This window comes from Acidovorax sp. Leaf78 (genome assembly GCF_001422735.1).
Classification (GTDB): Bacteria; Pseudomonadota; Gammaproteobacteria; order Burkholderiales; family Burkholderiaceae_C; genus Acidovorax.
In genome coordinates this window covers 282,532-337,289 of sequence record NZ_LMLZ01000021.1, presented here as the reverse complement: position 1 = coordinate 337,289, position 54,758 = coordinate 282,532, and the positions used below count along the sequence as shown (strand labels likewise).

General features: G+C 67.5%; 56 protein-coding genes (2 of these 56 only partly in view). 20 read left to right on the top strand and 36 right to left on the bottom strand.

Going from position 1 to position 54,758, the window contains the following annotated elements; genetic code table 11:
• From tolA to ASF16_RS17540, 12 genes are all read right to left on the bottom strand, one after another.
• A protein-coding gene (gene tolA, locus ASF16_RS17595) for a cell envelope integrity protein TolA (protein ID WP_056170154.1) crosses the window boundary here: on the bottom strand, positions 1-593 show its 5' portion. 391 nt of this gene lie to the left of the window's left edge; 593 of the gene's 984 nt are visible here — the first part of the coding sequence; it begins with the start codon at positions 591-593; the stop codon falls past the left edge of the window.
• Between the two features lie 34 nt (positions 594-627).
• Complete coding sequence (locus ASF16_RS17590) at positions 628-1,056, bottom strand: ExbD/TolR family protein (protein WP_056170151.1); 429 nt, start codon at positions 1,054-1,056, stop codon at positions 628-630.
• Between the two features lie 4 nt (positions 1,057-1,060).
• Positions 1,061-1,777, bottom strand: a complete 717-nt coding sequence (gene tolQ, locus ASF16_RS17585) for a protein TolQ (protein WP_056170148.1) — start codon at positions 1,775-1,777, stop codon at positions 1,061-1,063.
• Complete coding sequence (ybgC, locus tag ASF16_RS17580) at positions 1,774-2,193, bottom strand: tol-pal system-associated acyl-CoA thioesterase (RefSeq protein WP_056170144.1); 420 nt, start codon at positions 2,191-2,193, stop codon at positions 1,774-1,776. The genes tolQ and ybgC overlap by 4 nt, the downstream gene beginning before the upstream one ends.
• Positions 2,194-2,221: 28 nt before the next feature.
• Complete coding sequence (locus tag ASF16_RS17575) at positions 2,222-3,418, bottom strand: pyridoxal phosphate-dependent aminotransferase (protein ID WP_056170142.1); 1,197 nt, start codon at positions 3,416-3,418, stop codon at positions 2,222-2,224.
• 146 nt (positions 3,419-3,564) lie between these two features.
• Positions 3,565-4,152, bottom strand: a complete 588-nt coding sequence (gene nusB / locus ASF16_RS17570; protein WP_056170139.1) for a transcription antitermination factor NusB — start codon at positions 4,150-4,152, stop codon at positions 3,565-3,567.
• Positions 4,149-4,613, bottom strand: a complete 465-nt coding sequence (gene ribH / locus ASF16_RS17565) for a 6,7-dimethyl-8-ribityllumazine synthase (RefSeq protein ID WP_056170136.1) — start codon at positions 4,611-4,613, stop codon at positions 4,149-4,151. Before ribH ends, nusB begins: the two co-directional genes overlap by 4 nt.
• 15 nt (positions 4,614-4,628) lie before the next feature.
• Positions 4,629-5,750, bottom strand: coding sequence for a bifunctional 3,4-dihydroxy-2-butanone-4-phosphate synthase/GTP cyclohydrolase II (ribBA, locus tag ASF16_RS17560; protein ID WP_056170133.1), 1,122 nt, complete (start codon positions 5,748-5,750; stop codon positions 4,629-4,631).
• Between the two features lie 146 nt (positions 5,751-5,896).
• Entirely contained in the window at positions 5,897-7,618 is a 1,722-nt protein-coding gene (locus ASF16_RS17555) for a DUF2235 domain-containing protein (RefSeq protein WP_082517008.1), read from the bottom strand.
• 124 nt (positions 7,619-7,742) lie between these two features.
• Complete coding sequence (locus ASF16_RS17550; protein WP_056170130.1) at positions 7,743-8,036, bottom strand: 2Fe-2S iron-sulfur cluster-binding protein; 294 nt, start codon at positions 8,034-8,036, stop codon at positions 7,743-7,745.
• Positions 8,037-8,114: 78 nt separating this feature from the next.
• Complete coding sequence (locus ASF16_RS17545) at positions 8,115-8,750, bottom strand: DUF938 domain-containing protein (protein ID WP_056170128.1); 636 nt, start codon at positions 8,748-8,750, stop codon at positions 8,115-8,117.
• A 538-nt stretch (positions 8,751-9,288) separates the two neighbouring features.
• Entirely contained in the window at positions 9,289-9,570 is a 282-nt protein-coding gene (locus tag ASF16_RS17540) for a DUF427 domain-containing protein (RefSeq protein WP_056170125.1), read from the bottom strand.
• Between the two features lie 359 nt (positions 9,571-9,929).
• Here ASF16_RS17540 and ASF16_RS17535 point away from each other — a divergent pair, with 359 nt between their 5' ends.
• Both ASF16_RS17535 and gshA read left to right on the top strand, forming a co-directional pair.
• A complete protein-coding gene (locus tag ASF16_RS17535; protein ID WP_056170122.1) occupies positions 9,930-10,838 on the top strand; it encodes an SDR family NAD(P)-dependent oxidoreductase in 909 nt (302 codons plus the stop codon).
• Positions 10,839-10,909: 71 nt separating this feature from the next.
• On the top strand, positions 10,910-12,436 hold the full coding sequence (gshA, locus tag ASF16_RS17530) for a glutamate--cysteine ligase (protein WP_056170120.1): 1,527 nt from the start codon (positions 10,910-10,912) through the stop codon (positions 12,434-12,436).
• Positions 12,437-12,565: 129 nt separating this feature from the next.
• Here the strand turns inward: gshA and ASF16_RS17525 are convergent, their stop codons facing one another.
• Entirely contained in the window at positions 12,566-12,736 is a 171-nt protein-coding gene (locus tag ASF16_RS17525; protein WP_056170725.1) for an oxidoreductase-like domain-containing protein, read from the bottom strand.
• A 65-nt stretch (positions 12,737-12,801) separates the two neighbouring features.
• Entirely contained in the window at positions 12,802-13,053 is a 252-nt protein-coding gene (locus ASF16_RS17520; RefSeq protein ID WP_056170722.1) for a hypothetical protein, read from the bottom strand.
• Between the two features lie 180 nt (positions 13,054-13,233).
• Here ASF16_RS17520 and ylqF point away from each other — a divergent pair, with 180 nt between their 5' ends.
• From ylqF to ASF16_RS17505, 3 genes are all read left to right on the top strand, one after another.
• Positions 13,234-14,202 carry a ribosome biogenesis GTPase YlqF gene (ylqF, locus tag ASF16_RS17515; RefSeq protein WP_056170118.1) on the top strand — a complete coding sequence of 323 codons (969 nt, stop codon included), beginning with the start codon at positions 13,234-13,236 and terminating at the stop codon, positions 14,200-14,202.
• A 270-nt stretch (positions 14,203-14,472) separates the two neighbouring features.
• A complete protein-coding gene (locus ASF16_RS17510) occupies positions 14,473-15,480 on the top strand; it encodes a tripartite tricarboxylate transporter substrate binding protein (RefSeq protein ID WP_056170115.1) in 1,008 nt (335 codons plus the stop codon).
• Between the two features lie 231 nt (positions 15,481-15,711).
• Entirely contained in the window at positions 15,712-17,994 is a 2,283-nt protein-coding gene (locus ASF16_RS17505; protein WP_056170112.1) for a bifunctional diguanylate cyclase/phosphodiesterase, read from the top strand.
• A 111-nt stretch (positions 17,995-18,105) separates the two neighbouring features.
• On the opposite strand, the gene ASF16_RS26575 is transcribed toward ASF16_RS17505, so the two are convergent.
• Both ASF16_RS26575 and ASF16_RS17500 read right to left on the bottom strand, forming a co-directional pair.
• Positions 18,106-18,249, bottom strand: coding sequence for a hypothetical protein (locus tag ASF16_RS26575; protein ID WP_007855012.1), 144 nt, complete (start codon positions 18,247-18,249; stop codon positions 18,106-18,108).
• A gap of 251 nt (positions 18,250-18,500) precedes the next feature.
• Entirely contained in the window at positions 18,501-18,935 is a 435-nt protein-coding gene (locus tag ASF16_RS17500; protein WP_056170720.1) for a RidA family protein, read from the bottom strand.
• Between the two features lie 108 nt (positions 18,936-19,043).
• Here ASF16_RS17500 and soxR point away from each other — a divergent pair, with 108 nt between their 5' ends.
• Together soxR and ASF16_RS17490 are read left to right on the top strand one after the other, a co-directional pair.
• Positions 19,044-19,508: a redox-sensitive transcriptional activator SoxR gene (gene soxR / locus ASF16_RS17495; RefSeq protein WP_304439422.1), complete on the top strand. Its 465-nt coding sequence runs from the start codon at positions 19,044-19,046 to the stop codon at positions 19,506-19,508.
• Between the two features lie 190 nt (positions 19,509-19,698).
• Positions 19,699-20,721, top strand: coding sequence for an OmpA family protein (locus ASF16_RS17490; RefSeq protein ID WP_200926923.1), 1,023 nt, complete (start codon positions 19,699-19,701; stop codon positions 20,719-20,721).
• Between the two features lie 63 nt (positions 20,722-20,784).
• Here ASF16_RS17490 and ASF16_RS17485 read toward each other — a convergent pair whose 3' ends face one another.
• A complete protein-coding gene (locus ASF16_RS17485) occupies positions 20,785-23,961 on the bottom strand; it encodes a YncE family protein (RefSeq protein ID WP_056170105.1) in 3,177 nt (1,058 codons plus the stop codon).
• A gap of 216 nt (positions 23,962-24,177) precedes the next feature.
• Between ASF16_RS17485 and ASF16_RS17480 the strand changes: the two genes are divergently transcribed.
• The 3 genes from ASF16_RS17480 (at position 24,178) to ASF16_RS17475 (ending at position 26,122) form a co-directional block, all read left to right on the top strand.
• Positions 24,178-25,113 (top strand): succinylglutamate desuccinylase/aspartoacylase family protein, encoded by a 936-nt coding sequence (locus tag ASF16_RS17480; RefSeq protein WP_056170101.1) that lies wholly within the window; start codon positions 24,178-24,180, stop codon positions 25,111-25,113.
• 340 nt (positions 25,114-25,453) lie between these two features.
• Positions 25,454-25,630, top strand: coding sequence for a hypothetical protein (locus tag ASF16_RS26255; RefSeq protein WP_156372122.1), 177 nt, complete (start codon positions 25,454-25,456; stop codon positions 25,628-25,630).
• Positions 25,631-25,717: 87 nt separating this feature from the next.
• On the top strand, positions 25,718-26,122 hold the full coding sequence (locus tag ASF16_RS17475; protein WP_056170098.1) for a hypothetical protein: 405 nt from the start codon (positions 25,718-25,720) through the stop codon (positions 26,120-26,122).
• 61 nt (positions 26,123-26,183) lie between these two features.
• On the opposite strand, the gene ASF16_RS17470 is transcribed toward ASF16_RS17475, so the two are convergent.
• From ASF16_RS17470 to ASF16_RS17455, 4 genes are all read right to left on the bottom strand, one after another.
• Positions 26,184-27,068 (bottom strand): LysR substrate-binding domain-containing protein, encoded by an 885-nt coding sequence (locus ASF16_RS17470; RefSeq protein ID WP_056170095.1) that lies wholly within the window; start codon positions 27,066-27,068, stop codon positions 26,184-26,186.
• 141 nt (positions 27,069-27,209) lie between these two features.
• Complete coding sequence (locus ASF16_RS17465) at positions 27,210-27,758, bottom strand: hypothetical protein (RefSeq protein ID WP_056170092.1); 549 nt, start codon at positions 27,756-27,758, stop codon at positions 27,210-27,212.
• 205 nt (positions 27,759-27,963) lie between these two features.
• Positions 27,964-31,008, bottom strand: a complete 3,045-nt coding sequence (locus ASF16_RS17460; protein WP_056170089.1) for an FAD-binding and (Fe-S)-binding domain-containing protein — start codon at positions 31,006-31,008, stop codon at positions 27,964-27,966.
• Between the two features lie 11 nt (positions 31,009-31,019).
• Positions 31,020-31,715: a GntR family transcriptional regulator gene (locus ASF16_RS17455; protein ID WP_056170086.1), complete on the bottom strand. Its 696-nt coding sequence runs from the start codon at positions 31,713-31,715 to the stop codon at positions 31,020-31,022.
• A gap of 123 nt (positions 31,716-31,838) precedes the next feature.
• Between ASF16_RS17455 and ASF16_RS17450 the strand changes: the two genes are divergently transcribed.
• From ASF16_RS17450 to ASF16_RS17440, 3 genes are all read left to right on the top strand, one after another.
• Positions 31,839-33,080 carry an alanine--glyoxylate aminotransferase family protein gene (locus ASF16_RS17450; protein WP_056170083.1) on the top strand — a complete coding sequence of 414 codons (1,242 nt, stop codon included), beginning with the start codon at positions 31,839-31,841 and terminating at the stop codon, positions 33,078-33,080.
• Between the two features lie 253 nt (positions 33,081-33,333).
• Positions 33,334-34,311 (top strand): tripartite tricarboxylate transporter substrate binding protein, encoded by a 978-nt coding sequence (locus ASF16_RS17445; RefSeq protein ID WP_056170712.1) that lies wholly within the window; start codon positions 33,334-33,336, stop codon positions 34,309-34,311.
• Positions 34,312-34,428: 117 nt separating this feature from the next.
• On the top strand, positions 34,429-35,205 hold the full coding sequence (locus ASF16_RS17440) for a fumarylacetoacetate hydrolase family protein (protein WP_056170709.1): 777 nt from the start codon (positions 34,429-34,431) through the stop codon (positions 35,203-35,205).
• Positions 35,206-35,259: 54 nt separating this feature from the next.
• On the opposite strand, the gene ASF16_RS17435 is transcribed toward ASF16_RS17440, so the two are convergent.
• The 4 genes from ASF16_RS17435 to ASF16_RS17420 all read right to left on the bottom strand — a co-directional run bounded on the left by ASF16_RS17435 (position 35,260) and on the right by ASF16_RS17420 (position 38,017).
• Positions 35,260-35,799 carry a DUF924 family protein gene (locus ASF16_RS17435; RefSeq protein WP_056170080.1) on the bottom strand — a complete coding sequence of 180 codons (540 nt, stop codon included), beginning with the start codon at positions 35,797-35,799 and terminating at the stop codon, positions 35,260-35,262.
• 144 nt (positions 35,800-35,943) lie between these two features.
• A complete protein-coding gene (locus tag ASF16_RS17430; RefSeq protein ID WP_056170078.1) occupies positions 35,944-36,171 on the bottom strand; it encodes a hypothetical protein in 228 nt (75 codons plus the stop codon).
• A gap of 134 nt (positions 36,172-36,305) precedes the next feature.
• Complete coding sequence (locus ASF16_RS17425; RefSeq protein ID WP_255354967.1) at positions 36,306-37,250, bottom strand: DMT family transporter; 945 nt, start codon at positions 37,248-37,250, stop codon at positions 36,306-36,308.
• 254 nt (positions 37,251-37,504) lie between these two features.
• Complete coding sequence (locus tag ASF16_RS17420) at positions 37,505-38,017, bottom strand: MgtC/SapB family protein (protein WP_056170075.1); 513 nt, start codon at positions 38,015-38,017, stop codon at positions 37,505-37,507.
• Positions 38,018-38,528: 511 nt separating this feature from the next.
• On the opposite strand from ASF16_RS17420, the gene ASF16_RS17415 reads away from it, so the two are divergent.
• Positions 38,529-39,119, top strand: a complete 591-nt coding sequence (locus ASF16_RS17415) for an NAD(P)H-dependent oxidoreductase (protein WP_056170072.1) — start codon at positions 38,529-38,531, stop codon at positions 39,117-39,119.
• A 25-nt stretch (positions 39,120-39,144) separates the two neighbouring features.
• Here ASF16_RS17415 and ASF16_RS17410 read toward each other — a convergent pair whose 3' ends face one another.
• The gene (locus tag ASF16_RS17410) at positions 39,145-39,996 is read right to left on the bottom strand and encodes a pseudouridine synthase (protein WP_056170067.1); all 852 of its coding nucleotides are present in this window, start codon (positions 39,994-39,996) and stop codon (positions 39,145-39,147) included.
• Positions 39,997-40,107: 111 nt separating this feature from the next.
• Between ASF16_RS17410 and ASF16_RS17405 the strand changes: the two genes are divergently transcribed.
• Positions 40,108-40,443, top strand: a complete 336-nt coding sequence (locus tag ASF16_RS17405) for an ankyrin repeat domain-containing protein (protein ID WP_056170064.1) — start codon at positions 40,108-40,110, stop codon at positions 40,441-40,443.
• Between the two features lie 41 nt (positions 40,444-40,484).
• On the opposite strand, the gene ASF16_RS17400 is transcribed toward ASF16_RS17405, so the two are convergent.
• Positions 40,485-40,949: a TerB family tellurite resistance protein gene (locus ASF16_RS17400; protein WP_056170703.1), complete on the bottom strand. Its 465-nt coding sequence runs from the start codon at positions 40,947-40,949 to the stop codon at positions 40,485-40,487.
• A gap of 128 nt (positions 40,950-41,077) precedes the next feature.
• Here ASF16_RS17400 and ASF16_RS17395 point away from each other — a divergent pair, with 128 nt between their 5' ends.
• Entirely contained in the window at positions 41,078-41,995 is a 918-nt protein-coding gene (locus tag ASF16_RS17395) for a DHH family phosphoesterase (RefSeq protein WP_056170062.1), read from the top strand.
• A gap of 85 nt (positions 41,996-42,080) precedes the next feature.
• Here the strand turns inward: ASF16_RS17395 and ASF16_RS17390 are convergent, their stop codons facing one another.
• From ASF16_RS17390 to ASF16_RS17375, 4 genes are all read right to left on the bottom strand, one after another.
• Positions 42,081-43,304, bottom strand: a complete 1,224-nt coding sequence (locus ASF16_RS17390) for a DUF1501 domain-containing protein (RefSeq protein WP_056170058.1) — start codon at positions 43,302-43,304, stop codon at positions 42,081-42,083.
• Between the two features lie 259 nt (positions 43,305-43,563).
• A complete protein-coding gene (locus ASF16_RS17385; protein WP_056170700.1) occupies positions 43,564-45,156 on the bottom strand; it encodes a DUF1800 domain-containing protein in 1,593 nt (530 codons plus the stop codon).
• Between the two features lie 176 nt (positions 45,157-45,332).
• Positions 45,333-46,601, bottom strand: coding sequence for an MFS transporter (locus ASF16_RS17380; RefSeq protein ID WP_056170055.1), 1,269 nt, complete (start codon positions 46,599-46,601; stop codon positions 45,333-45,335).
• A 169-nt stretch (positions 46,602-46,770) separates the two neighbouring features.
• The gene (locus ASF16_RS17375) at positions 46,771-47,208 is read right to left on the bottom strand and encodes a thermonuclease family protein (protein ID WP_056170053.1); all 438 of its coding nucleotides are present in this window, start codon (positions 47,206-47,208) and stop codon (positions 46,771-46,773) included.
• Positions 47,209-47,813: 605 nt separating this feature from the next.
• Between ASF16_RS17375 and ASF16_RS17370 the strand changes: the two genes are divergently transcribed.
• A complete protein-coding gene (locus ASF16_RS17370; protein WP_082486026.1) occupies positions 47,814-48,476 on the top strand; it encodes a DUF2242 domain-containing protein in 663 nt (220 codons plus the stop codon).
• Between the two features lie 54 nt (positions 48,477-48,530).
• On the opposite strand, the gene ASF16_RS17365 is transcribed toward ASF16_RS17370, so the two are convergent.
• Positions 48,531-49,070, bottom strand: coding sequence for an alpha/beta hydrolase (locus ASF16_RS17365; protein ID WP_056170048.1), 540 nt, complete (start codon positions 49,068-49,070; stop codon positions 48,531-48,533).
• Positions 49,071-49,202: 132 nt separating this feature from the next.
• On the opposite strand from ASF16_RS17365, the gene ASF16_RS17360 reads away from it, so the two are divergent.
• A complete protein-coding gene (locus ASF16_RS17360; protein WP_056170692.1) occupies positions 49,203-49,640 on the top strand; it encodes an Lrp/AsnC family transcriptional regulator in 438 nt (145 codons plus the stop codon).
• An 85-nt stretch (positions 49,641-49,725) separates the two neighbouring features.
• Here the strand turns inward: ASF16_RS17360 and ASF16_RS17355 are convergent, their stop codons facing one another.
• From ASF16_RS17355 to ASF16_RS17345, 3 genes are all read right to left on the bottom strand, one after another.
• Complete coding sequence (locus ASF16_RS17355) at positions 49,726-50,271, bottom strand: dihydrofolate reductase family protein (RefSeq protein ID WP_056170046.1); 546 nt, start codon at positions 50,269-50,271, stop codon at positions 49,726-49,728.
• A 194-nt stretch (positions 50,272-50,465) separates the two neighbouring features.
• Positions 50,466-51,002: a pseudouridine synthase gene (locus tag ASF16_RS17350; protein ID WP_056170044.1), complete on the bottom strand. Its 537-nt coding sequence runs from the start codon at positions 51,000-51,002 to the stop codon at positions 50,466-50,468.
• A 135-nt stretch (positions 51,003-51,137) separates the two neighbouring features.
• Positions 51,138-52,070 (bottom strand): M23 family metallopeptidase, encoded by a 933-nt coding sequence (locus ASF16_RS17345; protein ID WP_235507419.1) that lies wholly within the window; start codon positions 52,068-52,070, stop codon positions 51,138-51,140.
• Positions 52,071-52,204: 134 nt separating this feature from the next.
• Here ASF16_RS17345 and ASF16_RS17340 point away from each other — a divergent pair, with 134 nt between their 5' ends.
• Positions 52,205-53,500 carry a phosphatidylserine/phosphatidylglycerophosphate/cardiolipin synthase family protein gene (locus tag ASF16_RS17340; RefSeq protein ID WP_056170042.1) on the top strand — a complete coding sequence of 432 codons (1,296 nt, stop codon included), beginning with the start codon at positions 52,205-52,207 and terminating at the stop codon, positions 53,498-53,500.
• A 192-nt stretch (positions 53,501-53,692) separates the two neighbouring features.
• Here the strand turns inward: ASF16_RS17340 and ASF16_RS17335 are convergent, their stop codons facing one another.
• A complete protein-coding gene (locus tag ASF16_RS17335) occupies positions 53,693-53,941 on the bottom strand; it encodes a hypothetical protein (RefSeq protein WP_056170038.1) in 249 nt (82 codons plus the stop codon).
• 286 nt (positions 53,942-54,227) lie between these two features.
• On the opposite strand from ASF16_RS17335, the gene ASF16_RS17330 reads away from it, so the two are divergent.
• Positions 54,228-54,758: the 5' portion of a transporter substrate-binding domain-containing protein gene (locus ASF16_RS17330; protein ID WP_056170035.1), read on the top strand. It continues 255 nt past the right edge of the window; the window shows 531 of its 786 coding nt (coding positions 1-531); its start codon is at positions 54,228-54,230; its stop codon lies beyond the right edge, outside the window.

Genomic DNA, 54,758 nt, shown 5'->3' with positions numbered 1-54,758 from the left:
TTTCGCTTGGCCGCTTCGTCCGCCTTGCGCTTGTCCTCGGCCAGCTTCTTTTGCTTGTCCTGCTCGGCCTTTTTCTGCTCGGCCAGTTGCTTCTCGCGCTGTTCCTTTTCCTTCTCGCGTTCTTTTTCTTTCTGCAGGCGGTCCTTCTTCTCCTGCTCCAGGCGGTCCTTACGCTCTTCTTCCTTGCGCTCGCGTTCGCGCTTGTCGCGCTCCTGCTGCTGTTCGCGGGCCTTCTTCTCCTGCTCCAGGCGTTTCTTCTCGCGTTCGATGGCGATGTCGGCCTCGCGCGTGTCGGGCGGCTCTACCGCCCGCGGTGGCGGCGGGGCGGGGGGGGGCGGCGGGGCTGGCGGGCGGACTTCAGGCGGTGCAGGGGGCGGCGGTGGGGGCTCCACGGCGCGGGGCGCAGCCTGCACGGGCACGGCGGCCCAGAGTTCGGCTTCCACCGCCGGCTGGTCTGCGGTGTTCTTCCAGTTGACGCCCCAGGTGAGGGCGCCAATCAGCGCCGCATGCACAAGCACCGCCAGCGTGATGGCGCGCAGCCGCGCGGGTGGGCGCGGCGGGGCAAACTGGTCGCGGTCGTTGTGGGCTTGCATGGGCGTAGGTGAGAGCGTCTGGAGCGGGTTCGGTTCAACCGCCCTGCTTGACGGACAGGCCCACGCGTTGCACGCCGGCCTTCTGCAGCGCGTCCATCGCTTTCACCACGTTTTCGTACTGCACGCCCTTGTCGGCGCTGATGACCACCGCGCTGGCGCTGTCGGCGCCCTGGGCCTTTTGCCAGCGGCTGGCGGCGTCGCCGATTTCGCGCTGGCTCAGGCTGCGCGTGGCCTCGGGGGTCTTGAACTGGAGCGATCCGTCCTTGTTCACGATGACCTGGGCCACCACCTTGGGCATGTTCTTGCCCTTGCCGACGCTGGGCACGTCGACCACACCGGGAGTGAGCATGGGCGCCGTCACCATGAAGATGATGAGCAGCACCAGCATCACGTCGATGAACGGCACCATGTTGATCTCGTTGATGGTGCGGCGGCCCCGGCCGCGGGATGCCATGGCGGGCATGGTGTCAGTGTCCCGAGGCCGTGTGGCCGGTGGTGGGCGCTGGCTGGGCGCCCAGGTTGCGCTGCAGGATGTTGGAGAACTCTTCGATGAAGGTTTCCTGGTGCGTGGCCACGCGGTCGATGTCGCGGGCGAAGCGGTTGTAGGCGATCACGGCGGGGATGGCGGCGAACAGGCCGATGGCGGTGGCCACCAGGGCTTCGGCGATGCCGGGCGCCACCGTGGCCAGCGTCACCTGCTCCATGCCGGCAAAGCCGGTGAACGCATGCATGATGCCCCACACCGTGCCGAACAGGCCGACATACGGCGACACGGAGCCGACCGATGCCAGGAAGGAGAGGCTCGATTCGACCACGTCCATCTCGCGCTGGAAGCTCGCGCGCATGGCGCGGCGTGCGCCGTCGAGCAGGGTGCCGGGGTCCACGATGCGGCGCTCGCGCAGCTTTTGGTATTCGCGCATGCCGCTGGCAAAGATGCGTTCCATGGGGCCGGCCTGCTTAGCGTTCTGGGCCGCGCTGGCGTACAGGTCGTTGAGGCTGGTGCCCGACCAGAACTCGCGCTCGAAGTCGTCGTTGAGCGTCTTCACGCGCTTCAGGGAAAACAGCTTGCGGAAGATGGCCGCCCAGCTGGCCACCGACACGCCCAGCAGCAGCAGCATGACGAGTTGCACCACCCAGCTGGCGTGGAGCACCAGGGAGATGATGGACATGTTTTGGGAGTTCATGGTGTGAGTTGTTCCAGAAGGGTGCTCGGTATTCTTGCAGGGCGCAGGGTGGCAGCATCCACCCATCCGATGCGGATGGTGCCTTCGGTCAGCAAGGTGGTGCTCGGGTCGGTCATCTGCTCTGGTTTCAGGAGCGCGCGCTGCACTATTGTCAACGATGCCCGGCCTGCGGCCTGTAGGCCGGCGGTAACAATGAGTTCATCGTCCAGCCGTGCGGGGCGGTGGTAGCGCAGCTGCGCATCGGTTACGACAAACATGCCGCCGGTTTGTTCCCGAAGAAGCTGCTGGCCCACGCCCAGCGAGCGCAGCCACTCGGTGCGGGCGCGCTCGAAGAACTTGAGGTAGTTGGCATAGAACACGATGCCGCCTGCATCGGTGTCTTCCCAATAGATGCGGATCGGAAATTCAAACGCCATCGTGGGTCCGCTCGCTGTCTGTCATCGTTCAGCCGAGAAGCTTGCGCAGCCGCTCCACCGACTCCTCGAGCTGCGCCATGGAGTTGGCGGTCGAGAAGCGGATGAAGCGCTCGGGCTCTGCCGTGCCGAAGTCGCGCCCCGGCGTCACCGCGATGTGGGCGCGGCGCATGACCTCGAAGGCGAAGTCCCAACTGCAGTTCTTGCCAGAGGCAACGCCCAGGCGCTGCGCGGCCTCGGTGCAGTCGGCCCAGGCGTAGAACGCGCCGTCGGGCATCACCGGCACGGCCAGGCCCAGTGACTGCAGTGCCGGGATGAAGAAGTCGCGCCGGGCCTTGAACTCGGCGCGGCGGCGTTCGTACTCGGCAATGCTCTCGGCCTCGAAGCACGCCAGCGCCGCATGCTGCGCCACCGTGCTCGCGCAGATGAACAAGTTTTGCGCCAGGCGTTCGACCACCGGCACCATCGCGTCGGGCACCACCATCCAGCCCAGGCGCCAGCCGGTCATGTTGAAGTACTTGCTGAAGCTGTTGATGCTGATGATGTTCTCGTCGATCGCCAGGGCCGTGTGGCCGAACTCTTCTTCGTAAGACAGGCCCAGGTAAATCTCGTCGATGAGCGTGATGCCATCGTGCGCTCGCACCACCTCGTGGATGCGGCGCAACTCGCCGGGCGCAATCGACGTGCCCGTGGGATTCGACGGCGAGGCCAGCAGCACGCCGCGGGTTTTCTCGGTCCACGCGGCGCGCACCTTCTCGGCGGTCAGCTGGTAGCGCTCGGCCGCCGTGGTGGACAGCAGCACGGCCTTGCCTTCTGCAGCGCTCACGAAGTGGCGGTTGCAGGGGTAGCTCGGGTCGGGCATGAGGATCTCGTCGCCCGACTCGATGAGCGCCAGGCACGCCAGCTGCAGCGCGGCCGACGCACCCGCCGTCACCACGATGCGGCGTGCGGGCACTTGAACGCCGAAGCGGCTCTGGTACCAGCCGCTGATGCGTTCGCGCAGAGCGTCCAGGCCCAGGGCATTCGTGTACTGCGTGGCGCCGCTGTGCACGGCGCGGGCGGCGGCCTCTTGCACCAGCGGTGGTGCGGTGAAGTCCGGTTCGCCGATGTTCAAGAAGATCATCGGCTCGCGCGTGCCCGCCACCTCGCGTGCCAGGGCCTGCGCGGCCTTGGCGACTTCCATCACATAGAACGGTTCGATGCGCTCGGCGCGCGTGGAAAACTTCATGGAAACCTCATGGCAAAAGGTCCGTGGTGCCCATCGGTCCTGGGCAGCGGCGATGCTCCGCCGCCAAAAGAAAGAGCGCCAGGGTGGCGTCCGCCGACAGCGTGCAACGCAGGTGCCGGCAGTGGTGCGCGATGAAGGCCGGGCGCTCAGGCCGCGGGCGTTTCGTCGTCGGTGTGGTTGCCGGTGTCGTCGTCGGCGGCGATGCTGCCCTTGCCCGAAGCCTTGTCGGCGGCCACTTCGACCGCGCGCAGCTTGGGAGCCAGGCCGTTGAGCACGGCGTTCACGTACTTGTGGCCGTCGGTGCCGCCAAATTCCTTGGCCAGCTCGATGCATTCATTGAGCACCACGCGCCACGGCACGTCCAGGCAGTGCTGAAACTCGTACACCCCGATCCACATCACGGCGTGCTCGATGGGCGAGATCTCGGCCATCTTGCGGTCCAGCAGCGGGGTGATCAGTGCGTCCATGTCGGCGGCGTTGGCGATCGAGCCGTGCAGCAGCGCGTCGTAGTGCACCGAGTCGGCCTTGTGAAAACCCGCCAGGTCGCGCGTGAAGGCGTCGATGGCATGGGCGTCGTTGCCGCCCACCAGGTGCTGGTACAGCGCCTGCAGCGCAAATTCGCGGGCGCGGCTGCGGTTGGACTTGGAGGCCGCCTTGCGCGCGCCCGTGGTCTTGAGGCCGGTGCGCACCTGCTTGGGCGGGCGGCTGCTGGAGGGGGTGTTGCTTTCGCTCATGACAGTTCGTCCAGCAGGTTGGCCATCTCCACCGCGACGCGGGCCGCGTCCACGCCCTTGTCGGTCTGGCGGGCGATGGCTTGTTCCATGTTCTCGGTGGTGATGATGGCGTTGGCGATCGGGATCTGGTAGTCGAGCGTCAGGCGCGTGACGCCCGCGCCGGACTCGTTGGCCACCAGCTCGAAGTGGTAGGTCTCGCCGCGGATGATGCAGCCCAGTGCGATCAGCGCGTCGTATTCGTCGGCCTCGGCCATGGCCTGCAGGGCCACGGGCACTTCGAGGGCGCCGGGCACCAGCACGTGCTTGATGTTCTTTTCCTGCACGCCCAGCGCCAGCAGCTCGGCGCGGCATGCGGCGGCCAGGGCGTTGGTGATGCCTTCATTGAAGCGGGCCTGCACGATGCCGATGTGCAGTTTCTTGCCATCGAGCTTGTCCGCCGTTCCTTTTTCTGCGCCAAACATAGTGATCCTGTACTTTTACTCTTTGGGGATGAAACCGGTGATCTCGAGGCCGTAGCCTGCCATGCTGGGCATGCGGCGCGGCTGGCCCATGAGGGCCATGCGGTGCACGCCGCACTCGCGCAGAATTTGTGCACCCACGCCGTAGGTGCGCAGGTCCATGCGGCCGCGCTCGGGGGCTTGCGCCGCGCGGGCCGTGCCTTCGAACTGGGCGAGCAGCTGGTCGGCCGTCTCGCCGCAGTTGAGCAGCACCGCCACGCCCTTGCCCTGCTCGGACAGGTACTGCAGGCTGGTGTCCAGGCTCCACGAATGCATGGAGCGGTTGACCTCCAGCGCGTCCAGCACCGACAGCGGCTCGTGCACGCGCACGGGCACCACGTCGTCGGCGCCCCACTGGCCCTTGACCAGGGCCAGGTGCAGCTCCTTGCTGGGCTTGTCGCGGAAGGCGTGGGCGGTGAAGGCGCCGAAGGCGGTCTGCAGCACGCGCGTGCCCACCTTTTCGACCAGCGATTCGTTGCGGCTGCGGTATTCGATGAGGTCGGCGATGGTGCCGATCTTGAGGCTGTGTTCGGCGGCAAAGAGCTGCAGGTCCGGCAGGCGCGCCATGGTGCCGTCGTCCTTCATGATCTCGCAGATCACCGATGCGGGACTGCAGCCGGCCATCACCGCCAGGTCGCAGCCGGCTTCGGTGTGGCCTGCGCGCATGAGCACGCCCCCTTCGACGGCCTGCAGCGGGAAGATGTGGCCGGGCTGCACCAGGTCGGCGGCCACGGCGTTGGGCGCCACGGCGGCCTGCACGGTGCGCGCCCGGTCGGCGGCGGAGATGCCGGTGGTCACGCCTTCGGCGGCTTCGATCGACACGGTGAAGGCCGTGCCCATCTTGGTGCCGTTGCTCGCCACCATGGGCGGCAGGCGCAGGCGCTCGCAGCGCTCGCGGCTCAGGGTCAGGCAGATCAGGCCGCGGCCGAAGCGGGCCATGAAGTTGATGGCCTCGGGGGTCACGTGGTCGGCGGCCAGGACGAGGTCGCCTTCGTTTTCACGGTCTTCTTCATCCACCAGGATGACGATGCGCCCGGCGCGCATCTCGGCCACGATGTCCTCGACGGGCGAGATCGGCACGGGGGTCAGGGGGGAGGTCATGGAAGGCTGGCTTTCGGTGGGCAGCGCGGGTGGCGGGCACCGCACGCTGATCCGGCCACGGCCCGGGTAGGGCCGATTCCAAAGAGCGGGCAGCGCGGCGCTGGCCGCACGGTGCGGGAGCGCTCTGCGCCCCAAAAGCAGCGATTTTAGTGCACTTGGGGCGCGCGCGACGCGGGCGCGCGGCCGCCCTCGCGCCCGGCCAGGGCTCCGGCCACCATCACCCAGCCCAGCAGCAGCAGGGACACCAGCTTGATGCTGGTGGCCACCGTCAGCACCGTGGGCCAGTCCGGGTGGTGCGGAGATTGCAGATGCAGCGTGATGCAGTTCTCCACGATGTCCGACACCACCAGGAGGCCCATCACCCAGTGCGCATGCCGATAAAGCCAGCCCAGCGCCCGGCCCGGGGGCACGGCCCGCGCCACCAGCCGCCGCACGGCCCAGGCTACCGGGTAGGCCAGCCAAAGGGCGTAGCTGGCGAGCAAAGCCCAGTCCCAGGCGATGGCGCGGCGCACGGCATCGGTGTCGCCGCACGTCACGCCCCATGTGGCATGCCAGTGGGCCGACGCCTGAAAGCCCGACGGCAGGCTCTGCACCCAGCCCGGCGCTGCGCTCAGGTCGCAGGCAGCCCGGCCCGCCAGGGCGGTGATGACGAACAGCACCGCCGTGGCAATGGCCAGCGCAATGCCCACCCAGCGCCAGGGCTTTGTGCGCGGCACGGTCTCTGCGGGCACGGCGCCGTCCACCGGGCGGGCCGTGGGGTCGATGAAGTCGCTGGCCTCGCGTTTGCGCGCGCTCAGACCCGTCCAGACCCAGTAGGGGCAGTCGTACGCCTGGTCGTGCATGGCGGTGAGCGGGTCGCCGGGCTGCAGCCTGCTTGTGTCCACGCGCAGGCCGTGGGCCAGGGCCTCGTTCACCATCCAGGCGAGCGTGAGGTTGGACAGCCCGTCGCGCGCGTACGAGCCGCCCACGTCGCTGTGCACGCCGCGGAACCAGCGCTGGTCGTAGCTGCGCCAGCGCTGCTCTTCGGCGGTGAAATCGGGATCGTCGTAGCGGCGGGGCGCGTATTTGCTGCGCGATTCGAACAGCGACATGGCATGGCGCACGTGGGCGAAGCGTTTGTCCGCGAACCCTCTGGAATTGCTGATCTTGATGCTGCCCACCCCGCCCAGGCCGATGGCCTCCACCGTGTCCCACACCCCCACGAAGTGCACCAGCGGCGTCCGGCCCAGCGAGAAGTTATCGATCACGTCCCGCGCAAAGGCTTTGCGGCTTTTGGTGCCGGCCTGGTTCTTGTGGTCGACGGGCGCGAAGTAGGTGCGCACCAGGGTGTCGATGAGCGGCAGGCCCTCGGTGTGGATCAGGCCGTACATGTTGATCATCCCGCTGACCGCCCGCGCCGTGAACGCGCCGCGCGAGAAGCCGAACAGGTAGATGCGGTCGCCCGGCTTGTAGGTGTTGACCAGGAACCGGTAGGCCTCGGCGATGTTGGGGAACACGCCATTGCCCAGGGCCAGCCCCGCCAGTTGCCGCAAGCGGTTCTTGGTGCTGGACACGATGCCGTCCGCCGGAAACTCGTTGGCCGTGCCCACACCGGGGTCGTAGTAGACCAGCTGGGTGGGCGCCGTGCCTGCGGGGTCCTCGCCCTTGCCCAGCATGCGCAGCAGCTTGACCACATTGGTGTCTTGCTGGTTGCCCAGGATGTTGCCGGTGCCGTCGAACAGCAGCACGAGGTTGCGGCCGGGTTGCTTGGCCCATTGCGCCTCTGCGGCGATGCACTGGGCCAGGATGTCCTGGCGCGTGGGGGTGCGGTCGGTGGTGGCGTCTGGTGGGGTGGCGGCAGGGGCTGCCGGCGGGTATGAGGTGCTCATGGTGTCCTCCCTCTCTTTGCAATGGTTGTGCAGAAGATTCTGGGTGAGGACCGCCGGGCGCAGCAAGCGCGAAAGTGCCATTCGGGCACCGGGTCGGCGCGGGGTCAGGCCCCGCCAGCCGGTATCAGATGCCCGGCGCTTCCAGGCGCACGTCGCTCATGGGGTAGGCCACGCAGGGCAGCACGCAGCCCTCGGCTTTTTCTTCGGCCGTGAGGCCCGGCCATTCGATGGCATAGCGCACTTCGCCTTCGGCCAGCATGCCGATACAGGTGCGGCAGGTGCCGTTGCGGCAGGAACTGGGCCAGTCGATGCCGCCTTGCTCCATGGACAACAGCAGGGGTTGCTCGGGCCAGGCGTCGCATTGCAAGCCGTCGGGGTCGATCTTGGCGATGAAGAAGGGGGCGGCAGGAGTGGTCATGGGTGGAGGAGCGGTCAGTCAGTGATTCAGTCAATTCATCGGTGCAGCTTGCGCGTCGGGCAGCCAAGCCGCAGGCGGTCAGGGCGCCGGGGTGGCACGGGCCCACACCAGCAACAGATTGTTGGCGGGCAGGGCGTGGCGCTGCTGTAGCGCCAGCCCGGCCTCGCCAGCCGTGGCTGCCACGTCCGCCAAGTGCCGGATGCCCCAGTCGCTGTCTTGGGCGCGCAGGCTGGCGTCAAACGCAAGGTTGCCGGCGGCAGTCGGCACATCGTCTTCCAGATAGGGCCCATAGGTCACGAGCTGCCCGTCCGGCGCCAGGTGGCGCGCCGCGCCCTGCATCAGCCCGGCACAGCACGCCCACGGGGCGATGTGCAGCATGTTGGCGCAGTAGATCAGGTCGAACTCCGCCCCAAAGGTATCGCCCTCCGCCGGCCAGCGCGGCTGCAGCACATCGAGCCGCAGCGGCGCCTGCACGTTGGTGGCCCCTGACTGGGCGGCCCAGCCGGTGATGGAGTCGAAGTGGGTCCTTTGCAGATCGGTCGGCTGCCAGGTCCAGCCGGGCAGGGCGGCTGCAAAGTGCGCCGCGTGCTGGCCAGTGCCGCTGGCAATCTCCAAAGCCTGGCCTTGGGGCCCGAGCAGGCTGCGCAGACAGTCCAGGATGGGCGCGCGGTTGCGTTCGGCGGCGGGGCTGTGCTGAAGGGCTGATAGGGACATTTTCAGGGGCTACCGCTTGATGGGCGTGCGCAAGGTGCTATTAATAAGTGAGTGGTCAAGGCCAGGGGCCCGCTGGCTGTGGGCGAATGCGAGTCTCTCCGGCTGCCTTGTTTTTAAGCAATACAAGGATAGTCGTTGCAAATCAATGACTTAGGTCTGTCATACAAGGGTTGTGCAGAGTTATCCACATGATTGTCCAGCGCTGGGTGGGATAACCGGGGGATTTGGCACCTGCTGCGCGGGGTCGTCGTGGGGGTCGCAGAACCTTCAGTCCATTGCCTTGTTTTTAATCAATGCAAGGATAATCATTTTAAATCAAGGACTTGGCGTCGCCATACAAAGCTTGTCCACACTTATGCACAGGATTGTCCAGTGCTGACAGGGATAACCGAGGGGCGCTTTGCGTTGGTTGCCTAAAAATTGTGCAGTGCAGTGTGTTCCGTTATGAATCAAGCACTTGAGCTTGTCATACAAGGCTTGTCCACACTTATCCACACGATTGTCCAGTGCCTGCAGGGATAACCCGGAGGGCCAGTGGTCAGGCCTCGACCTTCACGCCTTTCCAGAACGCCACGCGCCCGCGGATCTCGTCGGCTTCGGGCTTGGGGTCGGCGTAGAACCAGGCGGCGTCGGTGTTCATCTCGCCGTCGACCAGCAGCGACAGGTAGCTGGCCTGGCCCTTCCAGTGGCAGGTGGTCTTGTGGTTGCTGAAGGTGAAGAACTCGCGCTTGAGCGCGGCTTCAGGAAAGTAGTGGTTGCCTTCGACCACCACGGTGTCGTCGCTTTCGGCGATGGTGACGCCGTTCCAGGTTGCTTTCATGGGGTTCCTTGGGTCAAATGCGCTCGCAGCCCTCGGCTGGCAAGCAGTAGCAGCTATTAAAAGAAGAGCATTGCGCCATGCTGCGGGTTGGTGCTGAATGCGGTGTGTGCGGGGGAGTGCCGGCGCCGCTGGGTTGTCTGCCCGGCGCGGGCACCGGCACGATACCTGATTGGGGCGGACTGTTGTGCGTGTTTTTGTGAGGGGCGGCGCTGCGGCGTCCCAGTCGCGTGCGCAACCATCGCCCATCCGCATCTGACTTACAGTCCCACGCGCAGCGCCTGTCGCCCCATCCGGGGCGCGGGCCTTCTTTCCTTGCCTTTCCTTTCTTCATCATCCAGACACCACAGGAGACCCATTCCATGGCTATCGACTTCAACGGCCGCGTGGCCATCGTGACGGGCGCGGGCGGCGGCCTGGGCCGCCAGCATGCCCTGGCCCTGGCAGCGCGCGGCGCCAAGGTGCTGGTCAACGACCTGGGCGGTGCGGTGGACGGCAGCGGTGCCACCGTGTCGGCCGCGCAGGCCGTGGTGGACGAGATCCGCGCGGCGGGCGGCGAGGCGCTGGCCAATGGTGCGTCGGTCACCGACTTTGCCGCGGTCGAAGCCATGGTGCAGCAGGCCATCGACGCGTGGGGCCGGGTGGACATCCTGGTCAACAACGCCGGCATCCTGCGCGACAAGTCGTTTTCCAAGATGGACATGGCCGACTTCCGCCTGGTGGTGGATGTGCACCTGATGGGCGCCGCCCACTGCTGCAAGGCCGTGTGGCCGCACATGGTGGCGCAGCAATACGGCCGCATCGTCATGACCACATCGTCCACCGGCCTGTACGGCAACTTCGGCCAGGCCAACTACGGCGCGGCCAAGCTGGCCCAGGTGGGGCTGATGCAGACCCTGGCCATTGAAGGCGCCAAGTACAACATCCGTGTCAACGCCCTGGCCCCCACGGCGGCCACGCGCATGACCGAAGGGCTGATGCCGCAAGAGGTGCTCGACGCCCTCAAGCCCGAGGCCGTGGTGCCCGCCATGCTGGTGCTGGCCCACGACAGCGCGCCCACCCGCACCATCCTGTGCGCCGGTGCGGGCACTTTCGAGGCGGCCCACATCACCCTGACCCAGGGCATCCATGTCGGCATCGGCGCCGACGTGCCCGAGCAGCTGGCGGCCCGCCTGGCCGAGGTGACCGAGCGCGCCGGCGAGCAGGTACCACAAAGCGGCGCAGCCCAGGGAACCAACGAAGTAGGAAAGGCCTTGGCCGCAAGGGCTTGAGGTTTGTCCGGGCACGCCAGCCTGCTCCGTGCTAAGTTCCGGGCCGACAGAAGTTGGATCGGTATAAACATATGAGCAAATTGCACGAGAGACTGGCCGCCTACCCCGCGGACGCCCTGGGAGGGATTCGCCGCGGCATCGAGAAGGAAGGTTTGCGCGCGCTGCCAGCGGGGGGCTTGGCCCTGACGCCGCACCCGGTGGCGCTGGGCTCCGCGCTCACGCACCCCCTCATCACCACCGACTACAGCGAGTCGCAGCTGGAGCTCATCACCGGCGCCCGCAAGGGCGTGGACGAGTGCCTGAACGAGCTGACCGAGGTGCACCAGTTCGTGCACCACACCTTGAAGGACAGCGGCGGCGAGCTGCTCTGGGCCTCCAGCATGCCCTGCGGGCTGCCCACTGACGAGACGATCCCCATCGGCCGCTACGGCAGCTCCAACGTGGGCCGGGCCAAGAGCATCTACCGCATGGGCCTGGGGCACCGGTACGGCCGGCGCATGCAGACCATCTCGGGCATCCACTACAACTGGTCGCTGCCGGGCGTGGACAGCGAGCAATACTTCTCGCTCATCCGCAACTTCCGCCGCCACGCGTTCGTGCTGCTGTATTTGTTTGGCGCATCGCCCGCGCTGTGCCCCTGTTTTGTGGCGGGGCGCGAACACGGCTTGCAGCAACTGCCCGGCGGCAAGGCGCTGTACCTGCCGCACGCCACGTCGCTGCGCATGGGCCGCCTGGGCTACCAGAGCGACGCCCAGGCCACGCTGGCCGTGAGCTACAACGGCCTCAAGGGCTACGCCAACTCGCTGCACGAAGCGCTGACCAAGCCTTACCCTGCCTACGAAAGCCTGGGCGTGAAAAACCCCGGTGGCGACTACAACCAGCTGGGCACCAGCCTGCTGCAGATCGAAAACGAGTTCTACGGCACCATCCGCCCCAAGCGCACCGTGCGCACCGGCGAGCGCCCGTTGCATGCGCTGCGCGAGCGCGGTGTCGAATACGTCGAAGTGCGGTTGATGGACCTGGACCCGTTCGTGCCCGTGGGCATCACGGCGCCCACCATGCGCCTGCTGGACGTGTTTTTGCTGCACTGCCTGCTGTCCGACAGCCCCCCCGACACGCCGGCCGAGATCGCCGAGCTCAAGCACAACCAGCACCTCACGGCCGAGCGCGGCCGCGAGCCGGGCCTGCAACTGGCGCGCAATGGCCAGAACGTCGCCCTGGCCGACTGGGGCGCCGAGGTGCTGCGCGAATGCGTGCCGTTGGCCGCAGCGCTTGATGCCACCCACGGCACCAGCGACTACAGCGCGGCGCTGCAGGATGCTCTGGCCTTGATGGCGGCCCCTGGCGACACGCCGTCGGCCCGCGTGCTCGATGCGATGCGCTCGGTGCACCACGACAGCTTTGAAAGCTTTGCCCTGGCCCAATCCGCCGCGGCCCGCGACGCACTGCTCAGCCTGCCCTGGACGGCCGAGCAGCAGGCGCGCTACCTGGCCTTGGCCGACGAGTCGGTGGCCGCGCAAAAGGCGATCGAAGCCGGTGACACGCTGCCGTTCGAAGCCTGGCGCGAGCAGTACATGGCGGTCAAGGAACTGGGCTGAGCGCCTGCGCTGCCGCTGCGCCGGCCTGCATCACCGCGCTCCCTTGGAGTCGGTATCGCCGCAGTTTGCTATTAATTTGATAGCTGCTAGCGCCCGTCCATCAAGCGGTAGGGGCTGAAAACATCTTTATCAGCCCCGCAACTGCAGCAGTGCTTCCTGCCGCCAGTACTCGGCGGCGTCCAGAAACCCCTCCCACACACACCCGTTGCAGCCCCGGCCGCAGCAGGTTGTCGGCTCCGGCGGCGGGTTGCGCAGGGTGATGCCGGCAGCCTGCGCCAGCTCGCGCAGCGCCTGGAACATGGCCTGGGCAGAGGCACCGTCCACCGCGCGGGCGGGCAGGGCGGCGGTCGGGCCGGTGGCTGGTGTCACGGAAGGTGGCGGCGGGCCTTGGCCCGGCGAATGCCGTACTGCGCGATGAAAGCCAGCCCCAGCACCAGGGCGAACCAGCCTACCAGCGAAGCCTGAGACATCAGCTCCCGCACGCTGGTGGCGCGGGCCACGTAGGGCGCCAGCAGGATCACCAGGCCGATCAGGGCGCAGGTCACGCCCTTGAACAGCACTTCCTTGTCGGCCTTGCTAGTGGGGGCTGTGCGAGGGGCGGGTGTGGGGGCGGGCATGGTGGTCAAAAAGCGCGGCGGCCAGAAGCAGGAAAGACCGCGATTATCCTTGGCGCCTGGCGCCCGCCGCTTGGGGCTGGGCGCAGACCGCACCGCGCGGCCCGACAATTCCCCAGTGGCAGCCCTGGGCAACCGCCCCCGCTGCACTGACAGACAACCCCACAGAAGAAAGACACCCGCATGGCCATCCAGTGGTTCCCCGGTCACATGCACTTGACCAAGAAAGCCATCACCGAACGCATCAAGGACATCGATGTGGTGATCGAGGTGCTGGACGCGCGCCTGCCGGGCTCCAGCAGCAACCCGCTGCTGGCCGAGCTGACTGGCCACAAGCCCACCGTGAAGATCCTGAACAAGCAAGACGTGGCCGACCCCGCGCGCACCCCGCTGTGGGTGGACTGGTACAACGCCCAGAGCGAAACCCGCGCCGTGCCGCTGGACGCATCCGACGCGGCACCCGCGCGCAAGCTGATCGACGCCTGCCACCAGCTATCGCCCAACCGGGGCGGCATGGCCAAACCCATGCGCGTGCTGATCTGCGGCGTGCCCAACGTGGGCAAGTCCACGCTCATCAACACGTTGTCGAACAAGCGCCAGGCCAAGACGGGCGACGAGGCCGGCATCACCAAGATCGAGCAGCGCATCACCCTGGCCGACGACTTCTATTTGTGGGACACCCCCGGCATGCTGTGGCCGCGCATCATCGTGCCCGAGAGCGGCTACAACCTGGCCGCCAGCGGCGCCGTGGGCCGCAACGCCTACGACGAAGAACTGGTGGCGCTGGAGCTGCTGCGCCGCCTGCAGACGAATTACGCCCCGCTGCTGGAGGCGCGCTACAAGCTGGGCCTGCCTGCCGGCACCATGGCCACGATGCAGGACGATGAGCTGCTCGAAGCCATCGGCCGCAAGCGCGGCGCCATGCTGGGCGGTGGCCGGGTGAACCTGCAAAAGACCGCCGAGATCGTGATGACCGATTTCCGCACCGCCATCCTGGGCCGCATCACGCTGGAGACCCCCGCAGAGTTCGAGGTGTGGCGCGATGCAGGCCTGGCCGAAGACGCCAAGCGCCAGGCCAAGAAGGACGCGCGCGCCAAGTCCAAGGGCAAAGGCTCGGGCGTGCGCGAGCCGTCGTCCGGGGATGCGCCTTAATTCCAAAGGCCTCTACGCATCAGTTATTTCCCCGCGCTGCGACACTTCGTGCGGCCAACCCACCCATCAGGCGTTGACCGTGTGGAGCGCCACCGCACATAGGGAAAACCTGCTGGTGCGCAACATTGTGATATGACATCGTACATCTAGTTACCCAGCGCGACTTGGTGATTGCTTTCGCAGTCCAGGTCCGGCTCCGGGTGCGGCGTGGACCAGTGCCTTCAGGCCCCTCCGCGCCGGTGTTGAAAACAACGACTGGAGACTTTGTCCATGCAATATGTGAGTGCAGCGGCGTGCGCGGTGGCTGCTTTTTTTGTGTCTTTTTCCCTGCCCGCCATGGCGCAGGACAGCTGGCCCAGCAAGTCACTGCGGTTGATCATTCCCTTTCCGGCCGGCGGCAGCAGCGACCAGCTCGGCCGGGTGATGGCCAAGGAACTGGGGCAAAAGCTCGGGCAGCCCGTCCAGGTGGAAAACACCGACAGCAAAGGCACCAAGGCCGCAGCCGGTGCCGCGCCAGACGGCTACACGCTGGTGCTGTCGGGCGTGGGCACCAACGCCATCAGCCATGCGCTCAACCCCCAGCTCGACTACGACTCCTTGAAGGACTTCGTGCACATCTTCCAGCTGTCCGAAGGCCCTAACGTCCTGGTGGTGGGCGCGGCGTCGCCGCTCAAGTCGCTGCAGGAGCTGATTGCCGTCGGCAAGGCGCAGCCGGGCAAGCTGACCTATGCGCAGGTGCATGCCTCGTCGGGGCACCTGGCGATGGAACTGCTCAAGCAAACCATCAGCACCTGCGTGAACGGGGCCTCCGGCACCCGCAATTGCACGACGCTGGGGCTCACCGGGGTGCCGTTCACCGGCGCCAAGCCCGCCCTGGATGCGGTCATGGCCAACCAGGCCGGCATGATGTTCACCAACCTGGACGCGGTGGCGCCTCATGTGCGCAGCGGCAAGCTGCGTGCGCTGGCCGTCACCAGCCTGTTCCGGAACCCGCAGCTCGCCGATGTGCCCAGCATTTCCGAGGCAGGCTACCCCGGCTTCAAGGCCGTATCGTGGGTGGGCATTTCCGCCCCCGCCGGCACGCCTCCCGCCGTGGTGGCCCGGATTGAAAAAGAAATGGACAGCGCGTTCAAGGCCACCGAGATCCGCAAGCAGCTGGAAGCCCAGGGCCTGGTGGTCGTGGCATCACGCTCCGCGGATTACACCGACTTCATCCGCAAGGAAATCGAGCGCTGGCGCCGGGTGGTGAAGGTGGCGGGCGTTCAGACGCCCTCGTAGCGCCTTGGGTTGCAGTGCTGCACAAGCTGGCGCACGCCAGCACCACACTGGCCGAGACCGTGCTGCCCCAGCGGGGCCGTACAGGCCCCGCGATGGACTGTGCCAAAGGGTTTTCCCTGGCCGCAGAACGGGGAAGTGCTGACAGCACCTCTCAAATCTGACGGCGATGGCTGACTCGTTGCGGCCCATGGATAGCGTTACCATGCCGCAAAGGTTGTCACTTCATTGACCATGCCCTCAGCCGCCTCTTCTTCGCACCGCCCCCACGACGACGTCACGAGCCAGCAGCTCGTGCGCGCCGGCTCGTGGACGGTCGCCATCACCGGCACCATGATCGCTGCGCTGCTGCTGCTCGACGAGCCGCTGCCCTGGGCCCGCGTGCTGCTGAACCTGGGGGTGGGCGTCATGGGCGCAGTGGCCGTGCTGCTGGGCCACCTGCGGCGCTGGCACCAGGCCGGCCTGGTGCTGGTGTGGGGGGTGTGGGCGGTGGTGGCCGCACTGTCTGCCAGCAACGGTGGCCTGCGCGGCCCGAGCCTGCTCAACTTCCCGGTCATCATCGTAGTGGCCGGCTGGGTGCTGGGCGCACGCTACACCCTGTGGCTCACGGGGGCCACCGGCTTGCTGTTCGTGGTGTTCGTGTGGGCCGACCTCAACAACTACATGCCCCCGGCGCGCTACGGCAATCTGGCGGCGTATGTGGCCTACCTCAGCGGCGTGCTGGCCGTCACGGCCGCGGCCACGCTGCTGTCGCGCCGCAGCTACCTGCGCCGCGTGCGGGAAGCGCAGCAGACCGCCTCCAGCCTGGCCACGCGCGATGCCGAGCTGCGCAAGCTGCTGCGCGCCGTGGAGCAAAGCCCCGAGAGCATCGCCATCACCGACCTCGAAGGCCGCATCGAGTACGTCAACGCCGCCTTCCTCACCCGCACCGGCTTTGCGCAGGACGAGGTCATCGGGCAATCGTCGTCGTACGTGTCGAACAACGGCATGACGCTGGTGCAGTGGGTGAGCCTGCGCGACACGCTGGCGCGCGGCGAGAACTGGGTGGGTGAGCAGGTCAACCGCCGCAAGGACGGCGCGGAGATCGTCGAAGCCGTGGTGGTGGCCCCCATTCGCCAGCCCGACGGCCACATCACCCACTATGTGGAGATCAAGCAGGACGTCACCGAGCGCCGACGCGCAGCTGCCGAGATCCACCGGCTGGCGCATTTCGACGCCCTGACCAGCCTGCCCAACCGCACCATGCTGGTCGAGCGCCTCACCGCGCTGCGCTGGCGGGGCGGCGTGGGCTCGCAGCCGCTGCATGTGCTGGTGCTGCTGGACCTGGATCGCTTCACCATCTTCAACGATGCGCGTGGCAGCGAAATGGGCGACCGCCTGCTGCAGGCCGTGGCCCTGCGCCTGTCGCAAATGCTGCCTGCGCACGGGCTGCTGGTGCGCGTGGCGGGCGATGAATTCGCCATCGTGCTGCACGACCTGGGCCTGCTGCCGCCCCAGGCCAGCCGCCGCGCGCTGGCCTTTGCCGAGCAACTGCAGGCCTTGTTGCTGCAGCCCATGCGGCTCGAAGGCTGCGCCGAAGAGGCGCAGCTCGGTGCCAGCATCGGCATCACCCTCTACCCCCAGAACGCCGCCGACTCGCCGCACGAGGCCCTGCGCCGTGCAGGCACCGCGCTGCACCGGGCCAAGCAGGCCGGGGGCGGGCGATCCGCCTTTTTCGAACAAGGCATGGGTGAGGCGGCGGAGCAGCGGTTCCAGGTGGAGCGGTCGCTGCGCCAAGCCATTGCGGCCGACGAGCTGCGGCTGTTCCTGCAGTCGCAGGTGGACGTGAACGGCTGGCTTACCGGGGCCGAAGTGCTGGTGCGCTGGCAGCATCCGCGCGACGGGCTGCTGGCACCCGGCGCCTTCATTTCCATTGCCGAAGAATCCGATCTGATCGTGGGCCTGGGCACCTGGGTGCTGACGCATGCCTGCGCGCTGCTGGCCCAGCCGGCCATGCATGAGCGGCGCCTCAAGCTGTCGGTCAACCTGAGCGCGCGGCAGTTCCGCCAGACCAACTTTATCCCGCAATTGCGCGACATCCTCGCCACCTCGGGCGCGGACCCCTCGCTGCTCACGCTGGAGGTGACGGAGGGCCTGGTGATCGACGACTTCGACGAGGCCGTGGCCAAGATGCGCGAGTTGGCGGCCCTGGGCGTCGAATTCTCGTTGGACGACTTCGGCACGGGATATTCATCGCTCGCGTACCTCAAGCGACTGCCGATCCAGGAGCTCAAGATCGACCGCTCGTTCGTGCACGAGGCTCCCACCAACGCCGACGACGGCGTGCTGGTGGAGGGCATCTTGTCGGTAGCGCGCCACTTCGGCCTGCGTGTCGTGGCCGAAGGGGTCGAGACGCGCGAGCAGGCCGACTTCTTGCGCCAACGCGCGCCCGACATCATCTACCAGGGCTACCTTTTTGGCCGGCCTGAGCCGCAGGAGGACTGGCTGGCACGACTGCCCGCGAGTAACGCGGCCTGACCCCCATGAAAACGGCCCCCAGTGCCTTGCAACCTGAGAGCAGGTCGCAAGGCACTGGGGGCCGTTGTGCGTTCAGCCCCGCAGCGCGGGACTGGCGGCTGCGCTTGGCGGTTACTTGTTCTTGTCCTTGCCGCGTGGCAGCACTGCCGTCACGGGGGGCATGGGACGGTCGGATCCGTGCGACTCCTTGGGAATCGACGTGTCCTTCTTGGGCTTCTTCGCCATCTTGTTGCTGCGCTGTTCACCTTTGGCCATGGGTCCTCCTTTATGGGTCTCGGTATGCGACCACTGCGCGCGATGGTACGCCACAACCGAGGGCGTTTGAAGGCCGGGGCAGCGCTTTGCAGGCCCTTTGTGCGTGTGACCTGCTGACGGCATGCAGGCCCCCAGGCACAAAGCGGTAATCACCGGCCGTTGACGCCCCACGCGTAACACGTCCGGCGCCTGCAAGGCCCGGGGCACGGGCGCGCGATGGTGCGGCAGATGCGCACCGGCTTGCGGGCCCGTCAGTTTGGCGGCGCCGGTGGCACCACCACGGCGGTTGCTTCGACCTCCACCAGCATGCCGTCCAGCGCAAGTCGCGGCACGGGTATCAGTGTGCAGGCGGGGGCGGGGCCGTCCTTCCACACGCTGCGCGCCGCGTCCGTCCACATTGCCAGGCGCGCTTCGGTGTGGTCAACCACCAGCAGGGTGAGCCGCACGACGTCGTGCACCGTGGCGCCCGCCGCGGCAAGTGCGGTTTGCATGTTGGACAGGGTCTGGTCCAGCTGCGCGGCAAAACCCGCCGGCAACTCGCCCGCTGCGTTTTCACCGCCCTGGCCCGCGGCAAAGACGGTGCGGCCGTGCAGCGGCGCCGCCACCACATGCGTGTAGCCGTTGGGCGCGGGGTCGTACAGGCCTTCGGGGTTGATGTGCACGATGTGTGCGGCGTGATCTGGCATGAGGCGCGAAGCGATGGGCGGCACGGGGTGTCCTGATCTGAAGGGAAACAGCTGCTAGTATCAAACCTCAGGTTAAGTTGAGGTCAAGCACCGATGAAAGGCCAACGCATGCAACACGACGATTCCCTTGTCGACACCCCGGTGGACATGGCGGCCGACCTGTCCGTGGGCGAGGTCGCCCGCCGCAGCGGCTTGGCGGTGTCGGCCCTGCATTTCTACGAGGCGCGGGGCTTGATCGACAGCCTGCGCAGCGCGGGCAACCAGCGGCGCTACCCCCGGTCGGTGCTGCGCCGGGTCGCGGTGATCAAGGTCGCCCAGCGCATGGGCGTGCCGCTGGCGGCTATTGGCGACGCGCTGCAGGCCCTGCCCGCGGGCCGCACGCCCACGGTGGCCGACTGGCGGCGGCTGTCGCAACGCTGGCGCGAGGACCTGGACGAACGCATCCGCACACTCACCGCACTGCGCGACCAGCTGGACGGCTGCATCGGCTGCGGGTGCCTGTCGCTCAAGGTCTGCCCGCTGCGCAATGCGCAGGACACGCTCGCCAAGGAAGGACCGGGCCCGCATTTTTAATGCCGTCGAGCGTGAACTTTTGCGCGCAAACGCCGCTGCCGGCCGCTTCTGCACATTCTCTGCATGGCGCGCCGCCAGGGGCTCCCCTATGATGGCCGGGCCTCGCCGACGCGGCGCAGCACCCCACCGGGCGCACGAGGGCGCAAGAGGGCGCCACAGGGCCCACGCCAGTTCCAACCGGAGAATGTTCATGACCATGCGGCTGTTTCGTCAATGGGGCGCATCGCTGTGCCTCGGGTTCCTGGCCGTGGCCAGCCACATGCCCGCCAGCGCCCAGGACCTCGCTGGCGCCAAGGACCACCCGGCCGTGAAGCGGTTTGGCGGCAGCACCATCGTCGGCTACGAGGTGCGCAATTTCGAAGCGGTGGAGTTCCAGACCTCCACCTTCAAGGAGTTCGACCTGCAGACCAACAAGCGGCAATACGTGAAGCCGCCTTTGGCGCTGGAGGGCAAACTCACCCGCCTTTGGTACGAGGCGCCGGGCGCCACGCGGTCGCTGGAGCTGTACCGCAACTATGCCAACGACCTCGCGGCCAACGGCTTCACCGCGCTGTACGACTCCACGCGCGACAGCGCAGCGGGCAACTACACCAACTTCCTGGCCAACTTCAGCAGCGGCCAGCGCGACTTCATCAAGAACAACCGCAGCGAATACGTGATGTACGCGGCCGATGCCGGAACCGTGCGCACCGGCACCTTCCAGAAGGGCAGCACCACGGTGCGCCTGGTGGCCGTCGACTGGCCCAAGGAAGACGCGACGTACAAGTCCCGGCAGGGCGCGTACATGGCGGTGGACATTTTGGAGACCAAGGCCATGGAGCAGAACATGGTGGTGGTCAGCGCGTCCGACATCGGCAAGTCCATCACCGCAAGCGGCAAGGTCGCCATCTACGGCATCCTGTTCGACACCGGCAAGGCGGACGTGAAGCCCGAGTCCAAGCCCTCGCTCGACCAGATCGCGGCTTTCCTGAAGGCCGAGCCGGCTGTCAAGCTGCATGTGGTGGGCCACACCGACAGCGTGGGCGGCTTTGACAGCAACCTGGCCCTGTCCAAGCGCAGGGCCGACGCGGTGGCCGCCGTGCTGGCCAAGGACTACGGCATCGCCGGCAACCGCCTGGTGGGCAACGGGGTGGCCTCGCTGGCACCCGTGGCCAACAACGGCACCGAAGACGGCCGGGCCAAGAACCGCCGCGTGGAGCTGGTGCTGCAGTAAGGGGGATCGATGGGGAGGGCCGCTGCGCCACGAGCACGTCTGTGCCCAGCGGCGGCCCCAGGCTCACCAGCGCAGCGGTGTTGCTTCGTCCTTCCAGAAGATCCAGCGGCTGGTTTCCACATACGGCGAGGTGCCGATGGAGTACAGGTCCATGCCCGCCTCGCTGCGCTCCAGCTGCACCAGGTAGCCCCCGTAGCTGGCCGCACACAGCGTGTTGCCGTCGGGCGATATGTCGATGCCGCTGATGGTGCTGCCGATGTGGTGGCGCCACAGCGGGCGGCCGTCGTCGCCGATGGCGTGCAGGTAGCCGTCGGCGTCGCCCAGGATCACCAGTCCGGGTTCGGTGACCGATGCGTACACGCGGCAGCTCTCGTCCAGCGGCGGTGTCTCCAACTGATCGGACCCCGCAGGTTGCAGCGGTGGGTGGTCGACTGACGCCGATAACGTGGCACCCCAGTACATGTGGCACGAGTTGGCGAACAGGCGCGTGCTGTCGTGCGAGAAGGCGGCGTGGTGCGGATAGGACGACAACGTGTCGTACTCCGCCACTACCGCCCCTCGTGCGTCAAGCAGGATGTGGCGGCTGTCCTGGTCGCCCACCGCAATGTGGCGCTCATCGCGCGACAGTGCCATGTGCAGCATGTCCAGCGCCAGCGTGGTGATGGTCTGGCCATCCACCTCGTCGTCCATCTGGTTCTTGGGCCAGGTGTAGGGGCCGTCTTCCTCGAAGGTCTGCGGGTGCAGGCGCTGCACGCCCGTGCCGCTGCCCGCCGCGGTCAGCAGGTACACGCCTGTGGGGTTGAGCAGCAGCACGCGCTGTCCGTCGTTGAAGGGAATGAGCTCATCGCAGCGCTGCCCCAGCGGGCCTGCGGCCACGGCCACGTCGGATGGCAGGCCCTCGTTGCCCCGGGGCAGGTCAAAGCGCGCAATCACCGGGCCTTCGAAGCCGCGGTGCGTGGTGACTTGCTGGCCGTCGCTTTGTGCAAAGATCTGCCGGTCATGCGAGTGGCCCAGGCCCCGCAGCGCCGTCAACGGCGTGTGACGCACGCCGTGCAGCGCCACCCAGTGCGCGGCATCGTCATATGCCGGGCCGATGCGGGCGAGCACCCGGCCGTCGTCCAGGGCGATCACCGGTCCGATGAAACGGCCGGCGTTGGCGGCGCGCTTAACGTAGGCATCCGGCGCAAAGGCGAAGCGCTGGCGAAACCGCTCGCCCAGGTCTTCGTCCGCGTGGGCGTAAACCACGCGTGCGAGCTGCAGCACCGTCGGTGCGGTTGCCTTGCGCGGGTCAGAGGGCAGGGCTTCTTCCTCGTCCTGTGACTCAGGTGACTCTTGCTCCACTTGCCCGTCTTGCTGGCCGTCACTGCCAGTGACTCCCACAGCATCGTCCTCGTCGTCACCGCGAAGCGCCCGGGCATCCATGGCCAATTGATGGGCTCGGATCGCCGCCACGTAGGCCTGTCCGTCGGTCTGCCACTGTGCAGACAGTGTCATCAGCTCCAGCGGGAAGATCGCTGCGTCCGGCACATCCGACGCCAGCGGCGGCGCCGCCAGCAAATGCACCGCGGCTTCGATGCGGCGGGCTTCGGCTTCGCGGGCCTGCTCTTGCTCATGCGCGTCATGCAGGCGCGCTTGCACCAGCCGATAAAAACGCAGCAGGCGTGTCCAGTGGTCCGCAGCGCCGCGTGGCACGGATACGCGCGCCTCGCTCTGGCGCTGTGCGTACGTGAACTCGACCAGCGCGGGGCCATTTCGGGCTTCGTCCACATCGATCTGGTAGGTACTGTGGGCATCGTCGTAATCACCGTGCGCGGGGCTGCCGTTTTGCCAGCCGAACTTGAGCGCCCGGCCCCAGGGCTCGCCGTCGTGCATGCAGGGCTGCCGTGCACCCACCCATACTTCGCCCTGCCAGTGGCCGTTCTTGTCGCTGTCCCACCAGTCGTTATAGCGCTCGGTGAATACGGGCAGGCTGGTGAAGTCCTCGACGTGCCAGGCCGTCAGCTCTGCCTGCACCTGCTGGTACAGCGGGTAGTGGGCCTTGTGCTGACCCACGGCCTTGCGCACGTAGTCCAGCACGCCGCGCCAAGCGTTTTGGCAGGCGGCCCGGGCCTCAGCCTGTGCCGGGTCGGCCACCACGTCTGGCGCGTCCATGCCGCCCAGCACGCCCCATTCGCCCGGCTGACCATCGGTGTAGCTGCGGTATGCCACCGTGAGTTCGGGGTGCGTGGGAATGGTGCGCCGCTGTCTGAAGGCCGTCCACCGTGCCAGCAGTCCCTTGGCTTCGGGCACGTGCTCTACCGAGATGTAGAAGTCCCAGGTCTTCCAGACCGTGATGAACACGTTGTCCGCGCGCTGGTCCCCTTCGGCATCGACATGCCGGCGGCACAGGTAAAAATCGGTCTGCTTAAACCAGCCGCTGGCCGTGTGCTCCTTGTGTGCGATCAACGGCGTGCGCAGCAGTTGGAGCAGATGTTCGGCTGTGAGCGCGCCGCCCGGGCACAGGCTGGTATCGATGGGAAGCAGGGTATGGATCTCCTCGCTGGTCCGGGTCGCGTTGGTGCCGGCGCGCACTGCCGCGATCACGCTGTCCCGGTCCAGCATCAGTCCCAGGCCCTTTTCGCCCGCGTTGATGCCATCGTGAAACTCCAGCGGAAACACCGCATCCACGATCTCGCTGGAGAACTCAGCCAGGTGCGGCACGCCGCTTACCTCGTCCATCAAGAACTCCACGTGCATCGTGCTTGCCATTTGGACCTGAAACGCATCTGCGAGCAGGGCCACACGGGCCTGCAGGTGGCCATGCACCTGAAGTGCGGTGCTGATGCCGTCACCCCAGAGCAAGTCCTGCACCACCAGGTCACCCCTCACATGCAACGATGCTTCGCAAAGGATCAGGTTGTGCATGCGGGCGCTGCCCAGCACCACTAGGCAGGGCGGCTCGCCATCGTCGTCGTGACCGGTCAGCGCGCCGTCGATGTCGAGGTCGCCCTCCACAAGGATGAGGACGAGGGTACGTAGAGCAGAAGATTGGGTCTCGGGGTCAAGCAGGTGCCGCAGCGGGCTGCCTTGGCCCAGCATGTCGGGCAGGTGCAACTCGGGGCAGCGCCAGGGGCCGGTAATGACTATCGCAGTCGCTTCATCCAGCGAGTTTGTGTCCTCCCGCAGGCGCTCCGCGAGTGCGCAGTCTGGGGGCAACAGGTGGGCCACTTCGGCCAGGGAGCAAATTCGGGCAGCGGGCATGGCAAGTGCGTGGGCAGTGCAAATGGGGGCAGACCGGCACCGGTCGAAGGACTGGTGCGGGGCGTGGTTGGCGGGCATGGTACATCGCTCTTCCAGCGGCTGGCGTGCAGCGCACCGGGCGCAGGTAGCGTTTTGTATCCGCAGTCTTTTATGCCGCGGCGAGCACGGTCCAGCCAATGTATGGACAATCATGTGTCGTCTTAGCATCACCACCCCATGAGCCAAAATCCTCCCGCCTTTGAAGTCCTGCCGCGCGACCTGTCCGCCTACCGCCAGGGCAATGTCGGTATCGACTACGTGCACCGCTTTGAGTCGGGCCAACCCGGCCCCCACGTGCTGATCAACGCGCTGACGCACGGCAACGAGATCTGCGGCATGGTGGCCGCCACGCACCTGCTCGACAGCGGCGTGCGCCCCCGCATCGGCACGCTCACCATCAGCTTTGCCAACGTGGCGGCGTACGAGTCGTTCGACCGCGCCCGCCCGTTCGAGAGCCGCCAGCTGGTGCACAACCTCAACCGCATCTGGTCCGCCGCCGAGCTGGACGGCACGGCCGAGAGCCCTGAACTGCTGCGCGCCCGCGCCCTGCGCCCTGTAGTGGCCGCGGCCGACCACATTCTCGACATCCACTCCACCAGCCAGGACGTGGAGCCCTTCTGGGTCTACCCGGCCTACCAGCGCAATGCCGATGTGGCGTTGTCCATCGGCCGCCCGCCGGTGCACCTGGTCATGCCCAGCGGCCTGGGCTCGGGCACGCCACTCATCCAGCATGGTCTCCACGGCCAGGCCGACAGCCAGGGCGTGGCCCTGGTGGTCGAATGCGGACAGCACTTCCTGCAGTCCGCGGCCGACATGGCCACGGCGGTAGCGCTCGATTTCCTGGCCCACTTCGGCCTCATCGATGCGCCTGCGGGACGCCCGGCGCCCGGCCCCCAGCGCCGCTATGAGCTGCTGGAGACCTGCATGGTGCGCACGCCCGACTTTCGCTTTGCGCGTCCCATCCAGGGCTTTGAAGTGTTTGCCAAGGATGAACTCATCGCGACCGACGGCCCGCACGAGATTCGCGCGCTGTGCGACGACTGCACGGTGCTGATGCCCACGCGCGAGCCCATCGTGGGGCGCGAGGCTGTCTATCTGACACGGCCCATCTGAAGGCCGGCGCTGCGCAGGCGAGGTGGGCGCGCTGCCAGCGCTGTCCACGCAGCGGTCTGCCTGTGCCTCCTGTGCTGTCTGGCGTTGGGGCGGCACAGGCATGCCATCTATCGGCGTGCCGTCTCGCCGACAGGGGCTTGCGCGCTGGGGCACGGGCCGTGGGCTGCGCGCGGCCACACGGCTCTGCAGGCCGCCTTTGAAGCGTCCGTCGGCGGATGCCGCCAAAGTCCGGCTTGAGGTCAGGTTCGGTTCCACCGATGCATGACTCATAAAAAACCTGCTTCTTGAATCGTGCCTGCAGCCGCACATTCAAGCCTTGTTCAACCATGACAAGGTACCCATGAAGCGATTGATGTTCGTCCATTCACTGCTGAATGCGCTGCGCGCCCAGGTGTTGCAACGGGTCTGGCAATGGTCGCAACGGTACGGTGCATTGCGTGCACCAGCACGGGTCCCCCTGCGGGTCCCTGCATCCCAGCGTGACAACACGCGCCGCCGCTACCTCTACCGCGATTGAAGCGGCGGGCCTGCGGCCCGCCTTCGCCATGCCGTCTGGCATGACCCCATGCGTCCTGAACAACCACCCCATCGACAAGGAAGAACCATGCGCAGCTATTCCCACAACAGCCCCGAAGCAGCAGCCCGTATCGTCGCCCTGCTGCTGATATCCGACGGCAACGTCAGCCGCCAGGAGTTGGAAGCCCTGTACGGCCAGGACATCGAGCGACAAATCGGCCTGGCACCCGGCGGATTCGCCCAGGTGCTCAACACCCTGTGCGAGGACTTGCTGATGGCCGCGCACGAGCGCCGCGTGCTCACCGGCAGTATCGACCAGGCCACACTGGACGCCGTGATGGCGGAAGTGACGGAGCCGGACCTCCAGCACACGGTGCTGTACTTTGCCGACGCCGCCGCCATGGCGGACAGCCACGTGGCCGCAGAAGAAGCCTGGATCATGCGCGCGGCGCTGACGCAGTGGCGTGTCAGCAAGCTGCCAGCGCAGGGCTGAGGCACGCGTGGGGCGGGCTGCAGCGGCCTGTCGATGGCCCCGCCGCCTCTGCATGCTGTTGCTAAGCGCCGCGCGCGGCGTCCACCATCTGCCGAACCAGCGGGTGGTGCTGCCCGCGGCGCGACCAGATGGCATGCACCTCTTCGCTGATGCCGGGGCAGTCGCCCAGCATGCGCAGGCCCCGCACCAGCCCCACATCCTGCGCCCCCAGCTGGCTGACCGGGAACACGCCCAGCCCCCGGGCGGCGAACACGGCCAGCAAGGCGCTGTCCTCGAACTCGCCCACGATGCGGGGCCGGACACCGATGTCCTCGAACCAGTGGTCCAGTGTGGCGCGCAGGGGCGAATGGGCGGTGGGCAGCAGCACCGGCAGGTCCTGCAGCGACTGCGGGAAATGGTCACGCGCAGATTTGCGCACCAGCGACGCCGGCCCGTACCACTGCAGGGCAGAGCGCGCGATGCGTTCGCTGGACAAGCGCTGGTTCGGGTTGCGCGGCGCCGCCTGCCCGGCCAGCACTACATCGAGCTGGTGCAGGGCCAGCTCCGACAGCAGCTCGTCGAACTCCCCCTCGTGGCACACCAGGCGCAGGTGGGGCGTGCCGAGCACCGGCTCCAGCAAGGCGTGGGCTGCCAGCTTGGAGATGCCGTCCGACAGCCCCACCGACAGCCGCGCCACCTTGGCACTGGCGGCTTCCCGCACCTCGTCCGGAATGCTCTGGCCCAGCTGAAAAATTTCTTCGGCCCGCGCATAGGCCGCCTGGCCTGCCTCGGTCAACGCAACGCCGCGCCCGGACGGTTTGAGCAATTGGTGACCCAGGGCTTTCTCCAGATCGCGCACCTGGGCGCTGATGGTCTGCACCGCCATCTCCAGCCGGTCTGCGGCGCGGGCAAAGCCGCCTTCCTTGGCAACCATCCAGAAGTAGTAGAGGTGGCGGTAGTTCAGCATGGGGTTCGCGGATCGAAAAAACCGAATACTAGGTTCGTCTGGGTATGGTGTCTATTCCGGGTTCGCATGCTCAATTTCAATCCAATGGCTGTTACTCCGCCGGCTGATGCCTTGCATATCAGCAAAGCTTGGACGCCTCTTTCACTGTTCGTCCTCGGGCCGCAATGGTGAGTGCGTCCAAGGAAGGCTGCGCAGGATATCGTGTGCGGTGGCATCGGATTCCGGGCGGTAGTGGTGCTGGTGAGCGAGCGATATACCTGCGTCACCATGGCTAAACCCCAGTGCATCCAGTACTGCTGAATACTTTGCAATAGGGCCGTAGGCGAACAACTGGTCATGCCTGTCCCAGACGATCGTTGCCTTCTCTGTCGGGGAATGAGCCCAGATATCGAACCGCGCGTCAGATGACAGATAGCTGCCGAACCGCTGTATGAATTTCTGAAACTGCAGTGGTGACAAGGCCGGGCTCTGATAGCGGCCTGCGTCCCCCTCGCCCCGAGGTGTATGCAGTACGTAGAGAAGCAGGTAAGGGGGCTCCAGGCTGCTGACCAGACGCTCAAACGGTCTCCAATCGCTAGCGGGTATACCCGCCAGAAGTTTTTCTCCTTCGCCTGACGGCACGACGCTGTAGACAGCGCCATGCGAGTAGGGCACCCAGGATCCGGAGATGGCATGGGACAGCTTGTGCATGGGTGGATTGATCTATAAATATTGCAGCGTTCTGGTGTCAGATCCGCCTTCCTTGGCAACCATCCAGGAAGTGTAAAGGTGGCGGTAATTCAGCATGGCGTATTCGGGTCGGAAAAACCGAATACTAGGTGCGGCCAGCCCGAATGTCCATGCGTTCGTCTTCTATGGACTGCCACGCTCGCAGCCTCGGCTGCGTCACTGCTTGCTACGTCAGCAGCCGGTCCAGCAGCCGCGCCACATGCACCGCCTCGCGCTGCGCGCCGTCCGCGATCTGGTGCCGGCAACTGGTTCCATCCGCCACCACGATGGCATCGGGATTCTTGCGCACGGCGGGCAGCAGCGCGGCTTCGGCCATCTGCATCGAGACCTCGTAGTGCGATGCCTCGTAGCCGAAGCTGCCGGCCATGCCGCAGCAGGAGCTTTCGATGAGCTCGGGCTTGGCGTCGGGAATCAGGCGCAGCACCTCCAGGATGGGGGGCACGGCGCCGAAGGCCTTCTGGTGGCAGTGGCCGTGCAGCAGGATGGGTCGGCCTGCGGGCTGGAGGGATGGGGCGAAGCGCCCTGCCTTGGCTTCGCGGGCGAGGAATTCTTCAAACAGCAGGGCCTGTTGGGACACCGTCACGGCCTTGTCGCCCAGGCCCATTACCAGGGCCTCGTCGCGCAGGGTGAGCAGGCACGACGGCTCCAGGCCCACGATGGCGATGCCGGCCTGGGCCAGGGGCAGCAGGGCGTCGATGAGCGCACCGGCGCGCGCCTTGGCTTCGTCGACCATGCCGGTGGCCAGATAGGTGCGGCCGCAGCAGTGGTGGCCGCCGGCTTTTTCCACCGTGTGCAGCACGTAGCCTGCGGCGTGCAGCACGCGCGCGGCGGCCAGGGCGTTCTCGCTCTCGAAAGTGCCGTTGAAGGTGTCCACGAACAGCACGGCGGCCTTGCGGCCAGCCTGTGCGGCGGCAATGGTGTCGGCCTGGCTGCTGAACAGCGCCTTGTCGTGGCGGCGCCAGAAGGTGTCGCTGCGCCATGCGGGCAGCGAGCGTTGGGCTGAAAAGCCCAGCAGCTTTTCGCCCAGCCAGGCGGCGCCGGGCACCGTGTTGCGCAGGTTGAGCAGCCAGGCGAAATGGCTGGCCGTGCGCGCATAGGTGGGCAGGTGGGCGACCAGCTTGTCCTTGAGCGTGTGGCCGTGCTTGCGCTTGTAGTGGGCCAGGAACTCGACCTTCATCTTGGCCATGTCCACGCCCGTGGGGCAGTCGCGCTTGCAGCCCTTGCAGCCCACGCACAGGTCCATGGTGTCGTGCATCGCCTCGCTGGTAAAGGCGTCGGGCCCGAGCTGGCCCGACACGGCCAGGCGCAGCGTATTGGCGCGGCCGCGCGTCAAGTGCTGCTCGTCGCGTGTCACGCGGTAGCTGGGGCACATGGTGCCGGCGTCGAACTTGCGGCAGTGGCCATTGTTGTTGCACATCTCCACGGCCTTGGCGAAGCCGCCGGTCACGTCGCCGCCGGTGCCGGGGGCGGTGGTCACCTCGGTCACCGGGTCGGCCTGCACGTTCCAGGCCGACCAGTCGAGCACGGGCGTGAGGGGGATGCGCTTGTAGGGCTTGGGCGCCGTGGCGGGCGCGAAGCGGAACAGCGCGCCATCGTCCATCTTGGGCGGGTCGATGATCTTGCCGGGGTTGTACAGGCCGATCGGGTCCAGGTGGTTCTTGATGGCGCGGAACGCCTCGTTGATCGCCGGGCCGAACTGCCATTCGATCCACTCGCCGCGGCACAGGCCGTCGCCATGCTCGCCGCTGAAGGCGCCCTTGTACTTGCGCACCAGGGCGCTGGCCTCCTCGGCAATGGCGCGCATCTTGGCGGCGCCATCGGTGCGCATGTCGAGGATGGGACGCACGTGCAGCGTGCCCACCGAGGCATGCGCGTACCAGGTGCCGCGGCTGCCGTATTTGGCGAACACTTCGGTCAGGCCGTCGGTGTACTCGGCCAGGTGTTCGAGTGGCACGGCGCAGTCTTCGATGAAGCTCACGGGCTTGCCGTCGCCCTTGAGGCTCATCATGATGTTCAGGCCCGCCTTGCGCACCTCCCACAGGTTCTTCTGCGGGGCCTCGTCGGGCATCTCGACCACGCTGCCGGGCATGCCCAGGTCGCCCATCAGCTCCACCAGTTGGCGCAGTTGCGGCAGCAGCGCGGCCTTGTCGGCGCCCGAGAATTCCACGAGCAAGATCGCCTCGGGTTTGCCGATAAGGGCGGTTTCCACCGTGGGGCGAAAGGCCGGGTTGGCCAGCGCCAGCTCGATCATGGTGCGGTCCACCAGCTCCACCGCCGTGGGGCCGAGCTTGACGATGTGCTGCGCCGAGTCCATGGCCTTGTGGAAGCTCGGGAAGTTCACGATGCCCAGCACCTTGGCGCGCGGCAGCTCGCTGAGCTTGAGCGTCAGGCTGCGCGTGTAGGCCAGCGTGCCTTCGGAGCCGATGAGCAGGTGCGCCAGGTTCACGCTCCCATCGGCGGTGTAGGGCTTTTCGCTCTGGTTGTCGAAGATGTCGAGGTTGTAGCCCGCCACGCGGCGCATCACCTTGGGCCAGCGCTCGGCGATCTCGCTGCGGTGCTGCTGGGCCAGGGCGTGCACGTGCTGCGCTATGGCGCTGGCGCGCGGGCCCAGCGTGGCCAGCGGGCCGAAGTCCACCAGCTCACCATCGCTCAGCCAGGCACTCGCACCCAGCACGTTGTGCACCATGTTGCCGTACGCAATGGAGCGCGAGCCGCAGGAGTTGTTGCCCGCCATGCCGCCCAGCGTGGCCTGGGCACTCGTGGACACATCCACCGGGTACCACAGGCCGTGGGGCTTGAGCTGGGCGTTGAGGTGGTCGAGCACGATGCCCGGCTCCACCGTGACGGTGCGGGCCTCGGCATCGAGCGCCAGCACCTTGCGAAAGTGCTTGCTGTTGTCGATCACCAGCGCCGCGCCCGTGGTCTGGCCGCACTGGCTGGTGCCGCCGCCGCGCGGCAGCACGGGCACCATCAGGTCGCGCGCAATGTCGATGGCGGTGGCGATGTCGCGCTCGGTGCGCGGCACCAGCACGCCGGCCGGCATGATCTGGTAGATGGAGGCATCGGTCGCGTAGCGCCCGCGCGATCCGGCATCGAACAGCACCTCGCCCTCGGTCTCTGCCGCCAAGCGCCGCGCCAGCGCCTCGCAGGTCTCGTTGGGGGGCAGGGTGGTACCGGCTGGCTGCAGGCTGCTGGCGGGTTCGATGCGCATGGAGTGGGGTCCTAGGTGGGGGCTTGGCGTCTCAATGGATAGATCTCGCCTGCGCGCAGCAGCTCCAGCACGGTGTCGCGCTTGCGCTGCACATGAGCCACCAGCACGCGGCGCATGGCCTCGGCGTCGTGCGCGGCCAGGGCTTCGATCATCTGTTCGTGCTCGGCCACGGCCAGCTTCCACTTGGCCTCGTTCTGGTTGGTGCGAAAGCGCAGCGACTGCACGCGGGCGTTGATGGAGCGGTAGGTGGCCGTGAGCACCGGGTTGTTCGCCGCCTCGTTGATGGCGGTGTGGATGCTGGCGTTGATGCGGTAGTAGCCCGACAGGTCGCGCCGCGCGAAGCAGGCCATCATTTCGTAGTGCAGGGCACGCAGCTCGGCCAGCTCGGCGTCGCCGATGCGCTGGGCCGCGAGCTCGCCCGACATGCCTTCGAGCGTGGCCAGCACCTCGAAGGTGTTGACCACGTCGGCTTCGGTCAGCTTGACCGCCACCGCGCCGCGGTTGGGCAGCAGGTCCACCAGGCCTTCGGCGCCCAGCAGCTTGATGGCCTCGCGCAGCGGGGTGCGCGACACGCGCAGCTGCTCGCTCAGCTCGCGCTCGTTGAGCTTGGCACCGGGCGCAATGTGGCCCTCCACCAGCATGGTGCGCAGGCGCGCGGCGACCTGGTCATGCAGCGCGAGGCGGGAGATTTCAATGATTTCAGCCATGGTGTGATTGTTGATTTGAATTTTGCATGCAAAAAATTACCCGAACAATCCTGTTGATTTGGGGGTATACCCGCATGCAATAGCAGTTTTTGCATGCAAAACTGAAAAAAGAAAGGACGCTCCATGCTGCAACTCGACTTTCACCCTACGGGCCGCCACTTCCTGCAGATCCCGGGCCCGAGCCCGGTCCCAGACCGCATTCTGCGGGCGATGAGCCTGCCCACCATCGACCACCGGGGGCCCGAGTTCGGTGGCCTGGGGCTCAAGGTGCTCTCGGGCATCCAGAAGATTTTCCAGACCCGGCACCCGGTGGCGATCTACCCCGCATCGGGCACCGGCGCGTGGGAGGCAGCCCTGTGCAACACCCTGAGCGCTGGCGACCACGTGCTGATGTTCGAGACCGGGCACTTCGCCTCGCTGTGGCAGAAGATGGCCACGCGCCTGGGCATCTCCACCGAGTTCCTGGCCTGGGAGGGCAAGGACGAGCACCTGCCTCTGGCCGGCGGCTGGCGCCGGGGCGTGCAGGCCGACCTGATCGAGGCCCGCCTGCGCAAGGACACCGAGCGCACAATCCGCGCAGTGTGCGTGGTGCACAACGAGACCTCCACGGGCGTGACCTCCGACATCGCGTCGGTGCGCAAGGCCATCGACGCGGCAGGCCACCCTGCGCTGCTGATGGTGGACAGCATCTCGGGCCTGGCCAGCGCCGACTTCCGCCACGACGAGTGGGGCGTGGACGTGACCATCAGCGGGTCGCAAAAGGGCCTGATGCTGCCGCCAGGCATCAGCTTCAACGCGCTGTCGCCGCGCGCGCTCGAAGCCTCGAAGAAGGCCACGTTGCCCCGTGCCTTCTGGGCCTGGGACGAGATCGTGGAGATGAACAAGGACGGCTACTGGCCGTACACGCCCAACACCAACCTGCTGTACGGCCTGTCCGAGGCGCTGGACATGCTGCTGGCCGAGGGCCTCCCGAACGTCTTTGCGCGCCACCAGCGCTGGGGTGCGGGCGTGCGCGCCGCAGTCAACGCCTGGGGCCTGCCCATCCAGTGCGCCGACCCGGCGGTGTATTCGCCCGTGCTCACCGGTGTGATCACGCCCGAGGGCGTGGATGCCGATGCCCTGCGCCGGCTCATCCACCAGCGGTTCGATTTGTCGTTGGGCACGGGCCTGGGCAAGCTCAAGGGGCGCATGTTCCGCATGGGGCACCTGGGCGACAGCAACGACCTCACGCTGATCGCCATGGTGGCGGGCGTGGAGATGGGGCTCAAGCTCTCGGGCGTGGCCTTGGCCGGCAGCGGCGTGCAGGCCAGCATGGACTACTTCGCCAGCCATGCGGCGCCCGCAGCGTTGAAGAAGGCGGCCTGAGCCTGCGGCTTTCGTTCAGCCGTGTTCTGACAGATGGACCGGCCGGCGCCTGCGGGAGGTGCCGGCTGCTGAATGTGCGCATTTTTCCGCTCCCGCTGGCGGTCTGCCGAGGCCGCAGCGCATCGACCGATCCCGTGTTTTCCAGTCCCCACCGCCCGCCGTGCACTGCACGCGCGCCGCAGGGGCCTTGGCTTTGCTGAGTTCATTCAACCCGGCCCGCACCGACCAGGGCCCACGAAGGAGACAAGCGATGATGAAAAGACGTTCCCTGATCCAGTCCGCTGGCGCGGCGGCGGCCTCGCTCGGCGCCCCGCGCCTGTTTGCGCAGGAGTGGCCCACCGGCCCGGTGCGCATCGTGGTGGGCTTTCCGCCCGGCGGCGGCACCGATGCGCTGGCGCGGGTGGTGGCGGTCAAGTTGTCGACCTTGTGGAAGCAGTCGGTCATCGTGGAGAACAAGGCGGGTGTGGCCGGCGTGCTGGCGGCCGAGTACGTGGCGCAGCAGCCCAGCGATGGCAGCACGCTGCTGATGGCGCACATCAACAGCCATGCGCTCGCGCCCAGCCTGCAGCCCAAGCTGCGCTACGACCCGCAAAAGGACTTCGTGCCCATCGTGATGGTGGGTGTAACGCCCAACCTGCTGATCGCGGGCCCTGCGCAAAAAGCGCTCACGGTGAAGGAACTCGTGGCCCTGTGCAAGGCCAACCCGGGCAAGGTGACCTTTGGCTCCGCAGGCCCGGGCTCTGCGCAGCACCTGGCGCTGGAGATGTTCAAGCTGCAGGCGGGTGTGGATGCCTTGCACGTGCCCTACAAGGGCAGCGGCCCCGCGCTGGCCGACCTGATGGGCAACCAGATCCAGTATTGCTTTGAAACCATGACCTCGGCCACGCCGCATGTCAAAAGCGGCAAGGTGGCGGCCGTGGCGCAGACGCGCACCAAGCGCGCCAAGGGGCACCCGGGCGTGCCCACCATGCAGGAACAGGGCTTCGAGGGTTTCGAGGCCACGACCTGGTATGGCCTGGTCGGCCCCGGCAAGCTGGCGCCCGGTATCGCGGACAAGATCAACCACGACGTGAACACCGTGCTGGCCATGCCCGATGTGCAGGAGCGCATGGACACCTACGGCGCCGAGGATGGCGGCGGCACCCGCGACAAGTTCAAGGATTTCATCGCCACCGAGATTGCCAAGTGGGGCAAGGTGGTGAAGGATGGCAATGTGAAGGTGGAGAGTTAAGTTAAGTGACCCCCTGAGTCGCTTCGCGCCTTGGGCCCTTGCACGGTGGCACGGGCCCGGGCCCGGGCTGCGCTTTTTGTAGGCTGCGTGCGATTGCAAAATACTGGGATGAATCAGATGCAGACAGACAAAGACCCGACCCGCGGATTGACCCACGCCCTGGTCGCCGCCTGGCAAACAGGCCAGACCACCATCGCCCTGCCGTGGGCCGGGGCGCTGGGCGATGCGGCTGCGGCCTATGCAGCGCAGGAGGCTGTGGCCCAGGGCATGGGCTGGTTTCGGGCAGGCCCGGCGCAGCACTGGAAGTCCGGCGGGCCCCATCGCCAGGCGGTGCTCACGCATGCGCCGCTGCCGCCCGCGGGCGTGCGCACCAGCCCGGCCGACTATGCAGACATGCGGTTCCACACGCCGGGCATCGAGGCCGAAATCGCGCTGCGCCTGGGCCGGGCCGTGTCGCCCGAACAAGCCGCGGCCATGACGCCGGCCACCGCGGGCCCATGGGTCGATGCGATGGCCGTGTCGATCGAGATCGTGGATTCGCGCTGGCAGGAAGGCGGCGACGCGCCCGCGCTGCTGCGCCTGGCCGACCTGCAGTCGCACGGCGCGCTGGTGCTCGGCGAGTGGGTGCCCTACGCGGCGCGGGACTGGGCCGCGCAGCCGTGCGAGGTGCGCATCGGCTCGCAGGCGCCGGTGGTGCGCCAGGGCACGCACCCGCTGGGCGATCCGGCCTGGCTGCTGCCGGTGTGGCTGCGCCACCTCACACGCAGCGGTGCGACCGTGCCTGCGGGTACGGTCGTGACGACGGGGTCCTGGGTGGGGTTGCTGCAGGCCCAACGGGGCGACAGCGTTGTGGTGTCTTTCGACGGTGTGGGCAGCGCCACGGCCCAGCTGTAGCTGCGCGCCGGAGCTGGCCCGCAGGCTTGGCTGGTGCAGGCCCTGCCGCGGTCCCTAGAACGACGAGCCGGGCTGCGCCAGAAAGGCGGTTTCCTGGGGCGTTGAATTGCGGCCCAGCGCCGCGTTGCGGTGCGGGTAGCGGCCAAAGCGCGCCAGGATTTCCTGGTGGCGCTGCTCGAACTGCAGGTTGTGCTCCAGCCCCGGCTGGCTGAACAAAGCCATGGCCTGCGCGTGGATGGTGAGCGATTCGCTGTGCATGTAGGGCATGTACGCAAAGGCGCGCTGCTCCACGGGCAGCTCGGCATCGCGCCGGCTGGCCACCAGCTCCTGTGCGAGCGTCAGGGCCTGGGCATCCTGTGCAAACGCCAGGGCCGAGCCGCGGTGGATGTTGCGCGAGAACTGGTCCAGCACCAGGATTTCCGCCAGCCGGCCCCGGGCGCTGTCGCGCCAGGTCCAGAGTTCTCCCAGTCGCGCGGCCTCCCACGTGGCGCCAAAGCGGGTGCGGATCAGGTCGTCGACCTTGTCGTCCTGCGCGAAGTGCTGGGCTGGGCTGAGTTCTTCGAACCAGAACCGCAGGATGTTTTCTGAAGGCATAGGGGCAAAGGCTAGTCGTTGAAAAGGGCGGTTGGTGCTGCTTCAGCAGACCACCGTGGCTGTGAAAAGCAGCCCACGGCGGCGCGCCTTGGGGCGCCGCCGCAGCGTGAGTGCGGCCTGCCGCAGCCCGCCCTGGTGAGCCTCTTACTTTTGCGCGTCCTTGTCCAGCCGGATCTTGCCGTCGCGCACGTACTGGTTGAACTGGTCGCGCGGTATGGCCGCGGAGCCGACGGCGTCGTTGTCGGCGGTCCAGCTCAGCGTGGTGCTGTCCTTGGCGGGCTCAAGCTCCACAGGGCCCTTGGGGATGGTGAGCGGTGCTCCGTCGCCCGGGGTGTAAGTGACGTGGCCTGCAATGGTGGCGTGTTGTGTCATGCGATCTCCTTGCGCGGCGCGTGCCGCAGTGCTGATCGCCCATTGCACTGCGACGCGGTCTGCGTGGCTGTAAGACCGCGCCCTGCGTGGGCGCGGGCCGCGTTCCAGCGTTGTGCTGTGGGGTGGCTGGCCGGTCAGGGCGGCACCACCGCCTGCGTACGCTCCTGCCGCACCAGGTACAGCCCGCTGCCGATGATGATGGCGCCGCCCAGCAGCGTGGAATAGCCCGGCACCGTCTGCCACAGCACCCAGTCCAGGCCCATGCCCCAGGCCAGGGCCGTGTATTCGAACGGCGCCACCACCGACGCCTGCCCGTGGCGGAAGGCCTCGGTGATCGCCAGTTGCCCCAGAAAGCCTGTGACGGCGAGGCCCGCCACCAGCGGCCAGTGCGCCCGGTCCACACCCACCCAGCCGGGCCAGGCCAGTGCGCCCGCGCCCAGGGCCAGGAGCGTGGTGGTCCAGAAAACCAGGCTGGCGCTGGAGTCGGTGCGGGTCAGCACCCGCCCCGTGATGGCCGACACGGCGTACCCGCAGGCAGCGCCCAGCACTGCGAGTGCCCCCAGCGTGAAGAACGCATCCTGGCTGGGCCGCAGCGCCACCAGCACGCCGACCATGCCCAGCGCAATGGCCACCCAGTGCGCGGCGCGCACCTTCTCGCGCAGCACCACGGTCGACAGCGCGGTGATGAGCAGCGGCGCAATGAAGAACAGCGTGTAGGCCTCGGCCAGGCCCAGCTCCTTGAGCGCGTAGGCGAACAGCCCCAGCATCGAGATGTTGAGCACGCCGCGCAGCAGGTGCAGCGGCCAGCGCACCTTGAGCAGCCCGCGCACCTCGCCGCGCCACAGCACGTACAGGGTCACGAGCGGCAGGGCGGCCCAGCCGCGCAGCGCCGCCACCTGCATGGCGGGGTAGCTGGCCGACAGCGTCTTGAGCAGCGCGTCCATCAATGAAAAGCACCCCACCGCCAACACCATGGCGATGATGCCGCGCAGGTTGCCGGAGGCCTCGGCCTGCGCCGCGGTCGTGGCGTTGTCGGTGGCAGGGGCTTGCAGCGTGCCGGGGTCGTTGGCCTGGCTCATGGGCACAGCACCTCGTCGCTGCCGAGGGGCTGCACATCCAGCGCCCGTGGTTCACCACGCGCGCGGCGCGTGGAATGTGGCATGTCTGCCGTGTCGCTCAGGGAGAGTGCGCGCTGCGCTGGTTGGCTGTGCATGGGACTGCCGGTGGCATGCGCGTGCTGTCTGCGCATGCCGAAGGCCCGTGTGGAGGAGGGCCAAAAAGTGTAGCGCACGCGCGGCCCGCTGCAGTGGCCCGCGTGGCAGGTTCCGCGCGCTCAGTCGTCTTCGCGCCGGGGTTGTGTGGAGGTGCGCGCCATCCGGTCGTGCAGCATCGGCATGGCCCACAGCACCAGCAGCGCCAGCAGCGTGCTCAGCACGGCCGTGGTCTCGCGGCCGAGGCCGGCCGCCACGCCGATGGCGGCGGTGAGCCAGATGCCCGCCGCCGTGGTCAGCCCCTTGACCTGGCTTTCGGCATCGCCCTTGAGGATGGTGCCGGCGCCCAGAAAGCCCACGCCCGCGATGATGCCCTGCAGCACCCGGCTGTTGTCGGCCGGCTCGATGCCCGCCTGCTGGGCCACCAGCACGAACAGGGCCGCCCCCATCGACACCAGCATGTGGGTGCGCACGCCGGCCGCCTTGCCCGCGTGTTCGCGTTCCCACCCGAGCAGGCCGCCCAGCACGCCCGCCATCGTCAGGCGCACGACGATGCGTGTGGCCTGGCCCACGTCGGTGACGTCCGAAAACTCGGACGCCACCGTGCTGGTGATTTCGTGCCAGATATCAGCCATGGGAGCGGTCCTTGGATGCGGCGATCAGCGCCGTGGAAGACTCCGTGCACGGGCACGGTGAACGCAGCGACATCAGTGGATACAGTGGGCTGGCAAGAGCGTGCATGGTGCAGGGTTGGGGTAGGTAGGGGGTAAGGATGTAGGGGGGCCGGCTGGGCCACCGTCCGCGCACTGTGCGCCTTGCCGCGGCAGCCGTCTACAGGCGACCGACCGCCCGGCGGGTAGGACACAGCCGACGCCGCCAGTCACGCAGGCCCGTGTTGAACAAAAAAAATGGCAAAAATATGCCTCTACCGCTTGCCAGGAAAGCGCCAGCAGCTATTAAAAAAGGAGCGTTTCAATCACGCTCGGACACCGCGCGCATCAGGTCTTACATCCTCCTTCGCCAAGCTCGGGTCGCACCGCTTGCATGGCACCCTGCTGCGTGCCACGATGCGCGGTGGGCCCCCACGCCGCCGTTTGCCCAGGCCGCCGCCCCTGGGGCCTGGCGCGGCCCGGTGAGGAGCCCCCCATGACCCCGCAGCGCATCGTCCTTATCCAGGGACACCCCGACGCCAGCGCGTCCCATCTGTGCCATGCCTTGGCGCAGGCTTACGCCCAGGGCGCCACCAGTGCCGGCCACGCGGTGCGGGTGGTCGACGTCGCCGCCATCGACTTCGCACTGCTGCGCAGCCAGCACGAATGGGAGCTGGGCTTGCTACCCGCCCGGCTCAAGCCTGCGCAAGAAGACATCGGCTGGGCGCAGCACATCGTCCTTTTCTTTCCACTGTGGCTGGGCGACATGCCGGCCTTGCTCAAGGGCTTTCTGGAGCAGGTGGCACGGCCCGGCTTTGCGTTCACCACCGAGGGCAGCAATCCGTTCGGCCGCAAGGGGCTGACCGGCCGCAGCGCGCGCGTGGTGGTGACCATGGGCATGCCGGCGCTGGTGTACCGCTGGTACTTTCGGGCGCACAGCGTGAAGTCGCTGGAGCGCAACATCCTGGGCTTTGTGGGCATCGCCCCCGTGCACGAAACCCTGGTGGGCAGCGTGGAGCAATTGGGCGACGGCGGTGTGGCCAAGTGGAAGGCGCGCATGCACGCGCTGGGTGCCAAGGCTGGGTAGCTGCGTAGGCGCGTAGAGCCCGCGCCTAGGGCCGGGCTGCTGCCGGCAGGTCTCCAGACAGGTCTTTCGGCAGGTCTTTCGGCAGGTCGTCGGCACGCTGCCAGGGCAGCACCGTCAGCAGTCGCTCCCAATCTGCCGTGGGGGCGGCGTCCGGCGCAGATCCATTGCCACCATCGTCCACTGCACGGGGGCTGATCGGCAGCGCTCCCGGCCACTGCAGCCCGCTCTCGAACGTCATGTCCAGCCCGCTCACCGGGTGCGGCACTGTCAGCTGCCACGCGTGCAGCCACAGCCGCTGCTGGCCCAGGCGCTCGGCCCACCAGCGGTTGATGGGGCCCTTGCCATGGGTCGCATCGCCGATGATGGGGTGCGCCAGGTGCTTGAGGTGGCGGCGGATCTGGTGGCGCCGGCCCGTGGTGGGGATGGCCTCGACCAGCGAGGCGCGCGTGCTGTCAAAGCGGGCGTCGCTGGGCTCGGGCAGCGTGAGCTGTGCCAGGCGCTGGAAGCGCGTGTGGGCCTCCTGCACTGCGGCATCGGCCGGCGCGTCGTCGGGCTTGAGCGCGTGGTCCACCTCGATGGCACCCGGCGCCCAGCCGCGCACCAGCGCCAGATAGCGCTTGTGCGTGGCCTGATGCTCGAAAGCCTGCGACAGCGCGCGCGCCGCATCGCTGTGCAGCGCCATCACCAGCACGCCGCAGGTGCCCTTGTCCAGCCGGTGCACGGGGAACACGTGCTGGCCCAGCTGGTCCCGCAGAGTCTGCATCACAAAGCGCGTTTCGCCCGCGTCCAGCCCCGTGCGGTGCACCAGCCAGCCGGCGGGCTTGTAGACGGCCACCAGGTGCTCGTCGCGCCAGAGGATGTGCAGGGGAGGGTGCATGAAAGAGGCCGGGCCGGTGGCGCAGGCCGAATGAGGGAAGGCGCGCATTGTGCAGCACGCCGGCGCGTGCCTACACTGCGGTGATCAAGTTCATGCAAAGGATTGCTGCGTATGTCGGCCGGAGACTGGAAAGACATGTATGCCGCCGCCCTGGCGGGCAACCTGGCGCTGGTGCGCCACCACATCGGCGCGGGCGTGAACCCCAACTACCAGCACCCGGAGATCCTGTGCACCCCGCTGGTGGCGGCCCTCATCCACGGGCACGATGCCATCGCGCACTACCTGCTCGACCACGGCGCAGACCCGCAGCTGCGCTCGGAGTTCGACGGCATGACGCCGCTGCAGGCGGCCCGGCGCCATGGGCGCACAGAGTTCGTCACGCTGCTGCGCGAGCGCGGTGCGCGGGAGGTCAAGACCCCCTTCTGGTGGCGCTGGCTGCCTTTGTAGAAGCCCCCTGAGTCGGATGCGGTGCAGACGATTCAGACGATTCAGACGCCAGCCGCTTCCTTCGCGCGCATCTTGGCGGCGATGTACTCGCCATGCGTCACATGCAGCAGGCCGGCCACCTTGCTGATGGTGTGCATCTCGTTCTCGTCCAGGCGCGCATCGGCGTACGCCACCTGCCACATGGCTTCGACCAGTTGCACCTTCTGCGGCTGCGTGAAGTGGTCGTTCAGGCTGCCGGTGAAGCGCTGGTAGTCGTAGGCGCTGCGGGAGGTGTCGACGGCCAGCTCCAGCAGGCGGTCCAGCTCATCGCCCGCCAGGTCGAACTTGCTGCGCAGGGCGGTGACCATGGCCGTGCGTTCGGCCGGGTCCATGGCCGCATCGAACCGCACCACCTCCACCAGCAGCACGGCGGCGGCCAGTTGCACGGCGTGGGCCTGGTCTTGCGCCGTGGCGGTGTGGGCCGGTTGCATCAGGCTGTCGAGCAGGTCTTTGAGTGTCTGGAACATGGGGTGTGCTTTCTGTGGAGCCGGGGCGTGCATGTACGCATGGATGGAGGCCGCAGGGCCGCGCTTGGTTCCCTGGCTGGCGATGCCGTGCTCGCCGCCTGCCACCGCCCCGGCGACAATCGGGGGCCATGACGAAGAAAACCATACTCCCCCTGCAACTGCTGGTTGCGCCCGACAAGAACGACCCGGCCCCGCTGATTCTGTACCACGGGCGCAACTGCCCCGATGGCTTTGGCGCGGCGCTGGCCGCATGGCTGTACTACGGCGACCGTGCCGAATACGTGGGGCTGGACCACGGCGATATCAGCACCGTGGACGACCTGCCGCCGGTGCAGGGCCGGGCGGTCTACATCCTCGACTTCTCGTTCGCCGCCGAGGTGATGACCGCCATCGACGAACGCGCGGCCAAGCTCGTGATGCTGGACCACCACAAGAGCGCGGCCGAAAAGCTCACCGGCTTTGCCTGCCGATGCGGCGTGGTGCACTTCGACATGAGCAAGTCGGGCGCGCGCCTTGCGTGGGAGTTCTTTCACCCGCACGAGCCTATCCCTGCGCTGCTGCAGTACGTGGAAGACCGCGACATCTGGAAGTGGGAATTCCCGGAAAGCGGAGCCTTCCTGTCGGCGCTCGACATGGAAGAGCAGGGCTTCGACCGCTGGCAGCAGATCGCCGCCTTCACGCCCGACGAGCTCACCCAGTTCATGGCCCGCGGCGCGGCCATGGACGAGAAGTACCGCAAGCTGTGCGCAAGCATCGCGGAAGGCGCGCAGCCGCTGGTGTTCAACGGCATCACCGGCCTGATGGTGAATGCGCCGGGCATGTTCCACAGCCTGGTGGGCGACATCCTCTCGGCCAAGACCGGCACCTTCGCGCTGATGTGGAGCGCGGGTGAGAAGGGCGTGAAGGTGGGCCTGCGTGCACAGCGCAATTTCGACTGCATTGCGCTCGCCGAAAGCATGGGCGGCGGCGGCCACGCGCAGGCGTGTGGTTTCAAGATGAAGATCGAACGCCTGCCCGAACTGCTGACGGGCACCTTCAACGCCTGACCCGGCCACCCTTGGGGGCCAGCAGGCCGCTACCGCTCGATAGGTAAGCGCTGGAAGCTATTGAAAATATAGCAATCGATTGCGGCTACACCAGCCGCAGGTCCACGCCCCGCGTGCCCGGGAACACCCTCCCCACGGCCGCAGCGTTGAGCCCGTACATCCGTGCGAACAGTCCGCCCAGCACTGCGCGGTAGTCGTTGAGCACCGGGTAGTCGCGGTTCTGGAACAGCGTGGTGGCCGACAGCGCCTGCTGCTCGCCCGCAATGCGCCCGCCGCCGACGCCGCCGCCCAGCACCCAGAAGACGGTGCCGTGGCCGTGGTCGGTGCCGCGGTTGCCGTTTTCGCGGAAGGTGCGGCCGAATTCGCTGACCACCACGACCACGGTGTTCTTCCAGGCCGCCGTGCCCATCTCGTCCGCAAAGCCCGCCAGGCCGCGGCCCAGTTCTTCGAGGCGGTTGGCCAGCGCGCCCGTGGCGTTGCCCTGGCCCACGTGCGTGTCCCACCCGCCCACGTCGACAAAGCCCAGGTGGTAGCGCGTCTGCATCAGCCGCGCCATGCGCCGCGCCGTGCCCTCGAAGCCCTTGGTGCTCAGCGCATTACGGCTGGCGGCATCCATCTCGCCCTGCATGCTGCGGGCCACCTCGCCCTGTGTGGCAAAGCCCTCGGCCACGGGCCGGGCCAGGCTGGTGCTGCGGTACATCATGTCGATGAGCCCGGCCTGCCGCTCGTCCACGCCGGGCTTGCCGGCCGCGGCGGCCAGCGCCGAGTTGGGGACATCGACCGTGCCGCGCAGCACCAAGGGGAGGGTGCTGGTGAAGGCCATCGGCGATGCCTCTTGCTGCCGGGCGCCCAGCTCGGCCGCCAGGCGGTTGAGGAAGCCCGACCCATAGTCGCGCCGCCCCGCCAGGGGCTGACCCAGCTCGATGCTGTCCTGCGTGTCGAAGTGGCTGCGCGACAGGTCTTCGGTGCCGGCAAACGGCACGAAGGCCAGCTCGCGCCGCTGGTACAGCGGCAGCATCGACTGCGCCAGCACCGGGTGCAGGCCCCAGTCGCTGGTCAGCTCCAGCGCGCCGCCCTCCTGCCCGGGGCGGGCGATGGCGATGTTGGGGCGGCTCTCGTAATAGAAGCTGCTGCTGGTGGGCACCAGCAGGTTCGCGCAGTCGTAACCGCCGCGCAGGAACACGAGCAGCAGGCGCGCGTCGCCTGCGCGCGGGGCAGCGGACACCTGGGCGGAAGCGGTGGCGATGCCCAGGGCGCCGGCGCCCAGGGCGCCGGCGCCCAGAGCCTGGAGATAGTGTCGTCTCAGCATGTGATCTCCTTGAATGACGTCGGCGCATGGCATGCACTATTGCGCTCGAATTTCGCACTCTCGAAGCGAGGGCAGCCGTGCAAGGGCCGCCCCGCCGCACTGGCTGCGTCCCCCTTCCCGAACCGCGCAGCGGGTCGAGAGAAGGGGCTGAAGGCCGCGGCTCCAAGCCTGCCTGCGCAGGCTTGGACGTGCCTGAAGAGCGACAGCCTCCGGCGGACGCACCGAGGCGCGAAGCGACTCAGGGGGATGTACTCCATCTCTAGCCGTGCATGAATTCGGGAGATGAAAGGAACAAAAGGTTCCATTCCCGCGGCGAATTCGCCTGCACCAGCGCGGCGCGTGTGGCCGGGGCCAGGGTGGCGTCGATCTGGCGCAGGTAGGGCGTCTGCGACAGCGCAGGCGGCGGTGTGCGCTGGCTCGGCGCGCCCGCGTTGGCGACGGCACCGGCACCCAGCGCGCGGGCTGCCTCGAAGCGCGTGCTCATCTGGCCCGAGCCCGACCAGGTGGCGGAGTCGAGCGGGTACCCGTCGGGCGTGGCGCGGCCGTACAGCGGCTCGGCCAGGCGCTGCAGCCAGCCCAGCAAGGGCTCGGTGTTGGCCAGCACCGGCTGGTCGCCGTGCACCAGCCGGGCACCGGCCAGCACGTACTGCACGGGGTCGCGAAAGCGCTGGCCCAGCGAGGCCTGGAACTCGCCCGCCTGGAACAGCGCGGCCAGCACCGCGGCGATGTCGCCGTCGGTGCGCTCGAAGGTGCGGGCCAGGGTGTCGAGCAGGGCGGGCGAGGGTGCGTCGCCCACCAGGTAGACGGCCATCTTGCGCGTGATGAAGCGGGCCGTGGCGCTGTGGCGGGCCAGCCGATCCAGCGCCTCGTCCAGCTCTGCCAGGCCCTGTCCGCGCAGCGGCTGGCCGAGCAGGGTCTTGGCGTCCCAGTCGTGGCGCGCGGGGTTGAACTCGAACAAACCCTGGCGAACGTAGTGGGCGCGCAGCGCCGGCTTCATGCGCGGCGGCTCGTCGTCCAGCGGGCGCATGCTGACCCCCACGCCCGTGAGCACCCGCGCCAGCTCCTGCACGTCCTGCTGGCTGTAGCCGCCACCCACGCCCAGTGTGTGCAGCTCCATCAGCTCGCGGGCGTAGTTCTCGTTGATGCGGCCGGCGGCGTTCTGCACGTTGTCCAGGTAGTACAGCATGGCCGGGTGGCGCGTGGTGGCGCCCAGCAGGTCGCGAAAGCGGCCCAGCGCATGCGGGCGCACGGCGCGCTCTTCGTAGTCGCCCACGGCGGCGCGCAGGTTGGCCTTGCCGGCAAAGATGTTGAAGTGGTTCATCCAGAACCAGGTCATCTTCTCGCGCAGCTGGGCGGGCGAGTACAGCGCGCGCAGCACGAAGCGCTGGCTGGCCTCGCGCTGCAGGTTGCGCATGTCTTTTTGCCAGGCCTCCAGCGCGGTCTTGCGTTCGTCTTCGGTAGGCAGTGCACGCGCTTCGCGCTGGCGCTCCTGCATCTGCAGGGCCAGCGTTTCGAACGGGGTGCGGGTGATGGCCATGGCGTCGATCTGTGCCTGGGCGTGGCTGGGCAGCGGCGCGTCGGCGGGGGCCCGCAGCTGGCTGGCCAGCCAGGCCTGCATGCCCTGCGGCGCCATGGCCTGCGCACCCTGCGCGGTACTGCCCCAGGTGATGCGGTCCAGCAGCCGCGCGCGCACGGCATCGTCGGCTGCGTCGGCCGGTGCTGCGGGCACGGCGGCCCAGGTGGGCAGGGCCGGCAAAGCGCTGGCCGATGCTCCCAGCGCTGCGAGTGCCAGCCACTGGCGGCGGTTGATGGGCGGGGTGGTGCTCAACAAAGCGGGCGGGTCATGGCGCATGGTGCGGGTATCCTGCAGGCCCATCGATGCCAGGGCTGGAGCGCCATGCTGCGCTTGCCGCGCAGCCAAGGCAAGGCCCCGCAGCGGGTTTTACCCACGCGATACAAACGCGCCGAAGGTTGTGAGCAGCTGTAGCGGCCGGCCATGTCGAGCCGGCACTGCGCGGCCCGGGGGAGCTACCGTGCCTGCGCGGCTTCCTCGAACTTGTCCACCTTGCGCAGCGGCTTGAACACCGTGGCCCAGGTCGCCACCACGCCCAGCGTGCACAGGCCCCCCACGATGGCGGCAGGCACTGCGCCCAGCCACGCCGCGCTGGTGCCCGCGCGGAACTCGCCCAGTTCGTTGGACGAGCCGATGAACAGCATGTTCACCGCGTTCACCCGCCCGCGCATGGTGTCGGGGGTCGAGAACTGCACCAGCGCGCCGCGGATGTAGACGCTGACCATGTCGGCCGCACCCGCCACCAGCAGCGCTGCGAACGACAGCCAGAACACCGTGGACAGCGCAAACACCAGGTTGGCCGCGCCGAACACCGCCACGGCGATGAACATGGTGCGCCCCACGTGGCGGTTGAAGGGGCGCATGCTCAGGTACAGCCCCGCGCTCACCTCGCCCACGGCCATGGCGCTGCGCAGCGCCCCCAGGCCCGTGGGACCCACGTGCAGGACCTCGTGGGCGTAGATGGGCAGCAGAGCGATCACGCCGCCCAGCAGCACGGCAAACAGATCGAGCGAGATGGTGCCCAGGATGATGGGCCGCGTGCGGATGAAGGTGATGCCCGCGCCAAAGCGCTCGAACATGGTGCCCTGCGTGGGGCCGGGTGCGGTGGCGTGCGCCACCACCACGCGCAGCAGCAGCACCACGCCGAGCGCAAAACACACGCAGCACACGGCGTACGTCAGCTCACCGCCGCCCAGCGCATACAGCAGCCCGCCCAGCAGCGGCCCGCCGATGCTGGCCACGCGCATGAGCATGCTGTTGGCCGCAATGGCCTGCGCGAGCTGTGCGCGGGGCACGATCTGCGGCAGCAGGCTTTGCATGGCCGGGCCCGAGAAGGCGCGCGAGCAGCCGTACAGCACCAGCACCGCGTAGATGCCCGCCACCCCGCTGGCCCCGTGGCCCGACAGCCACCACAGCAGTGCGCTGCACACGCCGCCCACCGACCAGCTGATGGCCAGGATGCGCTTGCGCTCGAACCGGTCGATCAGGTCGCCTGCCGGCAGCAGCAGGCACAGCATGGGCAGGAACTGCGCCAGGCCCACATAGGCCAGCGCCAGCGGCTCGCGCGTCAGGTCGTACACCTGCCAGGCCACCACCACCGCCTGCACCTGCGTGGCCACCACGGCCACCACCCGGGCGATCAGAAACGAGATAAAGCCGGAATGGCGGTAGACGCTGGCCGTCTCGGCATCGGGTGCCGCAAGGGTGGATTGGGGGGCTGTCATGAAATGGCGAAAGGCAGGCAGGGCGGCCGGACGCAGAGCGTGCCGCAGGGGCCGGGGGAAAGACCCTTCGATGCTACTGGCTTAGCCGCGCGTTTGCCGGGCGGCGAGGTAAAGACCCGCAGAAACCGGCCGACGCCAGCCATCAACGCTGCAGGCGTCGCAGCCACCTTCAATGCCGGCTGCGGCGGTGCCGGTAGTCCCACGGTGCCAGCGGGCGTGGCTGCGACCACAGGCCCGTGCTGCTGCTGCGCGCCTGCCGCTGCAGGGGCGCCAGGTGCGGGTGGGCGCTGGCATACGGCGTGTACACCCAGGCCAGGCCCGCACGCACCTGGGCCGTTGCCACGTCGGTGCCGCCGCAGCGCACGTTGGCCACCGTGCGCCCGTAGCTGTCCTCATCCACCGGCTGCAGCGCGGCGCGCTGCTTGAAGCACAGCCGCGCCAGGTTTTGCCGCGACTTCTGGCCGAACGCCTGGCGCGACTCCGGCGCGTCGATGGCGGCCACGCGCACCTTGACCTGCTGGTAGGCCCCGGGCGTGCCGCAGCGGGCCGTGAGGGTGTCGCCGTCGCTGATGGCGACGACCAAGCAGAGCAGGGTGGCAAGGGGCACGGTGGGGGTGGGGCAGGTTCGAGCGCTGGCGACACAGCGCAGCGCTTGGCATTCAGGGGGATTCACGCTCCATCGCAGGATGGGTCAGCGCGATTAGCTATCAATAGTATAGCTGCTGGACGTCTCGGACATGCCGTGTCCTGCCGTAACAAAGGCGTGCAAGGCGCACCTTGCTTGCTGGGGACGCTACGGCTGACCGTTTTTTAGGCAACGCGTCGCACGCCAGTGCTGGCGCGGGTTCCGGGGCTTGTTCCCGGATTTATCCACAGCTTGTTGCACATCCGACGGGCATAACTCGCCATGGCCCTCCAGGCGCGTGAGTAGGTGGCGCGCACGCTTTTTGGCAAAGGGCCGCAAGCTATCTTTTCAGGAGCGTTGGGGACGCCCCCGTGGGCCGACGGTGCAAATTGATACGTTCAGTCGCCTTTTCCTGACGGCTGCGTGGCTCCGCTGGCGGCATAGTGCAGTGCAGCATCCCGCGTGCGCCGCAGTCCGGAGTTTCTAGAATCCATGGAACCCGGTGTGGCACCCGCCGTCAGAGCAAGCGGGGCGGGCCGCCCTGCTGCGGGCCCCTGCCAGCGCCATACGGAATTGGTGAGAACGACATGACACAGACCCAGATCCAGACACACAACCAGGACCACCTGTTGCCCAGCCTTGCATGCCAACCGACGCCGTCGCTGACGGCCTCTCCCCTCGACACGGGCCGTTGGCGGCCCGCCGTGCGCAGCGCTGCCGCCGCCGTCTTGGCGGGCGGGGCGCTGCTGCTGGCCGGCTGCGTAGGCACCAACGTGAAGACCTTCGGCGTGCAGGAAAGCTTTGGCTCGGTGAGCACCTACTCGCGCATGTTCGACGCCACGCCCGCCCAGACCTGCGAGGCGTCGCGCCGGGCGCTGCTGAGCCAGGGCTACATCATCTCGTCGAGCAGCGCAGATTTGGTGGAAGGCAAGAAGAGCTTCCAGCCCGAGGCCGAATCGCATTTGCAGATGGTCGTGCGTGTGGTCTGCGTGCCCGAGGCCAGCGACGGGAAGGTGAGCCTGGGCTTCGTCACCGCGCTGCAGGACACCTATGCGCTGCGCAAGACCAACAACTCCGCCAGCCTGGGCGTGGGCGCCATCGGTTCGGTGTCGCTGCCGCTGTCGGCCAGCAGCGAGTCGATGGTCAAGGTGGGCAGCGAGACGATCTCCAAGGACACGTTCTACGAAAGCTTCTTCGACCTGGTCAAGCGCTACCTGATCATCGACCAGGCACAGGCGTTGGGCGGCTGATTCGAACACTGGGGCGCGGTGCTGCCCGCACCACCCCTGGACTGCGCTGCGTTCTCAGCCCACCTGCCCGCGCCAGCGCTCCACATGCTCCCACCCTTGCGGCCACGCGCCCAGGCCGCTGTTGGCATTGATATGGCCTGCAGCGCCCAGCACCACATGCTCGGCCTTCCAGTCGGCCGCACGCTGCGCTGAAAAGCCGGGTGTGGAATAGGGGTCGTCGGTGCTGCTGATGAGCGTGAGTTGGCGCATTGGCGGCAGGGCGCCCGGCAGCGGCGCGAAGCCTTGTGCATCGGCCGGAAAGTTCGGCCCCAGCGGGTCGGGCACAGCCACCAGCAGCATCGCGTGCACGGGCCTTGTGCTCAGGGCGGCCCACTGCACCGCCGCCAGGCAACCCAGGCTGTGCGCTACCAGAATCGGCGGCTCGCTCGCGTGGGCCACGGCAGCGTCAAGCGCCTGCACCCAGACGCTGCACACGGGGTGGTCCCAGTCGGCCTGCTGTACACGCGAGACGCCAGCATGCTGCGCTTGCCACAATGATTGCCAATGGAGCGGACCGGAGTTGTGGATACCGGGGATGAGCAGGACAGGGCGCATGGCGTGGTGTTGATCGAGGTGTTGAAAGACCGCCTACGATAGGCACAGCGCACGTTCCCGGCCAGGGGACATCATCGAAAAGCGCACCCCTCAACCTTGAAATCATCGGCTCGCTGGCAAAGGACCTTGCACGTGGAACTGGACAAGAAAGACCGGCAGATCCTCATGGCGCTGCAGCGCGACGCCCGGCAAAGCCTGTCGGCGCTGGGCAAGCAGATCGGCCTGTCGCAGCCCGCGATGAGCGAGCGGGTGAAGAAGCTCGAAGACGCGGGCGTGATCGCAGGCTATGCGGCCCGCATCGACCTGGCCGCGGTGGGTCTGGGCCTGCAGGCGGTGGTGCGGGTACGTACTACGCACGAGCACATCCAGCGCTACGTGCAACTGTTCCAGTCCATGCCCGAGGTGCTGGACGCCGTGCGCATAACGGGCGAAGACTGCTTCGTGGTGCGCTGCGCCTTCGGCCAGCCCGCCGACCTTGAGCGCGTGGTGGATGCGCTGGCCGTGCACGGCAGCGTGTCCACGTCGCTGGTGCTGTCGCACCCGGTGAGCAAAACGGTGGCGCTGGACTGAGCGTTGTTTGAGCTAAAAACGCCGCTACCGCTTGTTGCTCAAGCGCTGAAAGCTATAGAAAGCATAGCGGAGGGCAGCAAGTGCATCAGGGCCGCTGCACCGCATATCGCAGCTCCGCAAAGATGCCGCCCAGCGTGGCCACCGACTGCAGGCGCAGCGCCCCAGGCTTTGTGATCCGCCGCGGCAGCAGCGGCGCGCCCGCGCCCAGCGTGACCGGTGCGACCTGCACGATCAGCTCGTCCAGGAGGCCCGCATCGTGGAACTGCCCCACCAGTTCACCACCGCCCACGACCCACACATTGCGCCCCGCCGCGGCCTGCACCATGGCCTGGTGCACGGGCCGCATATCGCCGTGTACAAAGCGCACATCGACACCGGCCACGCTGCGCAGCGTGCGCGAGGTGAACACCCATGCAGGCTGTTGGTAAGGCCACGGCTGGCCCGCGTCGATGGCGTGTTTCAGCATCCATTCGTAGGTGTGCGATCCCATGGCCAGCGCACCCACATCGCGGATGAAGGCGGGGTAGCTGCTGCCCTCGATGTCGCCGAACTGCAGCAGCCAGGACAGGTCGTGGTCGGGCGTGGCAATGAATCCGTCCAGGCTGGACGCGCCGTAGAACTGCGTTGTCATGCGTTCCTTCGTGTCTGTGTGAACCCGGGACTTTAGGGTGCGCTGGTGACAGCGTGCTGGCAGCAATGGAATGCCTTGCCGATGGGATTCGCAGCCTTTTGTGCCTGCGCCGAGCCGGCACGTGGATAGCTGCAAAACCGAGGCCAATGAGCTGCCGAGCGAGATCCACAGTGACCGGACCCTGACCCGGTGCCTCAGTCAGCCCAGGTCCCGGGCTCCAGCCCTTGCAACGAGTACGGCCCGATGGCCGCGCGGATGAGCCGCAGCGTGGGGTGACCCACGGCGGCCGTCATGCGCCGCACCTGGCGGTTGCGGCCTTCGCGGATGACGAGTTCGATCCACGCGGTGGGAATGGCCTTGCGCTCGCGGATGGGCGGGTTGCGCGGCCACACGGCGGGGGGCGGGTCCAGCAGGCGCGCGCGAGCTGGCAGGGTGGGGCCGTCGTTCAGCACCACGCCGCTGCACAGCGCGGCGAGCGCGGCAGCATCTGGGATGCCCTCCACCTGCACCCAGTAGGTCTTCTCCATCTTGAAGCGCGGGTCGGCAATACGGGCCTGCAGTGGGCCGTCGTTGGTGAGCAGCAGCAGTCCTTCGCTGTCCGCATCCAGCCGCCCTGCCACGTACACGCCGGGCAGGTCGATGTAGTCCTTGAGGCCCTGCCACTTGCCTTCGGGGGTGAACTGGCTCAGCACGCCGTAGGGTTTGTTGAAGCGGATGAGGCGCGAGGTCATGCGGTGGTGGGGTCTTGAATAAAAAGGCGTCTACCGCGCATCGGGTAAGCGCTGATAGCTATCAAATTCATAGTGTGAGCAATGTGGTGTGGAGACAGGTCGATAAACCGTTGGACCGTTCGCCGGCTCTGCGATCTACGCCGGCACGAACAGCGCCGGGTCCACCATCGCGCGGTTGAGCATCACGCCCCAGTGCAGGTGCGGCCCGGTCACGCGGCCTGTGGCGCCTACCTTGCAGAACGCCTCGCCGGTTTTCACGATATCGCCCACGTGCACGTCCATGCTGCTCAGGTGGGCGTACACCGTCAGCAGGCCCTGGCCGTGGTCGAGCCACACGCTGCCGCCGCTGAAGAAGTAGTCGCCCACGTCGATCACCCGGCCTGGCAGCGGCGCCACGATGGGCGTGCCCGTGCCTGCCGCGATGTCCATGCCGCTGTGCGGATTGCGCGACTGCCCGTTGAACACGCGCCGCAGCCCGAACGAGCTGGACCGCCGCCCCGGCACCGGCACGCGCATGCGCAGCGATGGCAGCGCCTGGCCCGCAGGCTGTTCGGTGAATGCGGCCACGACCACTGCCTGGTGCTCGCGCTCGCGCTCGTAGCGGGCCTGGTCTTCGGGCGACAGGTCCACCTTGCCAGGCGCGACCTTGAGCTGCTGCTCCTTGTACTGCTTGGGCGCGATGCGGTACGGTACTTGCCGTGCGCTGCCCTCGCGTTGCTTGCCGCTCGCGGGCTGCACAGTGATGAAAGCGTCGCCCGGCTCCGCAGCCAGCGGTATGCCCACCACGGCTGTCCACTCGATGGCATCGCCCACCACCAGCACCGGCACGTCCACATCGCCCTGGCGCACATGCGCCACCGGCCGCGTGGCCGCCGGGCCCAGCGACAGCCGGGCCACGCCCCCAGGCACTGGCAGGGCGTGGGGCCAGACGACAGGCGCGGGCGGCAGGGGCTTGGCATGCAGCCAGCCGGTGGCGGGCAGGGCCAGCAGGCCGCCTGCGCCGATCAGGGCGCGCCGGGTCAGCGTGGGGAGTGGTGGGGCAGCGAGGGTGGGGGGTAGCTGGGACACGATGGCAGTGAATGCGTTGAGGGGGTGGGTGACCGGCTGCATGGACGCAGTGCGACAACCGGCCATTGTGCCGCCGCGGCGCTGCGACTTCGGCCTACATGTTGCGGACATGGACCGCCGCCACAATCGCCCGCATGCTCCACGCTGGCCCCCGCCGCCTCTCCACCCCCCTCACCATCTTCCTGACCGCACTGGTCACCGGAGTGTTGGTGCTGTTGGCCCTGAACTTCACCGCTGGTGAAAAGAAGGTGCAGCACGAGCTGCCCCGCTTGTACAACACCGCCAGCCCGCAGTTCGAGCGCGCCCTGGGCAGCCTGCTGGGCCCCGGCATCGTCGGAGGCAACGAGGTGACCGAGCTGCTCAACGGCGATCAGATCTTTCCGCCCATGCTGGCAGCCATCAAGGCCGCGCAAAAGAGCGTCACGTTCGAAACCTACATCTACTGGTCGGGCGACATCGGCAAGCAGTTTGCCGACGCGCTGAGCGAGCGTGCCCAGGCGGGCGTGAAAGTTCACGTACTGCTCGACTGGGTGGGCAGCGCCAAGATGGAAGACAGCTACCTGGCCGAGATGGAGCAGGCCGGCGTGCAGATCAAAAAATTCCACGAGCCCCATTGGTACAACCTGGCGCGCCTGAACAACCGCACCCACCGCAAGCTGCTGGTGGTGGACGGGCAGGTGGGCTTTACCGGTGGCGTGGGCATTGCGCCCGAATGGACCGGCAATGCGCAAAACCCCGACCACTGGCGCGACTCGCACTACCTGGTGCGCGGCCCGGCCGTGGCGCAGATGCAGGCCACGTTCCTCGACAACTGGCTCAAGGTCACGGGCAAGGTACTGCATGGCGATGCGTACTTTCCGCCCATCGCGCCGGTGGGCACGCAAAAGGCGCAGATGTTCTCCAGCTCGCCATCGAGCGGCAGCGAGAGCATGCAGCTCATGTACCACCTGGCCATCACGGCTGCGGAGCGCAGCATCGACCTGTCGGTGGCGTACTTCGTGCCCGACGAGCTCACGCAAAACCTGCTGATGGACGCCTTGAAACGCGGTGTGCGCGTGCGCCTGGTCACGCCCGGCGAGCACACTGATACTGAAACGGTAAAGGCTGCATCACGCGCCACCTGGGGCGACCTGCTGCAGGCCGGCGCCGAGATTTACGAGTATCGCCCCACCATGTACCACTGCAAGGTAATGATCGTGGACCAGCTGCTGGTGTCGGTGGGCTCCACCAACTTCGACAACCGATCGTTTCGCCTGAACGACGAGGCCAATCTGAACGTCTACGACGCGAAGTTCGCGCAGCGCCAGACGCTGGTGTTCGAAGACGACATCAAGCGGTCGCGTCGCGTGACGCACGCAGACTGGCTGGAGCGGCCGCTGCGCGAAAAGCTGCACGAGAAGATGACCGGGCTGCTGCGCTCGCAGTTGTGACTGCGGCGGCAATTACCGCCGTCGCCGCCGTCGCCACTGCGCCCTGTCAGGCCCATTCAGCGCCGGAGCACTCCATACCTGTGCGGTGGGCCTTGCAGAAAGTGTGTCTCATTCTTTGCAAAAGACGGAATGTGACTGGTATGAGAAACACTTTCGCATGAGCCCAGGGCCTGCCGGGGCGCGTGCTACCGCTCAGTGCGTCACAAACTCGTACGCCACTTCCTCGCTCTCCACCATGTCGAGCACGTCGTTGAGCTCGTCGTCGGTCTCGCTGCTGCTCCACATGTCTTCCGGGTCCGATGCGAACAGTGGCTCGATGGCGATGTCCAGGAATTTTCCTTCGGCCATCTGGATCACGGGCGTCCCTTCGGAGGTCTCGACCAGCTGCCAGTCGTCGGGCACGGTCATTTCGAGCTGGATGGTGACGTTGAGTTTTTTCATGGTGTTCCTTGTGTGATGAGGGGATCTGCGAAGGGCAGGTCCATTGATTCGCAGGCCCATGGTCGACGGTCGATCCATGGATGACCTACCGGTGAAACGGCGGATCGGGCTTGCAGGGTAACCCAGCACGGTGGCAGTGCGTGCCCGGTGCCATCATTGGGCGCCTGCTCGGCATGGTTGATGCTAGTGGCTGGCGTATTCTTTTGTGCGTCCTGCCGGTGCAGCGTTTGCCGCGCGGCCCCCAAGGGACGCTGGTCCATCCCCCTTCTGGAGCGTTTCAAAAATCATGATCACCAAGAAAACACTCGCCGTGGCTGCCACCGTCCTGGTGGCGGGCCTGTCCCTCTTCAGCCAGGCCGCGCAGGCCGGCCCCCGGCTGGACAAGATCATGGAGACCAAGGTCATCCGCGTGGGCACGCCGGGCGACTACCGGCCGTTTGCCATCAAGACGGACGCGGGCCTCTCGGGCCACGACATCGACGTGATCGAGGCCATGGCCAAGGAGCTGGGCGTGAAGATCGAATACGTGCAGACCTCGTGGCCCAACCTGATGAAGGACCTGCAGGCCGACCAGTTCGACATCGCGGTGGGCGGCATCACGCGCAATGTGGCGCGCATCCGCCTGATCGAAATGCTGCCTGGCTACGCGCCCTTCGGCAAAGTGGCGCTGGTGCGCTCGGCCGAGAAGGCCAAGTACAACACCGTGGACGACTTGAACAAGCCCACGGTGCGCGTGATCAAGAACCCCGGCGGCACCAACGAGACCTTTGTGCTGCAGAACCTCAAGACCGCGCAGGTCAGCACGCACGACAAGAAC

Excerpts from the sequence above, each read along its gene's own strand:
- ASF16_RS17590 (WP_056170151.1), bottom strand. The coding sequence starts at position 1,056 with ATGCCCGCCATGGCATCCCGCGGCCGGGGCCGCCGCACCATCAACGAG.
- tolQ (WP_056170148.1), bottom strand. The coding sequence starts at position 1,777 with ATGAACTCCCAAAACATGTCCATCATCTCCCTGGTGCTCCACGCCAGC.
- ybgC (WP_056170144.1), bottom strand. The coding sequence starts at position 2,193 with ATGGCGTTTGAATTTCCGATCCGCATCTATTGGGAAGACACCGATGCA.
- ASF16_RS17575 (WP_056170142.1), bottom strand. The coding sequence starts at position 3,418 with ATGAAGTTTTCCACGCGCGCCGAGCGCATCGAACCGTTCTATGTGATG.
- nusB (WP_056170139.1), bottom strand. The coding sequence starts at position 4,152 with ATGAGCGAAAGCAACACCCCCTCCAGCAGCCGCCCGCCCAAGCAGGTG.
- ribH (WP_056170136.1), bottom strand. The coding sequence starts at position 4,613 with ATGTTTGGCGCAGAAAAAGGAACGGCGGACAAGCTCGATGGCAAGAAA.
- ribBA (WP_056170133.1), bottom strand. The coding sequence starts at position 5,750 with ATGACCTCCCCCCTGACCCCCGTGCCGATCTCGCCCGTCGAGGACATC.
- ASF16_RS17555 (WP_082517008.1), bottom strand. The coding sequence starts at position 7,618 with ATGAGCACCTCATACCCGCCGGCAGCCCCTGCCGCCACCCCACCAGAC.
- ASF16_RS17550 (WP_056170130.1), bottom strand. The coding sequence starts at position 8,036 with ATGACCACTCCTGCCGCCCCCTTCTTCATCGCCAAGATCGACCCCGAC.
- ASF16_RS17545 (WP_056170128.1), bottom strand. The coding sequence starts at position 8,750 with ATGTCCCTATCAGCCCTTCAGCACAGCCCCGCCGCCGAACGCAACCGC.
- ASF16_RS17540 (WP_056170125.1), bottom strand. The coding sequence starts at position 9,570 with ATGAAAGCAACCTGGAACGGCGTCACCATCGCCGAAAGCGACGACACC.
- ASF16_RS17535 (WP_056170122.1), top strand. The coding sequence starts at position 9,930 with ATGGCTATCGACTTCAACGGCCGCGTGGCCATCGTGACGGGCGCGGGC.
- gshA (WP_056170120.1), top strand. The coding sequence starts at position 10,910 with ATGAGCAAATTGCACGAGAGACTGGCCGCCTACCCCGCGGACGCCCTG.
- ASF16_RS17525 (WP_056170725.1), bottom strand. The coding sequence starts at position 12,736 with ATGTTCCAGGCGCTGCGCGAGCTGGCGCAGGCTGCCGGCATCACCCTG.
- ASF16_RS17520 (WP_056170722.1), bottom strand. The coding sequence starts at position 13,053 with ATGCCCGCCCCCACACCCGCCCCTCGCACAGCCCCCACTAGCAAGGCC.
- ylqF (WP_056170118.1), top strand. The coding sequence starts at position 13,234 with ATGGCCATCCAGTGGTTCCCCGGTCACATGCACTTGACCAAGAAAGCC.
- ASF16_RS17510 (WP_056170115.1), top strand. The coding sequence starts at position 14,473 with ATGCAATATGTGAGTGCAGCGGCGTGCGCGGTGGCTGCTTTTTTTGTG.
- ASF16_RS17505 (WP_056170112.1), top strand. The coding sequence starts at position 15,712 with ATGCCCTCAGCCGCCTCTTCTTCGCACCGCCCCCACGACGACGTCACG.
- ASF16_RS26575 (WP_007855012.1), bottom strand. The coding sequence starts at position 18,249 with ATGGCCAAAGGTGAACAGCGCAGCAACAAGATGGCGAAGAAGCCCAAG.
- ASF16_RS17500 (WP_056170720.1), bottom strand. The coding sequence starts at position 18,935 with ATGCCAGATCACGCCGCACACATCGTGCACATCAACCCCGAAGGCCTG.
- soxR (WP_304439422.1), top strand. The coding sequence starts at position 19,044 with ATGCAACACGACGATTCCCTTGTCGACACCCCGGTGGACATGGCGGCC.
- ASF16_RS17490 (WP_200926923.1), top strand. The coding sequence starts at position 19,699 with ATGACCATGCGGCTGTTTCGTCAATGGGGCGCATCGCTGTGCCTCGGG.
- ASF16_RS17485 (WP_056170105.1), bottom strand. The coding sequence starts at position 23,961 with ATGCCCGCTGCCCGAATTTGCTCCCTGGCCGAAGTGGCCCACCTGTTG.
- ASF16_RS17480 (WP_056170101.1), top strand. The coding sequence starts at position 24,178 with ATGAGCCAAAATCCTCCCGCCTTTGAAGTCCTGCCGCGCGACCTGTCC.
- ASF16_RS26255 (WP_156372122.1), top strand. The coding sequence starts at position 25,454 with ATGAAGCGATTGATGTTCGTCCATTCACTGCTGAATGCGCTGCGCGCC.
- ASF16_RS17475 (WP_056170098.1), top strand. The coding sequence starts at position 25,718 with ATGCGCAGCTATTCCCACAACAGCCCCGAAGCAGCAGCCCGTATCGTC.
- ASF16_RS17470 (WP_056170095.1), bottom strand. The coding sequence starts at position 27,068 with ATGCTGAACTACCGCCACCTCTACTACTTCTGGATGGTTGCCAAGGAA.
- ASF16_RS17465 (WP_056170092.1), bottom strand. The coding sequence starts at position 27,758 with ATGCACAAGCTGTCCCATGCCATCTCCGGATCCTGGGTGCCCTACTCG.
- ASF16_RS17460 (WP_056170089.1), bottom strand. The coding sequence starts at position 31,008 with ATGCGCATCGAACCCGCCAGCAGCCTGCAGCCAGCCGGTACCACCCTG.
- ASF16_RS17455 (WP_056170086.1), bottom strand. The coding sequence starts at position 31,715 with ATGGCTGAAATCATTGAAATCTCCCGCCTCGCGCTGCATGACCAGGTC.
- ASF16_RS17450 (WP_056170083.1), top strand. The coding sequence starts at position 31,839 with ATGCTGCAACTCGACTTTCACCCTACGGGCCGCCACTTCCTGCAGATC.
- ASF16_RS17445 (WP_056170712.1), top strand. The coding sequence starts at position 33,334 with ATGAAAAGACGTTCCCTGATCCAGTCCGCTGGCGCGGCGGCGGCCTCG.
- ASF16_RS17440 (WP_056170709.1), top strand. The coding sequence starts at position 34,429 with ATGCAGACAGACAAAGACCCGACCCGCGGATTGACCCACGCCCTGGTC.
- ASF16_RS17435 (WP_056170080.1), bottom strand. The coding sequence starts at position 35,799 with ATGCCTTCAGAAAACATCCTGCGGTTCTGGTTCGAAGAACTCAGCCCA.
- ASF16_RS17430 (WP_056170078.1), bottom strand. The coding sequence starts at position 36,171 with ATGACACAACACGCCACCATTGCAGGCCACGTCACTTACACCCCGGGC.
- ASF16_RS17425 (WP_255354967.1), bottom strand. The coding sequence starts at position 37,250 with ATGAGCCAGGCCAACGACCCCGGCACGCTGCAAGCCCCTGCCACCGAC.
- ASF16_RS17420 (WP_056170075.1), bottom strand. The coding sequence starts at position 38,017 with ATGGCTGATATCTGGCACGAAATCACCAGCACGGTGGCGTCCGAGTTT.
- ASF16_RS17415 (WP_056170072.1), top strand. The coding sequence starts at position 38,529 with ATGACCCCGCAGCGCATCGTCCTTATCCAGGGACACCCCGACGCCAGC.
- ASF16_RS17410 (WP_056170067.1), bottom strand. The coding sequence starts at position 39,996 with ATGCACCCTCCCCTGCACATCCTCTGGCGCGACGAGCACCTGGTGGCC.
- ASF16_RS17405 (WP_056170064.1), top strand. The coding sequence starts at position 40,108 with ATGTCGGCCGGAGACTGGAAAGACATGTATGCCGCCGCCCTGGCGGGC.
- ASF16_RS17400 (WP_056170703.1), bottom strand. The coding sequence starts at position 40,949 with ATGTTCCAGACACTCAAAGACCTGCTCGACAGCCTGATGCAACCGGCC.
- ASF16_RS17395 (WP_056170062.1), top strand. The coding sequence starts at position 41,078 with ATGACGAAGAAAACCATACTCCCCCTGCAACTGCTGGTTGCGCCCGAC.
- ASF16_RS17390 (WP_056170058.1), bottom strand. The coding sequence starts at position 43,304 with ATGCTGAGACGACACTATCTCCAGGCTCTGGGCGCCGGCGCCCTGGGC.
- ASF16_RS17385 (WP_056170700.1), bottom strand. The coding sequence starts at position 45,156 with ATGCGCCATGACCCGCCCGCTTTGTTGAGCACCACCCCGCCCATCAAC.
- ASF16_RS17380 (WP_056170055.1), bottom strand. The coding sequence starts at position 46,601 with ATGACAGCCCCCCAATCCACCCTTGCGGCACCCGATGCCGAGACGGCC.
- ASF16_RS17370 (WP_082486026.1), top strand. The coding sequence starts at position 47,814 with ATGACACAGACCCAGATCCAGACACACAACCAGGACCACCTGTTGCCC.
- ASF16_RS17365 (WP_056170048.1), bottom strand. The coding sequence starts at position 49,070 with ATGCGCCCTGTCCTGCTCATCCCCGGTATCCACAACTCCGGTCCGCTC.
- ASF16_RS17355 (WP_056170046.1), bottom strand. The coding sequence starts at position 50,271 with ATGACAACGCAGTTCTACGGCGCGTCCAGCCTGGACGGATTCATTGCC.
- ASF16_RS17350 (WP_056170044.1), bottom strand. The coding sequence starts at position 51,002 with ATGACCTCGCGCCTCATCCGCTTCAACAAACCCTACGGCGTGCTGAGC.
- ASF16_RS17340 (WP_056170042.1), top strand. The coding sequence starts at position 52,205 with ATGCTCCACGCTGGCCCCCGCCGCCTCTCCACCCCCCTCACCATCTTC.
- ASF16_RS17335 (WP_056170038.1), bottom strand. The coding sequence starts at position 53,941 with ATGAAAAAACTCAACGTCACCATCCAGCTCGAAATGACCGTGCCCGAC.